Raw genomic sequence first — 57,671 nt, 5'->3', positions numbered from 1 at the left:
TGAACAATGTCTTTATTACTCTTGGAATGCTTTTTATGAGAGTGCAAATAAACATTGTTTTTAATAATTCTTGAACGGAGCAAAAGAGGGCGAGAGTGCTAAAATACTCAGAATCGCTTTCTTACCAGACAGAAGCCGAGAAAATTTTATAGGCGAAGTGGAATCTGTCGGTATCTATTTAAGCACGAAGGAAGTGTCTCAAATATAATCAGCTCCCGAAAGGTGAATCTGCTGGAGGAGATCACCTACAATAACCACATCTTAATCAACGTAAAAAAGCGCTTGATTCCGGTAATTATTCACAATATGTAGAAGCAGATGTTTCTTTTCATCTTGCAATTGCCCAATCAACCCATAATAAATTGCTTATAGATTTCTACCAAGATTTCTGCCCGATTCTTAAAGAATATCTGAGTAATTTAATTGTTCAAGATATTCGACATTATGATGATAGCACTGTTATACATGAGCAGTTACTTGAAGCGTTACGAGATAAAAATGTAGAAAAGGCCAAATTACTCACTCTTGAGAATTTGAAAGAGGAAAGATAATAATTTCATTTCATGTTGTTCCTAGTGATTTAAATGGTGCACCAACCTAAAAAGTGAAAAAAGTTATCTGTTCAGATAACTTAATAAAACCCAAAAAGCAGCTGATCAATGTGATCGGCTGCTTTTTATTCAACTAAAATCTCTTTGTGGAGTTATCACAAAGATCATTGTTTTTATATGTCCGAGTGATGTTAAGATAGATGAATTAATGCAGTTTACCGTTAGTTTACGTTTCCTTCCCGAACGGTTTACCATTTAACATTATAATGTACATACCTTTCGTGAGAGGAAGATGAATAAAACATGAGCGTAAAACGCCGACTCTACATTTCCAACTTCCTGATGTTGGTGATGCCGGTCTTGCTTTTGATCTTAACCAGTATTTGCCTAATGTTAATTTACACAGGTATTACGGGAATTCGCGAGAAACCTCCGTTGAACGTTGGAGAACTCTTTTCGAAACGTATGGAAAAGGTCGAAGAAATAGCCCTCAAACAAAAATCTGCCACCAGCGAGAAACGCATTCAGTCCGATATTGACGAATTCAATCGTCAGAACGAGGGAACGGGAATGAACTTAACCCTGTATCAAGGCCATCAGCAGGTTTATCCAGTGTCATTGTATGAAGGAATGATGCCTGATATGGAATTTTCCCAATCTAACGTGATTATCGTGACCGACGAGCTCGCTGTTTACCGGGCTGAAGCAGGGGAATACACACTTGTATTGAGCGATTCGAATTTTACGGTCAATAACCATGATACCTTTGATAAAAGGATCTACGCCGGCACCTTGATGTTAACAATCCTCATCATCGTAGCCATTGTGACGAACTGGGCACTGACCAAGTTTGTTTTCCGTAGCATCATGCATCCAATACAGATCATCGTGGAAGGCGTGCATCAGCTTCGAGACGGAAATTTAAAATATCGGATATTATATGATAAACAGGATGAGTTTGCTTCCGTGTGCACAGAATTTAATGAAATGGCAGAGCGGTTGTCCTATATGGTCGAAGAACGGACGGAAAACGAAATTAACCGCAGGGAGCTAATCGCGGGTATTTCGCATGACTTAAGGACACCTTTAACGTCTATCAAAGCTTACCTTGAAGGTTTGGAGAAAGGTGTAGCGACTACGCCACAGATGAAATTGAAATATTTTGATACGATAAAGGCCAAAACGGCAAGTCTTGAACACATCATTAACCAGCTTTTCTTATTCTCCAAACTGGATATCGGAGATTTTCCGCTGTACCTGGAGCTTGTGGACATTAGCGTGGAAATGAAAAGAACCATGACAGCTTTTGAAGCAGAATACAGACCCAAAGGGCTAAATTTATACTTTGGACAGCAGTTCCCGCATGCTGAGATACTGATCGATGTGGTGCAATTCCGCAATGTGATTCAAAATGTTCTGGAGAATAGCCTAAAGTATAAAGACAAAGAGCACGTCGACGTTACCGTCACTTGTATAGAGGATGAGCAATGGGTGGAGATCCGTTTGATGGACAATGGCCCTGGGGTATCTGCTTTAGAGTTGGACAAGTTATTTAACGTGTTCTACCGCAGCGATGCATCACGGAAAAGACCTGATTTGGGCAGCGGCTTGGGCTTGGCCATCTCTAGCAAAGTGATCGAACGGTTAAATGGGCGCATTCATGCGGAACTTGCGCCAACAGGCGGACTTTCGGTGATCATAACGATTCCCAAATATAAGAGCGCAAAAGGAGAGAACAATGAAAAAAATCTTGATCATTGAAGACGATATGGCCATTGCCGAAATTGAGCGGGACTTTTTGGAGATTGAAGGGTTTGAAACAAGCATTGCGACCGACGGGCGTGAGGGCCTGCTTCTGGCTTCTGGAGAGTATGACCTGATTCTTCTAGATCTCATGCTACCCGGCATGTCTGGATATGACTTGTGCAGAGCCATCCGCGAAAAGACTAATATTCCCATTATCATGGTTACGGCCAAAAATGAAGTATCGGACAAGGTGCGTGGGCTCGGTCTAGGCGCGGACGATTACATTGCCAAGCCGTTTTCGCCAACGGAATTGATTGCCCGCGTAAAGGCCAACTTGTCCCAATACGACCGCTTAACTGATGGAGGGACCAAGCATGCTCGCGAAGTCGAAGTGGGTCCCATTCGCATCAATAAGTTAACGCATCGGGTTTTTGTATATCAGCAGGAGGTCGAGTTCAAAAACAAAGAATTTGAGTTGTTATTGTTCCTGGTTTCGAATCCAGACATCGTGTTCAGTAAAGAACAGTTGTACGAACGAATATGGGGGATGGATGCGATTGGCGATCTCAAGACGGTTGCCGTACACATTAATCGGCTGCGCGAAAAGATTGAACAAGACCCTCAGAACCCTACTTACATTCAGACCATCTGGGGTGCAGGTTATCGATTCAGGTTATAGGAGTTTTGAACATTGGTTTACCTTTTATTAAACTCTTTCTCCCTGTCAGTTTAGATTCTGCTGTTATCATGGGTCTAGACATCAAATGAAGGGGGAAGTCCTATTGAGCAAGTTAAGGCTAACAGACATCAAGAAATCATACCACAGCGGTGAGACCGTACAGGCGTTAAAAGGGATATCCTTGGAATTTAGAGAAAGCGAATTTGTTTCGATTCTGGGGCCTTCAGGTTGCGGCAAAACAACGCTGCTTAACATCGTGGGCGGACTGGATCGTTACGATGAAGGGGATCTTTCGCTTGGCGGGCGATCGACCAAACATTTCAAAGATCGAGATTGGGATGCTTACCGCAACCATTCCATCGGGTTTGTGTTTCAAAATTATAATCTGATCGCTCACCAAACAATTCTGCAAAATGTGGAAATTGCCATGACCTTGTCGGGTGTATCTGTTTCGGAACGAAAACAAAAAGCCAAAGCAGCTTTGGAATCTGTTGGTCTTGGAAGCAAGTTGGACAAAAGACCGAATCAATTGTCAGGCGGACAGATGCAGAGGGTTGCCATTGCTAGGGCATTGGTCAACGATCCGGACATTATTTTGGCTGACGAACCAACCGGCGCACTCGATAGTCAAACCAGCGTTCAAGTCATGGAAATCCTCAAAGACATTTCCACAACAAAATTAGTTATCATGGTCACCCACAACGCAGACTTGGCTGAAGAATATAGCAGCAGAATCATTCATCTGCGTGACGGTGAAGTACAGTCGGACAGTAATCCGATGTTGAACGACAAAAAAGGACAACTGAGCCCGTCCGGAGGAGAAAAGCTTAGCTTGAGCCAAACCTCAATGTCGCTGATGACGGCGGCCTCGTTATCTTTTAAAAACTTGCTGACGAAAAAAGGACGGACACTCATCACTTCGTTTGCGGGTAGTATCGGAATTATCGGCGTTGCTCTTGTGTTAGCTCTATCTACGGGCTTATCCAATTACATATCTAAAATGCAATCCGAAACGCTGGCTGGATTCCCACTGACCATTTCCGAAAATGTACAACAAATTGAAGGCCCGCCGGATCAGGCAGGCAGTTTCCTCACAGGAGACAACGATGGGGAAGATGACGAGTTCCCAAGCGGCGATGTTCTTTATTCACACGACAGCGCTGCTAACACACAACAACATACCAACGTATTGACTACAGATTATTTCGAATATATCGCTAACATCGGACAAGCACTACCAGACGCTGTAAATGCGGTATCCTTTGGGCGTGACGTCAACATGAATGTATTAGCCAAAGGGGACAAGGATGTCGTGAAATTCGAGACAGCAGCGACTCCTTCGCCTGAAATGCCACCCGGATTCGGATCAGCGTCAACGTATTGGCAAGAGCTTCCGGAAAACGAAGAATTCATCACGTCTCTTTATGATTTGATTGGCGAGGATAGCCGTTACCCGACGGCGGCAAATGAAGTAGCCATCGTTGTAGATTCTTACAATCGATTGGATAGAGCATTTTTCGAGAAATTGGGTATCTTTTTAGATGCGGAAGAGTATAAACTTAGCGATTTTATCGGCAAGAAAATGTTGAAGGTCGTTCAGAACGACAGCTTTTATACCGAAAAAGAGAATGGCATTTTTGCTCCGGCAACGGCTGAAACGTATTCTTCATTGTACGAGGATGCTATCGGTATGGAATTGACAATCACTGGAATTCTGAGGCTGAAAGACGGGAATGCATCATCCAGCGGTTATTTGTCTGAAGGATTAGTGTACACACCGAAGCTGACAGACTACATTGTGAACGACTCTGCAGAATCGGCGATTTCCTTGGCTCAGCAGGCTTCTGATCGGGATGTCGTTTTGAATACACCTTTTGCCAATGAACAGGACAAGGATGCTCGCTTAAGAGCATTGGGTGCCGTCACGACACCGTCGAGTATTAGCATTTATCCAAAAGATTTTAGTAGCAAAGATGAAATTAAACAATACTTGGACGCGTATAATGATGGAAAATTGGAAAAGGATCAGATCGTATACACGGACATGTCCGAGATGATCGGATCGGCCATTCAGACGGTGCTGGATACAGTATCGTATGTATTGATTGGTTTTGCTGCAATTTCTCTCGTCGTCTCAACCATTATGATCGGAATTATTACCTATGTCTCTGTATTGGAGCGTACCAAGGAAATAGGGATATTGCGTAGCATCGGGGCACGAAAAAAAGACATTTCCCGTCTGTTTAACGCGGAGACGTTAATCGTTGGATTCGTGGCAGGAACGCTGGGTATCGTGATTTCTTATCTCCTTACCTTGGTTGTCAACAGCGTTATTGCCAATCTGCTCAACATTGAGGGCATTGCGCAACTAACAGTTATCCATTCAGCGGTTCTCATCATTGGAAGCATGCTTCTCACGTTAATTGCTGGAATGATTCCGGCTAGAGCAGCGACCAAAAAGGATCCTGTCATTGCTTTAAGATCAGAGTAAATCGGTAAAATCTTTGGGGGAAAATCTTAAATCCCGATCTAGATGACTCTAGGTCGGGATTTTTTAATGCAATTATCTTATTGAGCAATGTTCGTTTAACAATTAGATGTATATCTAAGAAGATTATATAAAAATCAGCTTCCATTTAGCTTTCATAAAGTCCACATAGATGCGAACTTCCCGAGTTATCTTTGTTTTCTAACAAATTGGCTGTGGGTGTATGAGGTACTAGATGCAATAGTAAACATCGGAACATCTTTCCAGGGACGAATGTCGCGGAACAAGAACATGGAAAGGAATAAGCAATAGAATATAAATAAAAACGGAGTAGCGATTGTTTCCGGGAATGAGGGAAGCAATCGCTATGTGTATTTGCGGATATTTTTATTTTTGTCCTCCACATGTGTACAAATAATGAAAAAGATGCTACATTGAAATCAGTATAACTCCTTTCATATCAAGGTTTTTTTATGGGGATAACATGTCTCCTGTACAAGGACATTCGTATATCGAGGAGGGAATAGAATGTCAAGTCAAGCGTTGGATCAATTTTTAGATTCGAACATCGAAGATCTTAAGACCAAAGGTCTATATAACGTCATCGATACGCTGCAGGGTGCAAATGGCCCTGTTATTCGGATCGACGGAAAGTCCCTGATCAACTTGTCTTCTAATAACTATTTGGGACTGGCAACAGATTACCGACTGATTGATGCTTCTGTTAAGGCAGCGCAGACATACGGGGCAGGCGCAGGGGCTGTGAGAACAATTAATGGTACGATGGATATTCATATTGAGCTTGAAGAAAAACTGGCTCGTTTTAAAAAAACGGAAGCCGTTATCGTGTATCAATCGGGATTTAACTGTAATATGGCTGCTATATCTGCGGTAATGGATCAGCATGATGCGATTTTATCAGATGAGCTGAACCACGCTTCAATTATTGATGGTTGCCGCCTGTCGAAAGCCAAGGTGATTCGCTTTAAGCATTCAGATATGAATGATTTAAGACAGCGGGCGAAAGAGGCCAAGGAATCCGGTCAATACACTAAAATTATGGTCATTACCGACGGGGTTTTCTCCATGGATGGTGATATCGCAAAGCTGCCTGAAATCGTGAAAATAGCAGAAGAATTCGATCTGATTACTTATGTGGATGATGCCCATGGTTCGGGCGTTCTCGGAGCAGGGGCAGGAACCGTGAAGCATTTTGGATTGTCCGACCGCATTGACTTTCAGATTGGTACTCTTTCCAAGGCAATCGGTGTTGTCGGCGGTTATGTGGCGGGAAAAAAACAACTGATCGATTGGTTGAAGCTGAGAAGCCGTCCTTTTTTGTTCTCAACATCGCTACCTCCGGGTGTAATCGCTTCTTGTAGTGCTTCTGTCAGCATTTTGATGAACGACAAAGAACTGATCGAGAAGCTGTGGGAGAACGGCAATTATTTGAAAAATGGCTTAAGCCGGCTTGGATATGATGTAGGCCAAAGCGAAACGCCGATCACGCCTTGTATCATTGGCGATGAAGTAACCACCCAACAGTTCAGCAAACGGCTTTATGAAGAAGGCGTTTATGCCAAGGCTATCCTTTTTCCCACGGTTCCGAAAGGAACCGGAAGAATACGCAACATGCCGACAGCTGTTCATTCTAAGGAGATGCTGGGTCAGGTGATCTCCGTTTACGAGAAAGTTGGCAAAGAAATGAAGCTGATTTAGTTGCACCTACGGAGTCTATTTCGGGAGGAATGTCTTATGAAAAAGATATTGGTGACCGGAGCACTGGGCCAAATCGGTTCTGAGTTAGTTATTAGATTACGAGAGATTTATGGTGCGGATCACGTGGTTGCTACGGATCTCAGATCATCAGCTCACGAAATTACCCGATCCGGGCCATTCGAGCTGCTGGATGTGACGAATGATAAGGCGATGTTTGAAATTGCGAAGCGGTACAAAGTGGATACTGTCATGCATTTGGCTGCACTACTGTCGGCTACCGCAGAGGAGAAACCGTTGCTTGCCTGGAATCTGAATATGGGCGGATTGATGAATGCACTTGAAATATCTAGAGCACTCGGTTGTCAATTTTTTACTCCAAGCTCGATTGGATCTTTTGGTTCTTCGACTCCCAAAGACAATACCCCGCAGGATACGATCCAAAGGCCTAATACGATGTACGGCGTGAGCAAGGTGTCCGGCGAACTGCTTTGCGATTATTATTTTCACAAATACGGCCTGGATACTAGGGGGTTGAGATTCCCGGGTTTGATATCTTATATAACGCCTCCTGGCGGGGGAACGACGGATTACGCAGTGGAAATTTACTACGCAGCCGTAACGGCTGGCCGGTATACGTCGTATATCGCCAAAGACTCAAACATGGACATGATGTATATGCCAGATGCCCTGAATTCTATCATCGATTTAATGGAAGCGGATTCATCCCGGTTGAAGCACAGAAACTCATTTAATGTCACCGCTATGAGTGTAGATCCGGAGGCGATCGCTGCAGCGATTCGGGAAGAGATCCCCGGCTTTATTCTCGATTATGATGTTGATCCGAAGAGACAGGCAATTGCGGATAGCTGGCCACATTCCATTGATGCAACGGCAGCGAAAACAGAATGGGGATTTCATGCCTGCTACGACTTAAAGGCCATGACGAAGGATATGATTTCACAGCTAAGCGAGAGACAAATGCTTCGCAAAGCTTAAGTTATTATGAATTCGCTCTGCACATCGAGTAGAAATACAAAAGAAGCTACATCAAGAGGCTTGGTATTACCCAAACCATTGGTTGCAGCTTCTTTTTTTATCCACCAACCCAGTCATTTTCGTGATCTGTAGTTTATCAGATAAAGAACATGGCGTAAGGCTTCGTCTGTCATCTGAGTTATCCGCGCAGTTAGGAAAGGAAGGCATCAGCATTCAATCAGAATCGCTAAATGACTAATCTCATCACCACCTTCTATCTATGATTTTTAAGTGAGAACATTTATTCAGTTGATTGAGGAATTGGTATATTGTAAATCTATGCATAGAAGATAGGGGGCTTGATCTGGTGCTAATCAGAGAAGCGAGTATGAAAGTCTATTCACATTGAAGACAAATTTATCTAGATTCCCGTCGTGGGAGTTTTCATTGGGTCAACACAGATGAAATGAAGCGAAGTGTTTCAAAAGCTTATAAAACTACCTGAGATCAGGCTGTGGGGCAGTCAAGGAACTGGACAAGGAACACGCAGAACGCAAATCGATGCGGACAGCCAAGATTATATTCCCATTGAAGTCTGCAAAATGATGAAAATACTTATCAAAAATATTGACAGAATTAAGATGTTTTTGTATAACTGAAATAGTTATAACCATAGTGGTTATAATCAAAAAAAGAATTGGAGGCTAACATGAAAATTTCAAATCATTTTATCCCCGTTTTCACCGAGCAACTTGAATCAACCGTCGCTTATTATGAATCTCTTGCTAACCGATCTATGGATCGGACGTGGGACATTCCTGAAGCTGGCTTATCTTTAGCCACAGTCTATCCTTACGTTATTGTATCTGGAAGTCCCGATGCCATGGAGCCTGCAAAATCACTCCGTGCCGTGGTGTATGTGGATTCCATGAATGAATTGAAGGAAGAATTAAAAAAACAAAACACCCTTATAATAAGGGATCAGTATGGTCCTATTGGTCCAAGCATTTTTGTGCAGCACCCCGACGGCAGTTTTATTGAATATGTAGAGCCCGTGCAAGCTACTGTTTGATTGATGAAAAATTAAAAAAATGTAAAATAAAGCTACTCCATACACCGTAGGAGTAGCTTTATTTTACATTTGCCTCTGTTCGGATTTGCTCCACAATTTGAGCTAGGGTAACAGAAGCCAGTTCATGCTCCATGACCTTCTGCGCATTAGAGAGTTTTGGTAATAGTATCGATTCAATGTTCATACCTACAGAGCAATTGGGGTCAGTATTCTTGTGAAAATTGAAAAGCTGATTTCCTTCCACAGATTCGACCGCTTGAAAGATATCTAGCAGGGTTAATCTTTCGGGAGATACCAGAAGAGAAGCTCCCGCAACTCCTGGTTTTGTTTCAATATACCCTGCTTTTTTGAGTTGTGCCATAATCCTTCTAATTACAACAGGGTTACTATTGATGCTACGTGCAATTCGATCACCCGTACTGTATATGGGATCCAACGTAATCATCGAGAGAATATGGACTGCCATCGAAAAGCGACTGCTTATTTGTTTCATCTATTCACCTTCTTTGCTACACAGTATAGTTCCATTTATAAAACAGGTCAATCGACAGTTTTTCAGCAGGAAAACAAGCGGAACGTTTCGGTCACTATACGCTAGCCTTGTCCCAGAAAAAAACTTTATAGAGGCGAGTGGGCTTTAACTTGGGTCAGTAGCGCTACAGGGAAATACTTAACCCATAGAAAGGGATGAAATAGTTGTTTACTCAGATACGTATTGTGTCTTATAATTTTCGCGAAGATACATATCGTATCTTAAGTTGTTTGTAAAGCGCAAGTAATGTAAGAGTGCTCGCATCTTGGTTCCAGTTCTTGTAGAAAGGAGGGGACGACCGATGGAAACGAAAAAAACGCCTTGGCAGGCACCGGAATTAGAGGTGCTGGATGTGCAGCAAACGATGGCTGGCTATGGATACAGGCAAATTGATTGGATCGAAGAACATGATGCAGACCTATATGATCCAACGTCCTGATGATCATCCTTCAAATTGAAAATCGTATTCTTGCTCAAAAGGTCGCCCGTGGGCGGCTTTTTCGATGTTCAGATGAGTGATAAGAACATGTTTGTCGAGGGACAAGAACATATTCCCATTGAAGTCGCTATTTTAGCGGCTTTTTTATTTTACGGTACAAGTTTTTGTCCTTGGCTTGGGACAAGAACTTGTACTGATTGCTGGAATGAACATAACATGGTTCCACTACTAATTAGAACCGAGCAAGAAATCGATTTCAATCTGAGGATTCAAGTGAGCTTCTTCTTAGAAGCTGAATTTTTAGCATGGATATTGCAGAAGGATACCGTTACTGCTCCAATTGTTGGGGCTACAAAGGAACATCATTTAACGGATGCCATTGAATCGTTGGACATCCATTTAAGTACAGAGGAGATTGAGAAACTGGAGGAGGCGTATGTCCCCCATCCAGACAATTTATCTTTTTATAAACAACAAGCTACGCTTCTAAAGAAAGTGTCTTCAGCTAATCAATAAGCAATATTGGTCCTGGGATCGTCTGTAATCGGACGATCCCTTTACGCTATCCAAATAAAAAAATTCAAATGAATAGCACTATCGGAACCGCTCGAAAACGCGGATTGATTGATTTTGCTTCGGTTAAACTATACGCGAAATAACAACAGTGAAAAAAATAAAACAAACATGATTGACAATTGATTCGGAGTCAAATATAATTGACTCAAGATCAAATAAACATTGTGGAGGTTATACAACATGAGTAAACAAGTTGCTTTAATTACAGGTGCATCGTCAGGAATCGGTAAAGAAGCTGCGCTTGAACTGAGAGACAAAGGTTTTACGGTATATGCTGCAGCTCGCCGGATTGACAAAATGAAGGATCTTGCGAACAAAGGCATTCGTCCTATTTCCATGGATGTAACGGATGAAGAGTCCATGATTGCGGCGGTCAATGAGATTTTAAGCAAAGAAGGACGAATTGATGTACTGGTAAACAATGCCGGATACGGGTCTTACGGTGCGCTTGAGGATGTTCCCATGGAAGAAGCGCGGCGGCAGATGGAAGTTAATGTGTTCGGACTTGCGAGACTGATTCAGCTGGTCGTACCAAGCATGCGAAAAAACAAGTTCGGTAAGATTGTGAATGTATCTTCAATGGGCGGGAAGATATGGACTAACTTCGGTGCCTGGTACCATGCGACCAAGTTTGCAGTGGAAGGTCTTTCGGATTGCCTGCGACTGGAGCTTGAACCCTTCGGCATTGACGTGATTGTGGTAGAACCGGGCGGTATCAAAACAGATTGGGGTATCATTGCTGCCGAGCATCTGAAAAAAGTATCAGCGAATGGCCCATATGCTGAAGCCGCAAACAAGTCAGCAGAGGGTATGATCAAAAACTATACAGGCAATCAGCTTTCAAAACCGGAACTTATCGCACGTACCATTGGTAAAGCCGTGACGGTAAGAAGACCGAAAACACGTTATCTGGTAGGATTTATGGCAAAACCGATGGTATTTATGAAAAATGTATTTGGAGATCGTGCTTACGACAGAATTATTAAAATGTTTGGATAACTAAAAATAGGGGAGTGTGTCTACATGTCTACATTTGATTCGAAATTACCAAAAACAACAACGTATTGGAAAGAAGACGGGATTTTCTTTATCAAACACACAAACTTCATGCTGAATATGGAAGAAATACATGCCATTGGAGAATTGTTAAAAGAAGCTCATCGAGATAAAAACACAACGGCAATCGTCATTAACAATCGTGAAGCAAAAGGAGCCTGGACTCAGGAAGCCAATCAGGTATGGATGGAAGTCACAGCGGAATTCGATTATATTATGCCCAAAAAAGTCGCAACATTAACCAATGATGCAATTGCTACGATGCAAATTAACCGGCTGACCAGAAGCCATGGAGCGGAGAAAATGTCACGAGCATTTTGTAATGATTATGATGAATCAGTAAAAGCATTTTTCAAAGAGTAAACGACAGACCATTCTGCTTGGATTGTAACTCCAGATCGATGAGCAATCTAAAAAGAATCGAATGGAGTGATTGGTATTATGGCTAAACGAGCAATGACACCAGAAGCCAAAGCATTAAAAGCTAAAGCTATTATGGATCAGGCTGCTGAACTTATTTTGACCTCCGAGTACGAAAAAATAAAAATGTCAGATATCGCTAAAAGAATGGGGATGTCCAACGGAATTTTATTTGTTTATTTCAAAACAAAGGAAGCGTTATTCTTCAGTCTGTTATGCAGAGAGTATGAAAAGCGACTTGCGTCATTAACTGATTTGGTGAAAGAAGTGTCCATTCACAGCTTCGCTGATTTTAAACACCTGTTGATGACTGAACTCAAAGAACTGATTGAGGATAATGCTCTGTACATCAAATTGGAATCGATGCGAACTGCTGTTTTTGAAAAAAATGTAGATGCTGAAACCATGCTGAATCATAAACTGAATCTGTACACGTTAATGTCCGAACTTGTGACTATAATTTGTGCAGAAAATGCAGTAACACCCGATGATGTCATGGAAATTCTTCAAGCTGAAGCATCCATCATCACAGGTTGCAAGCTATCAGCCACATTACCCGAAGAGGTCATGGAGATAATCAAGCAGAACGGTCTGGATGGACTTCAACGCAACTTCAACGAGGATGTTCTGAAAACGATGAGTTGTTATCTGGACGGATACCATATGAATTACATCTCTAAAATGAATAAAGACACACAATGAGCAAGCAGAGTATAAAAAAACTAAAATGGAGGCGTTATTATATGAAAACATGGTTTATTACAGGAACATCGAGTGGTTTTGGACGTAGTCTTACAGAGTTGTTGTTGGAACGTGGCGATCGGGTGGCAGCTACGGTTCGCAAAGAAAATGCGCTACATGACTTAAAAGATCGCTATGGAGATCAATTATGGGTGGCTACGTTGGATGTAACCGACACTCCGGCCATTAAAACCGTGGTTAATCAAGCTTTTGAGGAACTAGGACAAATTGATGTTGTGGTCAACAATGCAGGATATGGGCTGTTTGGAGCAGCCGAGGAAGTAAGTGATGAACAAATTATTCATCAGTTCAATACCAATGTTATCGGGTCTATCCAGGTGATTCGTGCAGCATTACCACACCTTCGTGCTCAAGGGGGAGGCCGAATCTTCCAACTTTCCAGTATGGGTGGTCAAGTTGCGTTCCCGGCTCTAAGTATCTATCATGCAACCAAGTGGGCTATGGAAGGATTTATCGAATCTCTCGTTCAGGAAGTAGCTTCGTTTAATATACAAGCAACGCTTGTTGAACCGGGCAGTGCACGAACTAACTTTGGTGGCAGCAGTATGATGGCAGGTCTGCCTATGAGTGAATATGAAAATACGCCTGTAGGCTATATTCGCCAAATGTCACAAGAGGCGGGCGATAACCAATTCCCTGGTGATCCGGTAAAAATGGCACATGCGATCATTAATGCAGCTGATTCCGAGGAAACTAGTCTTCGTTTAACACTGGGAAGTGATGCCTATGAATTAGTTTCCAAAAGTTTAGCTTCACGCTTGGCTGCGTTAGAGGAGCAGAAGGAGGTAGCTCTTTCAACAGATTTCGAAAATTGAATCGAAAATAGAGCGGCACTTGGTCGATCTGGTAAAAGTCGTGTAACTAATCGGTAGGTTAGCGTAGCATTCGTTGATTATCTTCATCGAGTTGTAGTAAACTCATTTAATGTAAAATAAAATATATGCGGGAGCTTGTGGGATCAGGCTGAGAGTACGACTAAACCGTCGTAGACCGAAAATACCTGTTGGGTAATGCCATCGTAGGGAAGCACATTTTGCGCTTATTTGTCATGTTAACGTGCGCTGTACTTGCTTCTGCAGGTACAGCGTTTTTATTTATTTGAAAGGAGATCGGTATTTTGAAAAGAATCGATGTAGCATATGCCTTAATCACTGATCAAACAAACACTAAAATCTTAATGGTTCAAAATAGAGATGGAGGCCGATGGACACTTCCTGGAGGAGCAGTGGAAAAAAATGAAACGTTTGAAGAAGCGGCCATTAGGGAGGCTAAAGAAGAGACTGGACTAGACATAAGATTAATAGGTGTAGTTGCATTAAATGAATATCAAGTTGAAAAGGAATCAGAGCACATTGTTTATGTTACGTTTAGATCCTCGATAATAGGCGGAAAGGAAAAAATTAATAGGCCAGATGAAATAATGAAAATATCGTGGATCGATGTTGAACAGGCCGATAGTTTGATGCCTTACTATCATCAGAATGGACTTAGCGAGATAGTAAGAAACAACGTTCACGTATCATACATTGATGAAGGGAAATTCTAACTAAACGAGTTAAGCTAACGGGAAACGATAGTTCAATACTACAAAGAAAGCAGCGGATCAACTCGATCTGCTGCTTTTGTTCAACTAACGGGCAGGAACGTAGCGCTAATTCAATAAATTAACAGGCAGGTTAGTTCAAAAAACATGAAAGTTGCAAAAATAACATGATCGGCTGTTGTGCAATAAGATGTCATCTCTCAGAGATAGTACTATGTACCTCAAGTAGGATGACTGGAGTCACTGCACTGACATATTGATAATTAATTCGGTGAACATAATCAGTGTTGTATTTGTTATCGGATTTAGATGTTAATTCAACTTATATTAAACAAATTAATTAATTAGGTTCTGAACCTTTTCATAATTTTTGATAAGTACAGTTAAACCTTCGTTTTGCTCCAGTTCACTAACGATTTCATCAACAAAAATTTGAATCGCCTCTTGAATATCCGGTTTCAAATATTGATTGATGAGGAGATAAATCATTCTCTGTGGCGGAGGGTTATCAAACAAAGAATACGTGATAGATGGATTTAATTTCATGAGTTTATTTGCGAGACTCATGGGAATAATGGACCAATTATTTACTTCGTCAAAATAACTTAACAGCATTGATGCAGTGCCTAAAATGATCTTTTTTCTTTTTGAGTATGGAAAATAACGGTTATGCCAAAGAGTGAATTTTTCTGACCAAGTTAAGTAAATTTCGTCTTCTGATTTCAGGTCTCTATTATCAAGGGTTTGAGCGTATAAAGAATATTGGTTATACACCAATACCATATCCTCTTGATACAAAGGGACAAATTTAACACTTGGATAATTATAGAGACCTGACACAATACCGATATCACAAATTTGTTTATCAACCATAGGGTGTATTTTGCTTGAATGATTAGTTTGTATGTTTAAAACAATATGGTCATGATTCTTCATCATCTTTTTATAAACTTCAACGAACATAAAGCTGTTGATCATATCTACTGCACTAACTCGTAATTCAGTATAGTTTTCAAAACTATTCAGATTTTGTGCTTCCTGCCAAAGAACAGACCATTGTTTTGCAATGGATAAGAAGTTTTGCCCTTGGGGAGTTAAAGTAAGTGACTTGATTCCTTTCTGTCGATAAAAAAGCTTTGCTCCTAATTTACCCTCCAACTGTTGAATTCTGTTTGTTGCAGTACTTTGACTGATATACAGGGACTGAGATCCTCTCAGAATGCTTCCATGTTCGACGACAGCTAGAAAAGTTTCAATTTCCTCATGATTCATAAATCAATTTCCCCTTTGAATTAAATATCCAATTAATCGATATTTTATATTACAAATATCGGTTTTACAATCTTCTATAGGACTTTTATAATGAAAGCGTAATCAGACAGGGCCTGATGATTATATTTAAATTTTATACCAATTGCTTTATTGGTTTTGCTTAATTAACATGCATTTTAAACATCATGGATTATACGAAAAGGGGAACCTTTATGGATTTCAAAAAAATCACAGATGAAATCGTTCAAAAAAGTGGTGGAGAAGAGAATATTGTTTCTTTATCACATTGTATGACCCGTCTACGTTTTATCGTGAAAGATGAGAAGAAACCTGATCTCGAAGGACTCAAATCGATTGACGGTGTGATTTCGGCAGTATTCGGTGCCGGGCAACTTCAAGTCATCATGGGTAAGAATTTGTTACCTGCTTATGACATGATCATGAAAAAATACCGCTTTTCTGGTGAGGAAGGCGGCTCTATGCCAGAAAAAGAGAAGAAGCCAAGAACGATTAAAAGCCTTCTTCTTGATCTGATAAATTTCATTGCAGGTTCCGTGAGCCCGATGATTACCGGGTTGATTGCAGGTGGAATGCTGAAGCTTATGCTTATGATCATCGTAATGATTTTACCTTCATTCGACAAAACTGAGTCCTATTCATTAATCAATTTTCTAGCTGATGTTCCGTTTTACTTTATGCCTATTTTTGTAGCATACGGGGCTTCAAGAAAACTTGGTTCAAATCCGATTTATGCCATTTTTGTTGCTTGTGTATTAGTATATCCCGGGTTTGTAGCATTGGTGGAAAATGGAGGAACAACTCATATCTTTGGTTTGCCTGTTTTACTGATCAAATATTCAAGCACTATGATTCCTGCGTTACTTTCTACTGTAGCTGTTTATTATCTTGAAAAATTTTTCAACAAGATTATTCCAGGTATTTTAAAATCGGTTTTGGTTGGTATGTTGACGGTTTTAACAGCGTCTATTTTAACTTTTGTTGTGTTTGGACCTTTCGGTAACTTGATTGGCAACATTGTTGTTGGTGGATTTTTATGGACACAAGGAACTATTGGTCCTGTTGTTGTTGGTTTGTTAGCGGCCCTCTTGCCGTTCTTGGTAATGACTGGTACACATACTGTAATTGCTCCTTTTATGGTACAGAGTTTCGCGAATCCAGGGTATGATCCGTATTTCAAACCGGCGTTGATTCTTCATGCAATGGCAGAAGGAGGGGCTGCTATCGGGGTAGGTCTCCGTGCTAAGAGCAAAACTCTGCGTTCAGAGGCTTTGGCAATTGGATTTGGATCTATTTTTGCAGGAATTACAGAACCAGCTATTTACGGTATTGCTTTGAAATACAAAAAACCGCTTATTGGAGTCATGGCTGGTGGGGCTGTGGGTGGTATTGTTGCAGGTTTATTTGGAGCACGAGCATACATCATGGGTAAAACAACCATTTTAGCAATGCCAATTTTCCAAGAAACGCTGATCACTATGCTTATAGCCTGTATCGTGGCAATCGTTGTTTCGGCTATTGTGGCATTCATCTTAGGTATCGATGAAGGTGAGCAGCTGAAACAGCAAAATAATGTTACGTCCACCCCACGGGTTAGCGAGTCTGAAACACAAATAGTCTCCATTGTCGATGGTGTTTCATTCCCGTTGTCGGAAGTGAAAGACGAAGTTTTCTCTACAAAAGCAATGGGAGAAGGAATTGCCTTTACTGCAAAAGATAACGTCGTCGTTTCACCTTGTAGTGGCGTATTGACAACAGTATTTAAAGGAGGTCATGCCTATGGAATAACAAGGGATGACGGAGTTGAAATCCTGATTCATATCGGAATCAATACCGTGTCTCTGAAGGGCAAGGGCTTTAACATAAAGGTCCAGCAGGGCCAACGTATACAAGCTGGAGAAGAACTTGTCACACTTGATTTGGACTATTTGAAAACAACCAACTTGGATTTGTCGGTATTACTCATTTTTACAGATCCGAAAGAGAAAGAAATTCAGTTGTTGGGATACGGAGAAGTGCTAAATGGGCAAAACCCAGTAGCCGAGATTAAATAATGGGGAGAGTGCACAACATGAACAACACGTATAAAGATCAATTTCCTGAGAACTTTTTGTGGGGGGGAGCGATTGCTGCCAATCAGGCAGAAGGTGGATGGGTAGATGGCAAGGGCTTGGACTTGGCCAGTTGCTTTTTGAAAGGATTATCTGACGTAGGATCTTTCAGTGTACCAAAACAAGGAGAATATCATCCGCTGGAAAAAGGAATTGATTTTTATCATCGATTCAAGGAAGATATTAAACTGTTTGCAGAAATGGGTTTTAAAATTTTCAGAACATCTATCAACTGGACCAGAATATTTCCTAATGGCGATGACGACCAGCCAAACGAAAAGGGATTGCAGTTTTACGATGAACTGTTCGATGAGCTGTTGAAATATGGAATTGAACCACTCGTTACCATTTCACACTATGAAACGCCATATAATCTCGTAGAGAAATATGACAGCTGGAGAAATCGAAAATTAATTGATTTTTACGAGCGGTACTGTGAGGTCATCTTTAATCGATATAAAAACAAAGTGAAATACTGGATGACATTCAATGAACTTAACAATATGAGAAGAAATCCATTTTATGTGGGTGGAATCATCTATAAAGAAAATGAGAATCGCATGCAAGCGATCTATCAAGCTAGTCATCATATGTTTGTGGCAAATGCAAAGGCGATTAAACTGTGTCGTGCAATCATCCCAAATGCACAAATTGGTTGTATGATGTCACTGAGTAATATCTATCCACATACGTGCGATCCGGTCGCTGTATTTGAAACGCAGGACATTCGAAGAAGAGCTTTGTTCTTTCCCGATGTCATGTTAAGAGGATATTATCCAACATATGTTTATCGTCTTTGGAAAGAGAATGATTGTCATATCGAAATGCACGATGAGGACCTAGAACTCATGAAATCCTACACGAACGATTTCTTGGCTTTCAGTTACTACAGAACGACCACACATGAGAAAGGACAACCTTATTTCGGCGATACTGGAGGAGATATTGGCACGCCGAACCCATATCTCGAAACAAGTGACTTCGGATGGCAAATAGATCCTCTTGGATTCCGGTTTACTTTGAATGAATTATGGGATCGCTATCAAGTGCCTTTGATTCCTGTTGAAAATGGCATGGGTGCCAAAGATGAAATAATTGATGGAAAGATCCATGATGAGTATCGCATCGATTATTTGAGGCAACACCTTATTGCGCTGAAGGAAGCGATCAAAGATGGTGTATCCATCATGGGGTACACTTACTGGGGGCCAATTGATATTATTTCTGCGGGCACTTTTGATATTGAAAAGCGTTACGGGTTCATTCATGTAGACCTAGACAGAGAAGGTAACGGAACCTTAAACCGAACCAAAAAGGATTCATTCTACTACTATCAAAATGTAATAAAAACAAATGGAGAAAGTCTTTAACATACTAATTCAAATGGAGCCGATCAATCTGATCGGCTTTATGTTTTATTGGAAATGAAAAGGGATGAAAAAGGGGGTTGATCTGTCGAGGGACAAGAACATAGTCCGAATTCCGATTAGATGTATATCTAAACATTGATCACAAAAACGGAGGAGCTTTAATAAAGAATTGTCCCACAGTTCAGTCAGGATTAATTTACATCTGTCAGATAACTAGGATCCATGCAACTGCCCTTTCTCCTTGCGCCGCCAATTTATGAATACCAATGACAATGCAATTAACGTGAGGATAATCCCAAGTACTCGAAATCCTTCGAAGCTGAAGTTATCTCCCATTACACTGCTAATCAGTATAGAAGAGAGAATGGTTCCCAGGTATCTGGAGGTATTAAATATTCCAGATGCTACACCTATAATTTCTTTTGGTGAACTTTTGAATAAGGCCGCTTGCATAGCGACACTGTTCAACCCATTGCTAATACCGAATGCAGCTAAAGCCAGACACACACTGATAACTGGTGAAGTTTGATCCAGTGTTACGATCCACACGGATCCAAATGTCATAAGCATTCCGGACATAAGCAATGCTGGCCTGGGACCTGATTTATCGATCCATCGTCCTGCCATTGGAGAAGTAACGAGCGAGCACAAGCCTAAGCTTAGCATGAGCATCCCTGTATGGAACTCGCTGATATGACGAACGATTTGCAAATAGGACGGAAGTCCAAAAAAGAGAGAGTAAAAAAGCAAGTTAAAGAGCAAGAATTCGACATTGACCCAAGTCATTGCAGGATATTTAACGAATGTGCGTATAGGAATAAAAGGTGCTTTCGCTTTTAACTCATGTCGCACGAAAGCTCCCAGTCCAACGAAGCCAATTAGCCCCACAATAACGTTGTTTAATGAAATTTGACCAGACGATTTTGTGGACAATAATCCAACGAGTAGAGCAACCAGACCCATGGTAAATAGGAGAACTCCTGGCGCATCAATCAAATCAGACCATTTGCGTAAGGACATGTTGTGAGCAACGGATGTCGTAGTCGGAATATCCTTAGGAATATGCCTCCAAGCTAATAAAAAGCTTGTCACTACGAACGGAATATTAACCAAAAAGATAGCAGGCCAGCCCCACCAGTGAATGATGACTCCACCAATAAAGGGGCCAATCGCTGCCGCTCCGGATAGGAATATGCTCAGAAATGACAGTGCAGTCGCTTGTTTCTCCGTAATATGTATTCGCACAATGGCCATTCCAACGGCAACCATCATGCTTGTTCCGATGGATTGTACAATGCGGAATACGATGAGCCACCCAAAGTTTGAAGATAGTGGAGCTAATAATGATGCAACGAAGGATACAACAAGTCCCGTAAGAAATATCCTCCTCCGTCCGAATAAATCGCTAGCTTTTCCCATGATAGGTTGAGCGATAGCGCTCGCAATGTAGAAAGAAAAAATAATCCATGATACCACGGTGAAATCGAGTTGGAACTCATTTTGCAGCCTTGGAATTGCAACTGAAATCATTGAAGAATTTAAGGGGTTCAATAGAATTCCTAGTCCAACGGAGATCATCAACCACCTATTGCGAATACTCATTTCAATCCCCCTGATCTGTATGTAGTGTCATCATCGTACTTGAAATCATTTATTTATTCCAATGCATTTTATGTTATGATTTCATTGACTCAAAGGAATGAGTGGAGGGTTGTAAAATAGAACTTCTTCAACTGAAATATTTTCTCGAAGTAGCTCGTGTGGAACATATGACAGAAGCAGCACGAAGTCTGCATGTCACTCAATCATCACTAAGCAAAACAATTGGGCGTTTAGAAGAAGATTTGGGAGTCCCGTTATTCGATCGAATAGGGAGGAAACTGCGATTGAATGAGTTTGGAAGCAGATTCTATCGCCGTGCAGAAAGAGCATTGTTTGAATTGGAGCAGGGGAAGCATGAGATTAGCGATTTGTCCAGTCCAGAACATGACACACTCGAATTGGCGGTGACCACCGCAAGCACATTGCCTCAGATCCTTCGAGAGTTTCGAAACAAGCGACCCGATATCCAATTTCATGTGCAAATGCTCACCACACAGGAAATGGTTACGCTTCTTCATAGAGGAGAGGTTGATTTTTGCTTGTCCTCACCTCCTATAAGGGGGGAAGACATTGAATGTCAAATCATGTTCATAGACCCCATTCTTGTAGCTGTTCCCAAAGGGCATTGGCTTGCTGACCGAAACAGCATATCTTTGACTGAGTTAAGAGATGAAAGTTTTGTTGGTGTAAAAAGAGGCTACGGTACTCGTGATCTGGTGGATTCTATATGCAAATCGGTTGGATTTATACCTACATATGTGTATGAAGGTGATGAACCTGCAAGGCTAAGTTCTCTAGTAGAAGCGGGAATTGGCATAGCCTTTATACCAAGTACGGCAAGACATTCTGGGGAACATATCAAATATCTCAAAGTAGAGAATCATGAGTTGGTGCGGGAGATCGCTTTGCTATGGCACAAGAGTCGGTACATTTCGCGGGCTGCTCTCGAATTCCGTGAGGTAGTTATAGAATATTTCGAAACGATATCCAAACAGACCATTTAATTATCCGATAGTTAAAGGGAAAAAAGGATGTAAATGCTTGTTTAAATATGTTTCGTGACGCAGCAGAAACAAGGGCGGAGTGCATTCGCCCTTGTTTCATTGCTGGATTATGGACATAGGTACATTTTGCACTCCGAAAATTCCCCGTAATGGTTAATCGGTATCAGGACAGAATGTTCATAGCAGTTTGAATGTTTTTCAGATCGAGCTGGATTTGCTCTGGAATATGATATGGATGGTACAAGCCATGCTGTACCATGTAATGTGATATCTTTTCATGAGAGTCTATAGCTTCATCGAGCTGTTTCATCAAAATTCGCTTGATTTCTGGAGTGGCACATTCGGTCACAGCCATGGCGTAATTTCTGACTCCGCTTTTGGCGTTTATCAACAAATCCATTGCAATCACGTCATCAGTAAGCGTATGAAGGCCTGACATATGTTCTAATATTGGGTTCATTATTTATCTCCTATACAGTCGCTTTAGACAGCACTTCACTGAGCTCCTGAAGCTGCTGTTGTGATAATGTCACATCTTGTTGCAAAATTTGCATGAGTTCCGGATCGGTTACCAGAGCTTGCATGGTCTGGGATTTAGTCAAGCAAACCGTTTTGAACGTAGCAATTTCATGCACCTCGAGCACCTCATGCAATGCGTATTTAGAATTCATTCGAATTGTCCTCCCATGTATCTACCCATATTTAAGGCTTTAAGATGACTTTGATACAATTGTCCGTTTTTGTATCGAACACTTCATAGCCCCGCTTGGCATCGCTGAGCGGAATGACGTGCGTAACAATGTCGCCAGGGTCCACCTTGCCAGACGTAACCAACTCGTACATATATGGCATGTAGTGAATGACCGGAGCTTGTCCGGAACGGATATTCACGTTTCGCTGCATGATGTCACCGAGTGGGAATCCGTTATAGCGCCCGCCATATACCCCAGTAACTTGAATGGTTCCGCCTTTGCGGACAGCCTGAGATGCAATGATAAAAGCGCTCATGGTGCCACCTTGCAGTTTCAAACCGCTGGCTAAATATTCAAGATCACTCATTTTGCCGTCCATTCCTACTGCATCAATCACAACATCGGCGCCGCCTTTGGTCATTTCCTTGAGAGTATTGCCAATGTTCTTATCTTGTTCGAAGTTTACGATTTCGACGTTGTTCGTTCGTTTCGCATGCTGCAAGCGGTAATCGACATAGTCAACGGCTATGACCCGCTTTGCTCCTTTCAGCCAGCAGAATTTCTGAGCCAGGAGTCCGACTGGGCCGCATCCGAGAACGATGACCGTATCTCCATTTTTTACGCCGGCATTATCTACGCTCCAGAAAGCCGTGGTCATGGCATCAGCGATCAAGCTTAGCTTTTCGTCCGGTTGTTCACAGTTTTCAGGAATTTTAAAGTGGGTGAAATTGGCAAACGGAACCCGTAAATACTCAGCTTGCCCGCCAGAATATCCGCCGGTCGTTCCCGAGTAGCCGAAATATGCGCCCATATCTCCGTTCTCGTTGGAATTGTCACATTGGCTTTCCAACTGATTTTTGCAAAAAAAGCATTCTCCACATGCGATGTTAAACGGGATGATTACACGGTCGCCTTTTTTTAGGTTTGTCACGCCAGGGCCTACTTCTTCTACGATCCCCATCGGCTCATGTCCGATGACATAATTCTCCTGAAGGTTAGGGATCATCCCGTGAATAAGATGAAGGTCAGAACCGCAAATGGCGGTACTGGTGATCTTTACGATCATATCGTCCGGTTTCTCAATTTTCGCATCCGGAACCTCTTTGACCACGACATTTTTAACCCCTTGATACGTTACCGCCTTCATGCTTTATGTCCTCCAATATGTTCATCTGGGGTCCGATCAAACATCCCTTTACGCGACGTATCTCCTGGGAACAGATTCATCTGCCCAATCATCACCGTATTATTCGCCGATAGCTGGTCAAGTTGGTACTGTTCATTCAGCTCGTAAGGATGGAACCACTTTTTGCGAATCATGAGCTCCGAGATTTCCTGGTGCATAGCAATCCCTTGTTTAAGCTGAGTGTGCAGCAGGGCTCTTACATCTGGTGAAGCCGTTTCCGTCAGGGCGATGGACAAATTACGCACACCTTCCTTGGCACGAATAAGGAAGTCCATAGCAAAAGTCATGTCTGCCATTTCCGGCATATTTAATGAGTTAATCGGGTCTAAATAATCGGTATTCATTTGAGCTCCCCTTAATGTGTTATAGGTGTCGGACTACTCGGAACAGGTGCTTGGAAAGGAGCTTTCGCGTAAATGGCTTGCAGTTCAGCGATCTGTTGTATGGACTGAATGACGTCTTTTTGCATTAAAGCTTTTAGTTCTTGATCAAAAACCAGGCCTTGCATCAGTTTTGACTTAGCGATGCATAGCGTTTTAAAGTTTAAAGCTTCATGCAGTTCCATCGACTCGTGCGGCGCTAGTGTTGGCTTGTTCATGGAGAAATGATCACCTCCTTTTTCATTAACGTTAGATTTTCCAACGAATTGGATCTTATACTAAAATGGATTGCGGAAGAGGAAGATCCGAATATTCCCATACCATTGCAGGAATATAAACAAAATCTTAATCCGATACTTATTTCTGTTTTAAATGATTTGAAATAGGGAGGAGGACTCACTGTGCCCAATAAAAACAAAATTGATCTAGACACCGAAAATGCAAGAAAGCCGGCAGAAGGTGCCCTTAACTCGAGTGGAAATGCACTGGAGCAGCATGCATTTAACGCCGTTTCTGAAGTGCAGACGGCTTTAAATCAAGCAATAAGCTCGTTAAATGAATCTAATGCAACAGATTCACAAGCGTTGGAGAAGGCACGGCAGCAGTTGACCCGAGCAGAGGGATTTTTAGATCAAGCGCAAACTTCAGCAAACGCATTACGTCTGCGGAACCAACAATAAAATGGTTGTGGTACTGATAAGCATGTCAGAGTTTTTCCTTCTTATCCGAATTTATGCCGATACTCTCTACATGGGGGAATTACCCTGCGTTGACGATCAGAGGAAGCATTTTTTAGAACACATATCGTTATCGTCAACATACTTCGGCGTAAGCCGAAGTTTTTGTATTTTTAGATGTATCGGACAATTTCAAAAATTCTGGCACGATTTCGATATTCACCTGGAGTCATATCATTAAGCTGTTTGAAGCGACAAATGAAGCTTGACACGCCGATACGAAGTTTAGCCGATTTACTGGAGGGGGGGTACATCGTTTTGTAAAAGTAAGAGTCTTAACCCGTTGTGCAGCTTTGCCATTCTAGGTTTAATGCTTATTATTAGGGGACTAGCGGATATAGAGTTCTTCTTCTTTGGGGACTCGGTGCAAAAAGAATATATCATTTTCGCTATCAACAGGTTGTTTTTAAGGTAATACATAGTCATTTTAAAGACAATACATGTTGAGCATGATCCATGGCCTCATTCTGCTGTAAACTATGCTTGAAGGCAGAAAAATCCCTTTACAAGATAGGGGTCGGAGCGTTAAAGTTAACCCAATTATGGACGGAAAGTAGATTTTAGATGAGCACCGAAGGAAGGGATGCCCATGATAAAAAAGTTGAGGTTTCAAAACAAATTGATGTTGAGTTATCTTCTAGCCTGTATCATTCCATTATTAATTGTAAGCGTATTCATATTTCATCAATCAGCCAACGGGCTGGAAGAATCCTCACAAGAATTTGCCTCCTTGTATACATCCCAGATCAAGTCCTCTTTGAATGAATTTATCAAGGAATATGACAAGATTACGAAGTCAGTATTAGTGGAAAACGAATTAATCTACAGACTTGGAGAAGGGTCAAGCATACCCATGAACGAGGAGGTTAACCAGCGGGTGGCCGTTCAGCAACTTCTTATGAGGGTGTCATTGCTCAAATCCGAAATCAGCACCGTAATGCTGATCAGCCGCGATAATAGCGTGTACCAATACACGACTACGACCAGTCGAGTCGATGAGAGCAGACTGTTATCCCAGAATTGGTATAAGCAGCTCCGCAATTCGGATCAGACCTTTTTTATTAGCGGTCTGCACGATCGTTCTTATTACGAGGATAAGGGTGCAGGCGCCGTTGTGACCGTGGGAAGAGTACTCTTTAATTCGAAAGGAGCATATGCCGGCATACTTCTAATCGATCTCGATCCCTTTACGCTGCTTCAGCTTGAGCATGAGTTTTTGCAGGCCCGTGATAAATATGGCATTAGCGTGATTATAAGCAATGATCGTAGAGAGATAGTTTATCATTCCGAAGCTGCCAGTGGCCGGATTACATGGGAGCAGGTGCTCCATTCCGAATTCGAGCCTTCGGGAGACAGCGGAAATGAAGATCGGATTATTTTATCGGAACACACGACCCAAGGGGAATTATTCATTAAAACCGAGATACCCCGCGCCAAATTGCTGCAAAAAATCAATCAGATAAAAGGTCTTACTATGATTGTGATCATGACAAGTTGCCTGATTATTTTCCTGATCTCGCTGTGGCTCAGTTATACAATTACAAGACCCATCAAGGCACTTCGAAGAAGCATGAAGCAGGCTGAGGTAGGCCAATATCTTCCCATAGAGAAAGAACAGACCAGTGATGAAATTGGAAGTCTGGTATACAGCTATAACAAAATGATTATTACGATCAGAACGTTAATAGAAGAGGTGTACCTGGCCGAAATCAAGCAGCGGCAAGCCAAGTTCCTCGCTCTTCAACATCAGATTAACCCCCATATGCTATACAATACCTTGGAATCCATTCGGATGAAGGCATTGGTAAAAGATGACGAGGATACGGCAGGGATGATTAAAATTCTGGCTCGAATGTTCCGGTTAACACTTGGAAAAGAAGGGAGACATCACTCGATTAAGCATGAACTGGAGTACACAGGGAACTATCTGCTGCTTCAAAACATCCGGTTCGATGATATGTTCACATTGTCTGTCAATATGCCGGATGAAATGCTGGATTGCAGCATCATTCCGTTGGTATTTCAGCCTATTGTTGAAAATAGCATTAATTATGGTTTTGCAGGATACAGTCTAGCCTTAATTATTAAGATTGAGGGGAGCTGGACGGAAAACGGTGAGATTCTGATCACAATTTCGGACAATGGAACTGGAATGTCGCCGGAGAAATGGACGGAACTGAATTCATTGCTGGAACAGGCGGGTTCAAACCGATACAGTCTGGAAAACCAAGATGACCATGGAGAGAACGGTCTAGGACTGATCAATATTGCAGAACGAATTAAGCTCCATTATGGAGATTCATATTATATTAAAGTGCTATCTGGCATCGAGAATGGCACGACCATTGAAATTCGGATTCCCGGCATAGTCAAGCTTGAGAATATAAGTTTCGATGCGAAAAAGGAAGGTGAGAGAAATGAAACTTATTTTGATAGATGACGAAAAAGGGATATTGGAAGGACTCAAAAAAATGATAGATCGCTATATTCCAGAATGTGAAGTGGTCGGAACAGCTTACAATGGACGAGAAGGCTTCGAGCTGATTCAAAAATGGCAGCCAGACATCGTTATTACTGATATTCGTATGCCACAGGCTGGAGGACTAGAAATGATCCAAATGCTTAAAGAGGTCGACATTCAGAGCAGATTCATTTTGTTAAGCGGATATGCGGACTTTGAATATGCCCGAAAAGGCATGCAACTTGGTGTGAATTTTTACATCAATAAGCCGGTTGAAGAACAGGAATTGCGTGATTGTGTTTGTCAGGTCATGGATACAATTCGCATAGAGCGAAACAAGGTCCAGGAAATGGATGCATTAAAACTGGCATCACATCAACGCATCCAGGAAGATGGCTTGCGAGATATTCTGGATATGGGTAATGATCATACTGAAATGACAGAGGAGCTACAAAGGATCGGATGCATGCCTAAGGAGAGTACGCAATTTACGTGTATCCTGATTGAAATCCGCAGTAAAGCAGACGTTCTAAAAGAGCTCGGGTTTGATCCTGTATTTAGACAGATTGATCTGGTCTTCAGACAGTACAGTAATGTGTATCGCTTTCGCTATTCAGGTGCACAAATTGCGGTGATTGTGATGCACGATGCAGCTTTGGAGAGCAGAGATATGGTTGACACGGTTCAGCGCCTTCATGATGTTCTGTTCAGACAATTGAACGTCTCCAGCGTGATTGGCATCGGCAGCGTTCAGAATCGGCCTGGTGGTATTAGCCAATCCTTTGAGGAGGCGCGAGGTGCCCTTAGCTATCAAGTCATCAAGGGTGCAGAGCCCGTCATTTCGTTTACCCAGATCACGAATCTGACAGGGAAAAGCGAGCTGGTTACAGAGGAGATGATCGAAGACCTGGAGGTTGCCATCGATAACATGAATGAAAAGGAAAGCGTGGATATGATCCACCGCATCTTTAGAAGAATAGAAACTGAAACAAGTTTTAGTCCTGCAGATCTCCAGCTGCAGTGCTTGAATATCCTTTTGCTGAGCATTCGGAAAGTATCTTTTCAGCAGCTTCAGCAGAACAGGTTATTAAGTCTTCAGCTGTTATCTTTGGAGGGTATTTCACGGTTTAAAACGCTAGCGTCTCTGGAACAATGGATGGTGGAAGTCATTGTTGGAATCATTGGATTTTTGCTGGAACAACGTACTCCCAAAAAAAAGGACATGATCTCAGAGATCAAGGAATATGTCACAGACCATTATGATGAACCTATCAGCCTAGCCGAATTAGCTGCTCGCTTTTATATGAACCCGTATTACCTAAGCCAATATTTCAAACAAAAAACAGGTGAAACATATTTGAATTTTCTGACCCACATACGGATCAGCAAAGCGAAGGAATTGCTTGAACAGACTGATTTGAAAGTGTATGAAATCTGCCATAAGGTAGGTTATTCGGATGCGCAGCATTTTGCACGCATGTTCGAAAAATGGACTGGATTCAAACCAAGGGAATATCGAAAAAGTCTTGCAAAACAATAAAAATCAAGGGAATGCCACTTCATAACGAAGTGGCATTCATTTTCTTAAAAAACACTTGTTTTAACTTAAAAATGCCTAATTGAGTGAGGATTATTCTGGCTGTATAGTTAAAATGTAAGCGGATTCATTAGAGGATACTGGGGGGGGGATAAGTTGAAGGTTTTTGCTCTTCATCGAATGAAAGTGTATTGGCCACTATACGTGATGGCTATTCCGGGTATCGTTTTTCTCGTAGTGTTTAAATTTGTCCCGCTGGGCGGTGCAATCATTGCGTTCAAGGATTACTCGGTATTTCAAGGGTTCGGTGACAGTCCGTGGGTAGGACTCAAACATTTTAAAACTTTAATCGAACATCCCGATTTTGCAAGGGTATTTGGAAACACGCTAATGCTCGGATTTTTGAAACTTGTGTTGGTTTTTCCGGTGCCTGTATTACTGGCTCTGATGATTAACGAGATTCGCAAATCAGCGTTAAAAAAAGGAATCCAAACGGCACTGTATATCCCTCATTTTTTATCCTGGGTTATCGTTGGCGGGATATTGTTCGATTTCTTTTCTTTAAGCGGATTGTTCAATATCGTTATCGGGTGGTTTGGGCTGGATCCTGTGCTGGCTATGCAGGAGAGTGACTATTTCAGACCCATCTATGCCATCTCGTCCATCTGGAGAGACGCCGGGTGGGGAACTGTGGTGTATATGGCAGCAATTAGCGCGATTGACCCGCAACTCTACGAATCAGCAATGATCGATGGGGCATCAAAACTAAGGCAGATTCGTCACATCACGTTCCCGCTGCTCTTACCAACCGTGCTTGTGCTTTTCCTGCTCGAAATTGGAAACTTCCTGGATCTCGGATTTGATCAGGTATTTAATATGCTCACCCCAATGACATACAGTGTGGGAGATATTTTGGATACGTACGTGTTCCGAACCGGTATTCAGCAAGGGCAGTATAGTTTTGCAACAGCGGTCGGGTTATTTCAGTCGGTCATTGGCTTTATCCTGGTATTTGTATTTAATAAACTGTCCAAAAAAGTGTCGGATGGGGGGCTTTGGTAAAAATGGTTGAAGCGAGAAGAGAGCGAGCATTTGTTACCGGAGTTACCATTTTTCTCATCCTGTTTTCCATTGCAGCCATCATTCCGCTACTTTCTGTAATTTCCACCTCATTTAGTTCCAAAAGCGTCGTGGACATGAACCTGGTGACACTATGGCCAAAGGAATTTACGCTAGATTCATGGAAATACATCATTGATCGTCCGGATCTGTGGAGATCCTTCTTTCTGACAGTAGGTACGACTGTGATTGGAACAGTACTAGCTCTACTGATGACAGCCTTGTTCGCGTATCCACTGTCGAAATCAGAGTTCCGATGGGGATCCGTGATTATGTTATGTGTTGTTATTGCAATGATCTTCAAAGCGCCGATTGTTCCGTATTTCCTGACGGTTCGCAGTATTGGACTTTATGATAATCCACTGGTCTTGATCTTGCCGCATATTCTGAATCCATTTAATTTGATCATCATGAGAACCTTCTTCAAACAATTTCCCAAAGAGCTGGAGGAAGCAGCCTTTCTTGAAGGCTGCGGCTATTTCCGCATGCTGTTCCATTTCGTTCTTCCCTTGTCCAAAGCTGTAATGGCAACCCTTGCCTTATTTTATGGTGTCGTGTTGTGGAATCAATTTCAGCATCCGTTATTTTTTCTACAGGATACCAACTGGTTTCCGCTGCAGATCAAGATCAGGCAGTTTATCACCGACGATAGCGTTATGATGGCAGGTGCTGCTTCAACAGTGGATCTGAATTATAATGAGCGGACGTTGAGAGCAGCAACCGTCATTTTTGCGATGATTCCGATCATCATTGTGTATCCCTTCCTGCAAAAGTATTTTGTCAAAGGAGCTATGCTTGGCTCTGTGAAGGGTTGATCTCGTTTTTCAATGATTAGAAGAATCTATAAGAATATCAAATGATTGAAAGGGGATTAGCTATGATTCTAAAAAAAATGGGTTTAATGATGGCTGCAGGTGTTCTTGCGATAAGCACGATTACCGGCTGTAATTCAAGCTCAACGGGCGATTCTTCCGCTGCTGGACAGACTTCGGCCAATGAGGATGGAACTGTCGATATCGAAGTATGGGGAACGAACATCGGTTATAAACCGATTACCAAGGGTAGCCAGTTGTATGAGTTTTATAAGGAGAAGCTTGGTGTGGGTGTAATTCATCCGTATGTGGAATGGAACGGAGGCACCAACTATCTGAACCAACTGAACCTGAAAATTGCCGCCAATGAAATGCCTGACTTGTTCATCCCTCAGCAGGGCATTGAAGACAGTTTGGCTAAAAATGGTGCCATTGCCGACCTGACCGACCTGCTGCCTAAATATGCGCCAAATGTATGGGAAGCCATCCCGCAGGAGATGTGGGATGTAGTCAAGGCAAATGATCCTACAGGACAGGGAAGAATCTACTATATTCCTGGGGTTGTGGAATACGGAAGATACGCGGGCATGATCCGGCAGGATTGGCTCGATCAACAGGGGCTGACGATGCCGAAGACGCAGGATGAATATGTTAAGGTACTTGAAGCGTTTCGGGATAAGGATCCTAACGGCAACGGCCAGAAGGATGAGCTTCCTACCGGGGGCAGGGAGCAGGCGCGGTGGATGGACCACTTGTTTGCTATGTACGGGGTAGCGATGTTCGAAGGCTATCCGGAGTGGGATATATACGACGGCGAGCTGACTTATTCTGCAGTGACTCCGAATATGAGGGCAGCTCTGGAATTCGCGGCCAAGCTGTATAAGGAAGGTCTAATCGACAAGGAGTCACTTCTGAACACGAAGGATAAGTGGGATGGCAAAATTCAATCTGACAAGGTAGGAAACTATTTTCACTGGGTCGAGCATGGCAATATGATTTTGGAGAATTTGGAGAAGAACACAGGCGTGAAGGCTAACTTTACCGTGCTCCCTGTACCGAAAGTTGAAGGATATGAAGGTTTCTACTCAATGAAGAGATTCGCACCTCCGCAGTGGGTCATCAAGAACAACAAGGATGAGAACAAGCTGATGGCTACCCTGAAGCTGCTGAACAATATGTATGATAAAAAGAACTGGAAGGATCTGTTCCTGGGCGTGGAAGGCATGCACTATGAAATGAAAGACGGCAAAGCCGTTAAACTTCCCGATGACAAGAGCAGTCAGGAAAATCAACTTTTGAATCCGTATTCGACTTTGGCGACGCTTGATTTTACGATAGACCTCTTTAATAGCACATCATCAGAAGACAGCCAATGGGCGATCGACCAGGTGACCCGTAATATGCAGGAAGCCCAGAAATACGCGAAAGTCATTGCCGGTGACGGTATGCCAGCCAGCGTGTATGACAGCTTCCCGGACATTAATAATCGAACGCTATACGTGGAATACGCCACGAAAATCATTCTGGGACAGTACCCAATCAGCAAGTTCGATGAGTTTGTAGATAAATGGAACAGATCAGGCGGGGAAGAAGTGACCAAACGCGCAAGAGATTGGTACGCCAAGGTCCAGAAATAATGAATTAACGAAGATATTCGCCCGCATTCTGTTGAAGGCGGGCGAATTTTAATATGATCTGACGTGCAGGTACAAATCTACGGTTTGAAATAGAAGCCAGACCAGGAGGGAATCATGACAAATCGGTTAATGGAAGTGCTCAAGGGTGAGGAACATAATTATATCCTCCCATTTCTATGGCAGCATGGGGAGGAGGAGCAGGTGATCCGGGAAGAGATGGCTCGTGTGGATGAGGCAGGCATCAGTGCTGTGTGTGTTGAAGCTCGGCCGCATCCTGATTTTCTGGGACCAAAATGGTGGACAGACATGGACATTATTATGGATGAAGCCCGTAAGCGCGGGATGAAGGTATGGCTGCTGGATGATGATCATTTTCCAACGGGGCATGCGGCAGGCAAAATACATGAAGCTCCGGAAGAGCTTCACCGCTTGTTTTTGGGTGAGCGTTATATTGATACTCTGGGTCCTGCAAAAGGTGCCTCTTTTTTGCTGGATACATTGCTGATGACTGGGCTTCGCCCTACAATATCGTATCCTCAACATGCAAAAGGGAAAAACCAACTGGTTTCCGCTGTTGCAGTCCGCCGGGATCCCTCCAATGGAACATTAATGAGCGACTGCGTCGACATCACTGAACATGTGCAGGACGGTATTCTGTATTGGGACATCCCCGAAGGATACTGGCGCGTATTTATAATTTCTGCCAATAAGGAGGGAGGCAGCAAGGCGCAGGAAGATTACCTGAACCCGCTGGATCGGGCTTCTGTACGGATTCTGATCAATACGGTTTATGAGGCGGTCTATGAACGTTATCAAGCGGATTTCGGAAAGACTTTTGCGGGCTTCTTTTCGGACGAACCTGGATTCTATAATGACCCGATCACCTTCGACTTCAATTCAAGACCCGGCAAACCAGGGGTGTCGCTTCCCTGGAGCCTTGAAATACCGGCTCTGCTGGAGCAGGCTCTCGGTGAGGACTATCGTAAGGATCTCTATCTTCTCTGGCAGAATGAGAAAGAGCGATCTCATACTATACGGTACACTTATATGAATATCGTTAGCAAGCTCTACGCAGACAACTTCTGCAATCAAATTGGGGATTGGTGCCGAGCTCGCGGAGTTGAATATATCGGACATGTTCTCGAAGACAACAATGTTCATGCTAGGCTTGGTCCCGGTGCAGGTCACTTCTTCCGCTCGCTTTGGGGACAGGACATGTCGGGTCTTGATGTAGTGTTATGGCAGATCGTACCCGGCTTTGACCAACTGAGTTTCCGAACGACGTCAGGAGAGACGGACAGTCTGTTCTTCCACTACGGCCTGGCGAAGCTGGCTGTATCGCTCGGGCACATTGATCCCAAAAAACAAGGTCGGACGATGTGCGAATTGTATGGAGCCTATGGCTGGACGGAAGGCTTGAAGCTGATGAAGTGGCTTACTGACCATATGCTGGTGCGCGGGGTTAACTACTTCGTCCCGCATGCCTTTACTCAGAAACCCTTTCTGGATCCGGATTGCCCACCGCATATGTATGCAGGCGGTAAAAATCCGCAGTATCGATACTACAAACATCTAAATCAATATATGAACCGAATTAGCCACCTGATTTCAGGTGGAAGGCACATGGCGACTGCAGGTGTTGTGTATCACGCTGAAGCTGAGTGGTCAGGGGAAGCTATGTATTTTCAGGAGCCCGTCAAGGAATTGATGCAACATCAGATTGACTGCGATATTCTTCCGATCGATGTTCTTCTGGACGGAGCGAGTGTGAGGGATGGCAGACTGCATGTGCATCTAGAAGATTATACATGCCTGATCCTGCCTAATGCGGATGCGCTTCCTGCGGCACTGCTGCAGCGTTTAGTTCGGTTTGCGGATCAGGGGCTGGCCATTTATTTTGTTGACGGAATGCCCAAGCGTTCCAGCGAAGGCATTGAAGTTGCTGGTGAGCTATTATGTCTTGCGAGTCATAGGAACGTTAAGAAGGTAGCGCTGAACAAATTGTCGCAGGATCTGGTTAGCAATGGATATTTCGATATTCAGGTGCGTTCGCATGAACCTTATCTGCGGCATTATCACTATGTTCATCCTGATTTGGATGTATTTATGTTTTTTAACGAGAGTCCGCATAACACGATTCGTACAGAGGTTGTTTTACCTGTTAAAGGTGCTATCTATGCGTATGATGCTTTTCTGAACCGTTTGAGATGTTTGAATCTTTTAGACACTGATTTGAATTCTGTGTCACTGACTCTATGTCCATATGAATCCATCGTTCTGCTTCATGGAAATAACTTCGATAGTTATGCGATAGATCCAGCGGATATGGAGTTCAACCAAATCAGTGATCTTCATGCCAAGTGGATGGTGTCAACGGCGGACGCCGAACACTACCCTCATTTTGTGGAGTGGGGCCAATTAAGTACGTTAACCAATATGAGCTCGCCCGATTATCTGCCGTATTTTTCCGGAACGTTTCGCTATGAAACCCAATTTGAATGGCAATACCTCGTAAATCATGCTCTTTTGGATTTGGGTAAGGTGTATGAAACCGCAGAAGTATGGTTGAACGGAGAACATGTAGGCGTGCGAATTTGTCCGCCTTATCACTTTGAATTAAATGAACTCTTGAAGAAGGGATTAAATATGCTCACCATCGAAGTAACGAATACGCTAGTAAAAGATAAGCAAGATTTTTTATCCTCTTTTGCTCAACAGGAGCCAAGCGGACTTATGGGTCCAATTTGGATAAGCAGTAATAAGTAAAGGAGTATTAAACTATTTTTAGAGAGGAGATTGCATACTTAATTAAGGATATTATTGAGAAAAATGAATAAGAAGCTGGAATTTATTGATTTTCATACATCTCAGGGGACTGATATGCAAGAACACCTGCAAGATGCACTGTTATTAAATGCGCGATCATGCCTACGACTCAATTCAGAATGATACACTTTGGCTTAAGAAGTTGCTTCATTATGTTCAGAGCAGAGTGTTAGAAAGCTAAATTGATATTAAGATGCTTTATAAGTTGAAAAAATAATTTTAAAACCGTTAACCCTATACAACATGGTTAACGGTTTTTTTGCGATATTTATAGCTGCTTTTTAGGTTTAAGATGTATTCTAAGCGGAATGGTTTCCATCCATCTCATTACTTCATGGTTCTGTTGAACTCAATTTTTCTATCATCTTTCCAATACATGGCATGAAAACATTTAAAATAGCCCCACTGAAAAAGACAGCAAGTGCAGTCCCTATACCTATGGGTCCATTAAAAATGAATGCCATGAACAGGAGTACAACGTTAATCAGAGTTCTCGCAAAAAATATATTCGTTCGAGTTATTTTTTTTAGTGAGAGTGTTAACCGATCGATCGGAATCGGTGCAAAATTGGTTTGCAGATATATGGCCGTTCCTATTCCTGCAACCACCAAACCGCAGCCAAAACACAGAAATTTGAAAAACAATAGATCAGGTGCCACCCAAGTCCGTAACAATAACAGCCAGAAATCAATACATATACCTGTTATAAGGGCAGTTACTAAGCCCAAATATTCGGGTTTCTGTTTTTGTAGTAACGAATTAAAAAATATCATAACTAGAGCACTGATAACCTCCCAGCTACCAACAGTTAAACCTACGTTTAGGGACAAACCTACCAGAAGAGCGTCGAATGGAGAGCTTCCAAGATCTGATTGAATGGTCAACGTAATGCCAAGAGTTAGAATTAAGATACCAATTGCGTAAATTAAATATTGATTTACACGTGATAACGGCATCATTTCAATAATAAGTCTTTTACCATTAGATAATGCGGAATTCCATCTTCTATAAATACTTCGGAGGTAGTTTGGTATCCTAGCTTGTGATAAAATCCCTCTGCATGTTTCTGTCCGTGTAATTTAACTTTGGATATTCCTTTTTTTTCTGCAATTTCTTCCAGTGATGTAACGATCAATTTACCGATACCATATTGGCGATAAGGTTTTAAGATACATATTCGATCTAATTTACCTACGCCATCTAGGATAATAATTCTGCCTGTTCCGGCGGGTTGTTCATTAAAATAGACCAGGATGTGGTCAGACTGTCCATCTAAATTATCTTAATCATCAAACTCATCTTCAAGTAGTACATTTTGTTCTTTCACAAACACTTCTTCTCTTATTTGAAAAGCGAAGTTGAGCTCCTCAAATGAGTCTATTTTTTTTGATTTCATTTCTTTTAATCCTTTCAGAAATTCATTTTGAAATTAAAAACAAATTAAACTTACTTTCAGAATGATTATAAATGAAATTTTTTTTGTTGTAAATACAACAAAAAAGAGCTGAAGAACTACGATTACGAAAGACGCTCCCGATTCATGTAACCGATAGATTGAGGCCGTTTTTACGTAGATGGCGGGGGACAAGAACTCTGTACGATTGCCGAAATGGATAGCCTAGGGGGGCTTACTCACAACTAAACTCCCAAAGTAAAGAGTGAGTAAACATTATCTGTCGTGGGACAAGAACATATTCCCATTGAAGTCGCTATTTTAGCGGCTTTTTTATTATGGCTTTAGCCAGTTGAAGAAAAAACCACCCGCTATGCGGGTGGAGAGCCTAGGGTTTGACCACGAAGACCATTCCGATAAATTTGAGCCTGAACATCTCAAATTTATCGGAATGGTCAAAGATGGCAAACAAGAGCTACAGTTTAGCTCACATAAAGTGGATGTGCAAATACCACAACGTATTCACCCCGAAGTGTGAGAAGAGATCTGATCGAAATTTTCAAACGCTTATGTAATTTACATATGTACAAAATACGAGTTTTGTGAAACAGTATTAAACAATGAAGCAGCAGCAGCAGCATTGTTTGTGTACGCTTGTGTGTGTTTGTTTCTCAATTTACGATCTGATTGATCGACTTCTGATAATTTCTTTCATTCGTTGTCATTTCATAAGTTCTTCTCAATTTATCCAAATCACTTAAACTTAACTTGCTATAGGTTTACTAATTAGTTTTTAGACCGGTTAATACTTTCATGCATTTTATTGTAATTCCTTGATATTATTACTTCTTCAATCCACAATCAGTTTTTTTACAATATCGATCGGCATCGGCATCCATTAAATCTGAAATTTCGGTCGTAATATATGGATAAATGTGTCTATCGGCATATATAACCCTCGTGATTCTTCTCATTTTGTATGGTTAAATATGCTAATGGTATTCCATACATATACTTTCTTATATTTCACCTTATGTTATACGTACTTATTCAACTTTCTTATATAGTAATTTGCAACCTCCCTTCTACGTAACTATCTTAACTTAAAGGATTTTTATGCCACTTATCATTGCCTGTTATTCTATCCACAATGTGATACGCTTCCCACACAGCAGCGATTTCTAAGCCTTTGCATTCCTGCTGACTCGAATGTCGCATTTCACCCTTATGGTACAACGAATATTCACCTGACAACTGGTCGATGACGCACATCGGAGGTGGCCAGGCTTCTTCTTCGTTTGCAAACGGACGGTGATCAACGACAGGCCATTGACCTGACTTTAACACATCATCATACACACCTATTACAAATTGATAATCCTCTTCCTGGGGTGTATCTTCATAGGAACTCCCAATGTAACTATAAATAGCTATACATGTATCCTTGAACCTTCTGCCAAAAGCAACTTTGCCGTTAGGCAAATCAATGGCATACACCTCTCCAAGTTTTATTCTCCTACGTTTTATACTTTTCATCATTCGATCCCCCTTTCTATAGCGTTAATAAGAAATGCCCACACGAGACTTGATATACGAATGATCCGTGATCTGCTTGTAAGCGAATTCTGCTGTATCCATAACAGATATTTCAACGCCGCCTTCAGGCAAAACATCCCGCTCAATCCGATACGTACCTATACGTTCTCCATCTGGTAAATATGTAGGACACACGATCGTCCAGTTCAGCGTAGATTGTTGAAGCAATGTATATACACGATGATGTTCCTCTGCTGCACGAGTTGATTTCCGTTTAGATTCACTAGATTGATATCGTAGAAGATCCGGAGAGATCCTACTTTGCAGAATACCAGCCGTTCCGATCGTTATGATACGTTGAATGCCTTCAATATACATAGCTTCAATGAGGAGCGGCATACTCTCAGACAGCGTGGTTGTTCCATCTGTGTTCAATGCACTAATCACGACGTCTGTCCCCTTGATGACATGTGCAAGATCCGCTTGATTCAATGCATTACCAGGAACCATAGTTAGATTACGATCTTCAAGCTTCAACTTATCTGGGCTCCGAACCAATGCAGTGACATGGTGTCCATCCATAAGCGCTAGATCAACGATATGCCTTCCTACTCGCCCAGTTGCTCCTAGAATTACAATGTGCATAAGAAAAACCTCCTGAATTCTGACTATCTGACTAGATGCTAATGCAAAATAACTAATATCGATTCTAGGGGGCAACTTATAAATAATCAACACTATAAAATAAAGCCGATTCCTGAACGGAATCGACCCTATACATCATCGAACATAGATATGCACTTGACGTTATTAAAGTGTAATGATAATTGGACCTTGTTTTGTAAGGATAATGGTATGCTCCATTTGAGCGACATGACTTTTCTCTGTTGCAAATGTCCAGCCATCTTGCTTTTGAAATACTTCTTCTTCCAAGGTAGAGACAAACGGTTCAAATGCGATAACCATACCTTCTTTTAACAACTCATCATCCGAAGTATCGTTATAGTTATAAATATGGTCGGGAGCTTCATGTATTGTACGTCCAATTCCGTGTCCTGTGAGGTTTTTGATAACCGTTAGGTCATTCTGCCTTGCCGTTTGGAATACAGCTTTACCGATCCCGCTTTTTTTGGAACCCGGTTTTGCTTTTTTCAGACCAGCTTCGAATGCCAGTTTAGCCACTTCACAGACCTTAGTACGTACATCATCCCCTTCACCTACGACAAAAGAAATCCCTGTATCTGCAAAATAACCATTTTTCGATCCAGATACATCAATGTTCACGAGATCTCCTTCTTGAATTACACGTTCTCCGGGAATACCATGAGCTACTTCTTCATTAACACTGATACACGTAAATCCAGGGAAATCATACTCACTTTTCGGAGCGGAGACTGCCCCTTCTTTTTCAAATAGCTCACCCGCAAGATCATCAAGCTCTTTTGTTGTAATGCCAGGGACGGTTTTTTGTACTAATTCATCACGAATCATCGCTACGATCTTACCAATTGCCTTCAATCCATTAAAATCTTCTTCTGTTTTTGCAATCATTATTCAGACCTCACTATCTTTTATCATCGATTCATCATTATATGTTATTGGTTTAACTCAGGTAATGTCACCCAAACACCGCATTACACCATCATATCTAAAGGGGCACTGCTTCGCAACTTTTTTATCAATGGTTATGTGTTATTTTTCGCTATTTTTTCTTTGATTTTTTAATTGTTCCATCGTCTTTGATGACATAAATAAAATTAGCGTCCTCCGCTCCCCCGATCTCGTCCGTCACGATGAACGTCGCTGCATCCGCTGCCCGCTGTACGCCACCAGTGATGAAGCAAAATACGTTGTGCTCGTCTTTCCCCCAATAACGATTGAACGCTTGGAAAGTCTGACCATCGATTCCTTTCACTGTACGCCGGCCATTAGCATTGTATAGCCCATGCTTGTCGTAAGCCCAGCTCTCTACCCCTTGATTAAACAAAAAAGTAAAGCTAGCACGGTCAAGCTTCTTAGCCAAGCTTCCCCACTGATATACGTGATCTTGATCGACTGCCCAGCTTCCATTGTCTGACAAGATCGTGAAGCTCTTCGCGTCAGCGCCAGGCATTGGTTCGAGAATATAATCCGGATGACCAAACGGTCTACTTGTTCGAACGAACTGTGCGTGGTACACATGATTTTTGTCTTTCGAAAGCCCTAATGACCCCGATGGTAACAAACATTGAAATGTGTCACGATCGGCTCCAACGACAGCATATCCATTATAGAAAATGTTCTGAGCATCTCTCCCAAACAAACCGCCTAGCGCCTCAAATGTTTGTGGGTCAGCATCGCTAACTTTTCTCCAAGTACAGTAGACCCCTGCCGCATCATGACCATACTGATCATCTAACACTTCGAACGATGCCGGATCTGCACCGCGTACCAGATTATATATTTGCCGAGTTTCATTCCGACTCCGACCAGAACCACCAATCTCCTCACAATAAAAGACTGCTTGATCTGTCCTGTACCAATTGCCTTGTATCTGTTCTGCTCCATGTTCTGATTCGTTATAGTCGGGTTGCCACCACCCATGTACATGCGGATAAGTTTCCTGTAGCCAAGCGAGCAATTCACCTTTACTGCCATTAGCGTAGGATAACGAATGATATAAATGCAGCACATGATCCTTATCGGAACAGTAATCCATGAGAGCCACGGCGGTATCGACATTAATATCATCCCACGTATGAAACCGATCTCCGCTCTTTACATACAGTCGATGCTTGTCCTTCGCAAAATAAGGCGAGCCTGGCAGTAATTCGAAGCTTGCCGCATCCGATTCGGGGATTAGCTTGTCCTCCAGATAAACATGCTTGGCGTCTAATCCGTAATCATCGCCCAGTACCTGGAATACTTCCACATCTCTAGTTACCAAAGTTGCTTTCGTCTTGCGGCCGTCAAACCACCACACACCCTGAACATCACGTAGATAGCCAAATGGGATCCATCCGCGATAGAAACTATGAATGATGGAGAAGCCTTCACTCGTGATCCCGCCCTTAATCGGTGTAGGCTCCCCCTCTTCTTGCTTCAACAAAACACGATTCGCTTCGATTACAAACAAGTTGCTCGTCATCTTCCACCTCCCATAGAAAAACTGGTTATTATTCTCATTTTATACCTGGTTGTAATTGTTCGGCAAACGGTATAGCTAGAGAAGAAAAAAAGTAAAACCATTTATCGTAAAATGAATGACTTGAATTTATTTTGGGCATCTTAACCCAATTAAACATGTTGTAAAGGGAGGTGAACCACATCAATACGATTAACGAATGGCTCAGACATGTTGCACATAATTACGTTTTAATCGTCGTTGCCGCAATACTCTTTTTTGTTGTCAAAGCAATCATTGGTTTTGTTACATACAAGCACTATGACAAAAAATTAAAACTCCTAACGGATAAGGTCGACCGCCTACTTCAAGAGAATAAGCGAAATTAAGTCATTAACATTTGCATTTGAGATGATCATTGAGATCATTGAAAATCGTCATTAATAAGGGGGGGGATTTGCATGCTAGTTAACATTATTGTGGGATTTGTTATCCCTGTTATTATAGGTGGGTGGATATTAAGGCGACAATTTAAAATAATCCTCGTTTATTATCCGCTCGGGATAGCCACTTCAGCATGCATTAACAGCGTAGGCTTTAATTTTTTCTGGAACATCCTTCCCAACACGAGGAACCAATCCTATGCAGCTCTTCCGATGGACTTAGGCATCTATCCGATGGCCGGTTGTCTAATGATGTACTGTATTCTTGTACATAAGAAAAAGCCTTGGCCGTCGATCCTTGTGGCAGCAGCTACCCTAACATTAATTGAATGGATCGCCAAGATCATGGGGCACGTTGTTTATTTTAATGGGTGGAATATCTTTTGGACGTTCTGCTCTTATTTTCTGCCGTTTGTACTCGCATATGCCTATAGCAAAGTGTTTGCACATCTCTTTTCGAAGTAAAGGTTACAGATAAAAACTCCTGTTCTGTACAGACTGGGACTTAACCAAACAAATAATCAATCCATTCATATTAACCCTCATAGGCATTCGTGCATATCGTAACCCATATTAAGTTTTTGGGGAGGTTTCTTATGTATACGGCATATCCGGTGCACTATTACTACAGGCAAGGCTTTACACCCATCTGGGCAACATCTGCGAATGAAGCTCTTGCATTAATGAAGATGGCAGTTCAAGGGGAAAAAAGTGATGAGTTATTTTATGACGCTCTCATCAAGCTTGCTCCCAATGCGAACCAGGCTATGATTATTACGAGCATTCGAAATGATGAACGTGCACATAATCAGATGTTTAGAGAAATGTATAAAGATTTAACGGGTCAGGACATTGGTCAGGAGAGTCAGGCCACGGCTGAACCGGTTGATTCTTATCTGAGTGGTCTGCAGACTGCTTTTCAAGGGGAATTAAGCGCTGTTGAGAGATATCGAAAAATATGGTTTGGTCTGCCTTATGGAATTTACAAGGATACAGTATGGGGAATTATACTCGATGAACAAAAACATGCCGATAAATACAACAATTTAATAACATACAACTTACCGAGATAAGGATTTCCAGCATGATGTAATCAAAGATATGAAAAAGAAGAGAAGCCCCTTAGGCTACGTTATTCCTTCCTCGGGGCTTGAATGTGATATTATTCCTCCTCCGCCTCAGCTTCGGATGGGTTAGACTGAGGAGCCATTAGACCCTGCACCGCACCCATAAATGGCTGGATGGATTTGATCATGCCGTAGCCCATTTTCACGACTGGCACGAAGCGTTGAATCATACCGAACAGACGCATACCTCCGCCTAGCATACTCCCAGCCGAAGTCGCTCCTCCTAACCCACCCATTAGTGAACCCATCATTGGCATGAAGGATGAGACCTGCGCGTTTGAAGTAGTGCGCGTATAGTTGGAAGCCTTGCCTGTGCTGTTTACCCGTTTACGGCGGTTGTTAGAACGAACACCCTTACCATTACTGCGATTAACTTTGCTACGCTTGGCGGAATGGGATTTCCCGTCGGTTGCCCCAGTGTGCGATATCTTGCCTCCCCCGGCAATCACCACGCCTCCATGTTTCACATCCCTAATGTAGCCAATATACGTTTCACCATTATGGAGAGTCACACATACAGGACGATCTTTATATCGCTCTGCCTTTACGCGTATTGTATTTGGTTTAGCCATGCATTTTCACCTCGCTCCACTGAACTTACTTCAGTTTACGCGTTGGGTGGACGACTTGCCTGTGCGAATGGGACGGATTTACATATGGAAAGCCTTCCAGAACTCGCCTTCGGTATTGATGATATCTTTGATCTGAATAAACGGAATGTTGAAGGTTGGGAATCCAGCGGCATAAGGTGCAATCTCATAAGGTGCAAAATACAGATGCAGTGCATCTGCTGTCACAAAGAACGGCTGATCTGGGCTAATGCCCTCATACGTATCAGGAAACACATACGAATATTGTGGATCATTCTTAATCTGATCAGCTACAATTCGACTTAGAACCTTGACATAGTCACTGTTTGGTTTAAATAAGTCTTTGAGCTCATACATACGTCCATTCGTTAAATTAATAATGGCGTATATCATCGTAGGCATGCCATGTGCCGCACCAAACGGATAGTTGTACCCTGTAAGCTGTAATTGAAGTAACTGCTGCTTATAGAAGGTAATGTCAAAGTCACCCGTATAGGAATAATCTAATTTCTGATCCGCAGGAATAGGCTTAACCTGTGATAAGGATTTTAGTTTGGCATTCACCCCAAGCTGTGCGGCTTGATCTGCCATCCCTTCAACTTGCGGATAATAAACTAAATAATCCGGGTTAGGCTTATACTTTTCCTCACGCACACGGTACGGTGGATGGAGCGGCACGATCGTATTTTGTTTCCATATCACCTGTCCGCTTCGATTCACATAGGATAAACGTTGGTCGACAAATGCTTTGATCAGATTCGGAGCTACAACCTCAAGCGTACCCGAGCCTTCCACCTGAGGATATCCTGGAGCGGGCTGACCACTGCGATCTAGCAAATAGGTGCGTTTGCCATCTGACGCGGAAAGTAATCCCTGTTTAAACTGTCCCACATCCCGATACGTGAATGACGAGAGTAACTTCCCAGATTCATCCGCAATTGCATAAAAGGAACCAATGTAAGGCTGTTCGGGATCAATCGCTTGACCAAGCGCAAACCGCTGCTCTCCCAGCTCTCGAATATCGTTATAGGTTGGCTGAATGACGAATTGCCCTTGCCGATTAATCACACCATAAGTTGATTTGTAGTCCGCTGAGGTGTTAACAATGGCAAGCCCGTTATGAAACGGAAGTGCTGTGCTAAACTGGGGCTGAATGATGATATTGCCACGTTCATCGATATATCCATATTTGCCTGCTGTCTCCTTCTGGAATGCAAGCATTCCGTCGCCTAGTGGGCCGACATACGGGTAAGGATACGTTGCGAGTCTGTTACCGTTGAGGTCAATTAACGCATACTCATTCTCCTTAATCTGCACGACGGCCTTCCCTTGCTGAAAATCATAGGCTGACTGGAACTGTGCCTTAATGGCCTCTTGACCTGATTGATCTAGATAACCATATTTGCTGGTTCCACCGCCTGTACTGCTGTCCGTATCGTAAAATAAAGCACGACCATCAGATAGATCCGCAATAAATGGATAGGCTCGTCGGGTCAAGACATGTCCTTGTTCATCAATCATTTTGAAACCTTGGGCATCGATAACGATCGCTCGACCTTCCACATACGAATTAATACTATCGTAAAGTGGCTGAACGACAAATTGTCCATTCAAATTAATGACGCCAGCTTTCCCATTTTGCACGACAACGGCAAGACCGTTCGGTTGAAAATCACGCGCATCGTCTAGTACAGGCTCCAATCGAATATGACCTTGTTCATCCATGTAGCCCCACCGAGTCCCATGTACGGTTCTAACGGAAACGGGATATAACCACGTGACCTCGCGCGCATGACTGCCACTTTCCATGGCTTGCTTAATGCTTTTCTCAAGAGCAAGTAATGCCTCTTTGGATGGATAGGGGTCAGTGAAGCTTAATGCTTTCTGGACAGAAGCCAGTGCAGCAGGGAACATGCCTGCCTTATATTGTGCGTCTGCGAGGTAACTCCAGTAGAAAATGTAGTCTGGATAATGCTGCGTCAGCTTCTCATAATATTGCACCACTTTGGGGAAATAGTAGGGATAGACGTCCGGTGCAGATACCCACTTGCCATTTTGCCAGCGAATGATATCTACCCGGTAAGCTTCGCCTGTATCATGAATCCATAGTGCAATTTCTACTTTGCCATCTCGTCCATGCTGTCCTGGCATATCAATAATCTCTGCATGGCTAAATACGACATCTTCTGGTGATAGATCCTTTAAGCCAGAATCCGTCCAATCATATACAGCCAGCTTCGACCAGATTGCACCTAGCTGCCACCCTACAATAAGATTATTTCTAGAGGTAGATGTAACTGGCGCAGCCGTGAGTAACGTAACCCGATATCCCAGTCCTTTGGTAAGCGACATCTTGATCCATTGACCGTTATAAAACTTCAGAACGAGTAGGTATAGTTCACCATTCAACTGATAGACTGTAGCAATTTCTGGGATACCATCTCCCGTCAGGTCAGCAGCATAAATGGCGGGATGTTTCACCGGTTTATCAATTGTGACGACTGTTGCACCAGCCGGGATATGTTGATGGACAATCTGAACAAGTAGCGGCTCGCTTATAGACATTTTGGTTCCTCCCTTATGACCGCATTCGCCTAATGGTATGCGTCATCTACAGGGATATGACATGAAATTCACTTCCATAACTTACTTCCACGTTTACATAGACGATGAGGAACAAGCTTGATCATCTTGTGATACGACTACACATTCTTCTCCGTTTAGTCTTCTTCATTCTGATTCTTCATTCATCATTCATCTTGCAGAGGTACCTTCTGTCCATTGATAAGCAGATGAGTCACATCATGCACCGGGATTGTTGATGGGGATATCCACTTGAGGAGATCCTGATCCAGACTAATAAAACCGGAGACGGCTGTAAGTCGCGAACCATCCTTTAGATAAATCTCCATGCGCAGATCATCTAGTGGAATCTTCTCTAGTTTCTCTCCTGTAAGAGTAATTCCGATGGTGGAGAGTTGAATAGAGATCGGAACTTGTGAACCGTCTGGATCAGAAAGCTGGATAGCTCCCACTTTGCGTACAGCATCCTTTTTGAGGTCAAACGTGGTTGTCCAGTTTCCCTTCAAGACTTCTGTGATGTTGGTGAAGCTCCCCTTAAGCTTTAACTGATGCAATTGACCAGCTTTGGACAGAGCAGATAGATCATACACGTACTCAATATAGTCTCCTCCATATCCCACGCCATCCTTCATATAATGCCCGTAGCTAATGGAGTATTCGGGTATATCAAGCTTTTTTCCTTGCTCATTCGTAAAGTAGAAGTGACCATGATTGTATTCCCCGATCTCCTTGTCTGGATTAGTCTGAATGTGTAACTGATCATCAATAAAGCCAATATTCGAAATATGCATCCAATCCATTCCCTCTACATGGATCTGGGTTACATCTTGATGGAGTACAGGAATCTTGCCGATCTCCCACAAGTCATTACCGGCTTCACCGCCGAATCCGCTGATAGAATCAGTTTCTCTATCCAGAATATCGTAGCTTGTGGTGTTCTTTTCTTGCAGTAATTTGTCCCAGTCGACAGGCACACGATAATCGTCATTACGAGCTGCGCCTGACATCATCGTATTAATGCGAACCGTAATTCGTTGTGCGCTGACTTTTCCTTGAATGAGAAAGCGAACAATGGCTGTTTGCTTCGATTCATCGTATTGTACGACCTGTGCGTTATTTGCCCTTCCTCCAGATACTCTGAAATCATAAATATCCAATGTATCGTCAATGCGATGCCCTGTCAGGTCAGTGAGCGCAACATAGATTTCCGTTGTGTTTCCGTCCCTAGCTGCACCAATAACTTCCATCCGAATCCCTTGATCCTCACTGACCTGATGCACAGGCTTCAGAATACTTAAACGATCTTCGCCCAAAAAATGTAGAACTGAAGATAAATCTATGATTCCCACAGAAGCAGCAGCCCCCGTCATCAGGCATAAGGAAAACGCAGCAGCAACAGGGATGGAAATCGCTTTACGAACCCTTTTTCTCCGAGGTCTGGTCTGTGTTAGAGGTATGGGGGAATCATGAGATACAGCGGATGGTTTATCCGTTCCGGATTCATTCATCGCTACTTTTTTATAGAACAATCGCTTAATGTTAGCAAGATTTTGTTCCGTGAACGGTTGGTTGGATGCTTTCATCGTGTCGCCTCCCTTACTTCCTATTAATCCACCATGTTTTCAAGCGCTGTCTGGAGCGATACAGCTTATTGTGAACTTGCCTGACGTGCAGAGACAATGCCTCCGATATTTCATGGGGGCGTTGCCCATCGTAAAATCGACGCTTCATGATCTCACGTTCTAGCTCTGGAAAAGACTCTATCATTTGTTTAAGTTCCACATCGTTCTCCTTACTAATCACCTGGACGAGCAAGTCTTCCGAATGCTGCGCATGAATCTCTTCTTCATATGTAAGCTCTGATCTGCGACTTAGCTTTCGATAGCGGTCAATCGCTTTATGTTTGGCGATCGTTGCCAGATAATTCTTGAGACTACTTCGGCCGGATTGAAATGCATCTGGATTTCGCCAAAATGTAAAAAATGTATCAGCTACGCATTCTTCAATATCTTCAGTCGATGCCTGATAGAGGATAGAATGTACGATTTTCCATAACAAACCAGCATAATGGTTCATCACCCATTCCATCGCTTCAGCATCACCGCTTGCTATGGCATGTCTAATCTGTTCTTCGTTCACGACGACAGACTCCCTCCCTTCCCGTCCTGTTGAGATGGCATATATCCATATGTACTGACCTTACTATATTCGATTGGAAAATGTCTTTTACTTACACAGTTGATAAAAAAAGATTTGCAGTGGTAAGAGCCAACTGCAAATCTTCTAATATGTTTCTATAACGTATGAAATTCATTGATAGATTATAGCTACATGCTCTGATGCATCATACTCTATATCCGCTCAGGTAAGCTCCACTATTATTCTATACGCTGTCTTGCTTAATACTAAGCTGTACATATTGGGTCAGACGGCAAAACTGATAAAACAATACATCTTCATCGCCTTCTCCGAGAGCCACCCGGCGCCCTTCCTGAATTACATGTTCAATCAGCTCGTGTAAAAACGTCATCTGCAACTGCAATGATTCCTCCGCCAGCGGTTGCAGCACATCTAGATCTCGGGTACTAAATTGGGATAAACCTCGCAATAACAACTCTTCCGACCAGCTCTCGAATCTCTGCATGAGGTAATTATAGTCTTCCAAGTCTCTTCATCCTTCCATAACCCAGATCCAGCTTAAGACTGAATACGGTGTTTCCTTTCAGAAAACTGATGGGGACGATCTGCTGTTGCTCTACTCGAACAAAGGCATAGAAATACTCCAGAGCTACCGCGCCATAGCCTGATTCCAGCCGTTTAATCGTCGTTTCCCAATCCGAGGCATAAGGTAATGTCAGAACGAGTTCTTCACTTGCTTCTGTCAACATCGTAAGCATAAGATCCTGTGTACTCGGCTCAAAGTGATGTTCCAAAATGCGCGAGACCTTAACCATAGCAAGTTGCTCTTTAGGAGCAGAGAACAAGCTAACTTCCTGTGAATCATAACCTAGAATTGACGAAGCTTCCTGAACCAGCCACTCTATATTCACATTCTCTACTTCTGACCGAGGGAGAATCGTAAGCTTAGCTCCCTCTCCAGAAGATAGCCTGCGTTCTTCATTTACTTTGACAGCGCTGAATTGCACTTCTTCGCCCGCAAACTGACGAAATGTCACTTGAGGCAGCCACGGAATGTAAGATCCATAATGTTCTGTATAAGAGAACTCTTGATCTTCATAATAAGTGGCTCTGACATCGCTATACGTATAGATCTGCTGGTCGTCTAGCCCACAGAAGTAATATGTGATGCCTCGGTAGCCTGAACTTGTCTCCCATGCATCTGCTCCGATTCCATACAAATGCAGCTCCGGCACTGTATAATATTTACTGCGGAATCGACCAATAAGCTGGCTTTGTTGAATGGCTGACGCCTTTTCCTGTTCAAGGACGTGAAGTGCAAGGTACAGCTTACTTACTCGGTTCAGCAATGTGGGCATAGAGAAGCGCACATGTCGGTTAAAAAACAACTGTAGCTCTCCCTGAATGCCGCGTAAGCTACGCTCAATATCAGGCAAATTACCGCTATGGGCTGTGATCGCTAGCGTCTCTAACTCTGCTATATAGGACTCAGGAAGCCGTGCGAGTCCTGTTTTGAGCATATCAGCCAGGATAATACGGCATTCTTTAACTGTCTGTAGGGAGAACTTTAGGTCAAATGCTTTGGTATTTAGAGATTCAGTATCATCTATCCCTTGTTGCATCCTGTATCGAAGCAATGCTTCGAGCTTGGCAATATTTCCAGCCGTTTGCTTCACTTTGCACAGAGCTTTGGCGAGACTGGGCTCCTCCGTAAATGACACTTCAATGTTCTGTCTCACAAGGTATACCGTAAGAAGTGAATCTTCCAACACTTTAATGGCTTCAGGATACCTTAAACGGAACAGCACTTCTTCAATGACTGAAGAACTTAGCGATTTAATCAGTTTCGTAAGATCAGCTTCAAGCATCCAGCTGAAGCGGGACACTGTTCCTGTGGACGATGAAGCTTGATCTACACTATCTACACTAATTTCAACAAGTTCACTTTCCTGAGTTACGCCGGTTACGCCTTCTGTTTCACTTTGTACACTCGAATTCTCTATGTCTGTTGTCACATGCTCCCGCTGATAATAGAGAATTGAAATTAACACATGCTTGCAGATTTGTTCGGATGGACATGAACATTGCCAATGATCAAGCGTATTTTCCAGCGTACACGTTGACCCTTCACTTAGCTCACAACTGACGGATGTTTCGTTCCATGTATAGTCTACCGTTACACCGTTATCCAACTCTTTTAAAGATCGCTTATACAACCCTTTATTCGCATATCGAATCAAATAATCTTCGGTACATCGATTGGAGAATATCCGAAACTTTTGTTCAAATGAATTCACCTGATCAACGCCCCGTTGCTCTCAAAATATCATAGATGGTCTCACTAAATATGCGTCCAGATATCTGTCCGAGCGGAATGGCTTTGTTATTGCCATAATAATACGATCTGTTATTCTCCGGCTTGAAGAAGTGTAGCCCTTCAAGTGTAATCTCTTCTAATCCATCATAATACGTGATGCTAGTGCCACTGAACTGCAGTTCTGCAACGAGGTCTCCATATTCCTTGTAAAATTCATGATACCAGCCACCGTCCTGTGCTGGACCTTTGATCCATCCGTACTTCTCCAATGCTTTTGGAAGAGCAGTTGGCGAGAATTCTGCTTCTGGCAAGTGCTCATATTCAACTTTATTTTTGTCATCATCCTCAACGACATGAACTTCACGTTCCAGTTGCTCAAACGGTTGTTTGATCTCATAATCCTCTAGTTGTGTCTTCCATGCTTCTAACGTAGTTGTCTCAAGTTCAAGTGGGTGCACGAGTCCAACACGTGCAGTCGAAGCAAGCTCGTATTCGTCCTCGTCCACCGTATTAAATGTGCCGTCTTCCATATAACGGAAGGTGTCTACCAGCTCCCCATCTTCATACGTTCCCCAGATCAGACCAACAGCGAATTTACGCATGATGACATTGCGAACGAATAAGTCTTTCCAGTCCGCTGCAGACCATAGACGTTGCTTGGACAATGACTCTTCAAGTCGTTGTGCCTGAATATTAACCATGGATTTAAGTTCCTTCTTCAACTGTGTGAAACGTGCCTTGGATTTAGCGGCGAGCTCAGCATCATCTTTTTGCGCAGGAGTAGGCAGACTCTTCACGGATTTGCCTGTTTCTTCATTCAGCACGACGACCTGCAGATCACTGCTCACCTTGATGAGGAATGACCGCTCCCCATAACTGAGCTGTAACGTACCATTCTCATCGAATCCGAGAGTTGTAACCAATCGATCTTCCAGTTGCTCCGAAGTGAGTCCGAGGTTGTCGGCTGCAAGCTGTAACGCTTCCTCTGTGGCACCTTTAACCTGACGATTCTTCACACTACGTTTAATTTTGTCAATTGCCATCAGAGCAGAAGGCTCTTTCAGGTAAGCAAGTACTTTTACAGCATCTGCCGCAATTGCACCCCGACTATTTTCAGTCCAATCCTTGATCTGGGAAGCCAATATATTCACAATCTGAATATCGCCAAAGAGTGCTGCAAGGTACATCACCCATTTCTCCTTCGCAGGAGCGCTATCTTGAATCCACACATGAAGTAACTCATTCACAAAACGTGCCAACGATTCCTCGCTAATATATTCGCGAAGTTCATTAAGTCGTTCATTCGGAGCAGATGTATGTTCAACCGATTGTATCAAGGCATACTGTTTGATGCGGTCATCTAGCGGCTGATTGTCCTCTAAACGGATTAGTGCAGGTAAATCTTTCAGAGATAACCATCCGAGTCTGGACAGCTTTTTGGTATCTGCTTGTTCAGCAAGCGCAGCGTGTGCAAACTCTGGACTCTGATCTGCAGTTTCTTTCAGGATTTGAATAAGGTTTTTCCAGTCCGCCGATTTCTCGCTCTTGTACAGTTCCTCGTACACTGCCTTGCTGTTTTTCAGTGATCGGATTGCAGATAGAGCCATCTCTTTGATTGCTGCTTTTTTCTCTGAGCGATATATCAACGTATATAATTCCTGATCCGGTATACGGTTGAATTCAGCTAACGCAGTACTCGTTGCTTTTTTGGAAGAATCCTGTAGTCCGGCACGAATCGCCTCAGCCAGCTGTTCCTTCGAAAGCTCGTCACGTTGTTCAAAAGCAATTTCAAGTATCAAAATGCGCGTATCTGTAGGTAACTTCTTATATTGTGAGAGTGCATAATCCAAATTCTGCTGAATGATACGGCGATATTCATCGTGTGGCATCGATTTGTAACTATAATCCGTCATCCCATTAAGCGAGAAAAGGCTAGTAAGCAATTGCTCACGCTTCACCTGAGGGTCTTGTCCATAACGTTGCAGCAGCTTCTCACCACTGAAAGCATAAGAGCTATACATATCCGAGATAATATCCAGCGTCCAATCCGGATGGGTTGTCAGAATGGCAAACCGCCGCATCGCTTCCGAATCAAGTGGCAAAAAGCTAATGCTGATCAGATTGTTAATTCGTTTTCGATCCCGATTCAGATGATTAAACAGCCCACGACTGTTTGGATCTTCCCAATATTCTTCTAATGACGTTTCACCATTTAAATACCGGGCAATCGCAAGTCCCTGTCTTCCTCCATCCAAAGGCTGACGAAGAGCGTTAAACACAGCCTCCTCCATCGTCGCTTCAGGATTAGCTAATGCCAATCCGTTATCTTCCATTATTTTTTGAATGACCGCTTTGAGGAAAGGAGTCTTGATGATCTCATACGCTCGTGCCGCTTGCTCAGGCTGACTCACAATAGCCGCATGAAGCGTGTTCCAAGATATCATGTATGCATTGAGTTCATCACGTAACAATTCAATCAACTGGTAAGGCTCCTCTAAGGAGACCAGTCCTTCAAGCAGCGCATTTGCATTCTTCGGTCTGGAGTCCAAGCCGAGCAAAAACTGACGAATTTCGAGAGGATATATTTCATGTAACCGTTGGATGGTGTCTAGCAGAACAGCTCCCGTCTCTGTCTCAGCCTCAAGGAATCGCTGTTTGCCTCCATGTATGTTAATCAGATACAGCACAGCGCTGCTGAGCAGTATCATCATTTGATGAAACTCACTATGTGAGCCTTGTTCTTTGGAAGAGAGTTCAGTATTCGGATAATACTTAGCTATAAGCTGACTGCGCTTTTGCTGTATAGGCTCATCCTTCAGTATTTTGGCAGAGCTGTGATGCTTTCCTTGCATATGACGCACGATTGCAGGCTCAATTAATGTATGTAGTTCATCCCGCAGCTTCTTCGAATCATCTTCCATCACATATTGCAATAGTGGTGGCAGAGATTGCTTATATTGTTGCACCTGGGCAGCATGAGATGCAGTGTCACTTAGCTTGGAGTACAGTTGTAATAACATGAGTGCTTGCAGGATATCCTGATAGTTACCCTGATTCTCTTTGTTATTTAAGAGCCACTGTGCACGCTTCAATCTGCCATTCAATTCTTCAAGGATTTCCTCTTCACCAGCGAATTGCTTGATTTTGTTCAATCGTTGCACTAACTGATCCATACGATCAGGAGTCTGACTTCTTCCAGCTAATCCATACGGTGAGAATGCCGCACTAATACAAATTTCAAACGCACTCGTTCGCCACGAATTACGTTTAGCATAGCTCGATTCCAAATGCATCACTATAGCTCCTGCACGGAAAAACACATCTCCGTCATCCTTTTTACCAAGCTTGGTTAACATATCAATCGTATAATAAACATAATGGCTTGATTTCCCCATCATCTCAGGAAACTTGTCTGTACGACCCATAACATATTCAATAATTTCATCACTACGGTCTGTTTTGAGTGAATAGTCTTGAGAGCACATCACTGCAAACTTTTCGACTAAACCTTCAATTCCGCGATCAACTGTAATCATATTTTATTCCTCCTTAAGGTTGAGTTTACCAACAACAAACGTGATGTGGTTCTATGTTATCCTGCAAGCATTTTTACGTGATAATCTCGCCAATCCAATCGGCTAGTTCATTCGGGGTAATGGCTGCAACATGCGCACCCATATTCGTGAGTGTCTGGGCGGCGTGTTTGTTGTAGACCGAATCTCCATTGAAATCAAGTGCTGTGAGCACGAGCAATTTGCAGCCCGCATCAATAATATCTTTACACGCTTGGTACATGTGGTTGATGTGGAATCCTTCTTCCAGGTCACTGACGAGAATATAGATCGTTTTGCCAGGGTTATCAATTAACGTCTCACCGTATCTTAATGCTTTGGCGATATGCGTTCCCCCACCAAGCTGTACATTCATGAGAACATCCACGGGATCTTCCAATCGGTTACTTAGATCAACGACCTGGGTATCAAATATAAATAATTTCGTACGAAGTGCATTCAAGCGATAGAAAATACTTGCCATAACCGAGCTATAGATGACGGAGTCCATCATACTTCCACTCTCATCGACAGCAATGATAATGTCCCACTTGTTATGGTTCTGTGTCGAACCGTCAAAGTACAGACGATCTATTACGAATCTTCGTTTATTTTTATCGTAATTTTTCAAATTCCGGGTGATCGTTCGTTTGAAATTCAGATTACGCAAAGATCGTACCGAGCTAGATGTGTAACGACTGCGTTTCCCTAGGATGCTAGCCCGGGTCTGAGATTCTAGCTTACTGCGAAGCTCCTCAACCACGGTGCGCACAATTTCTTTGGCACTACGAAGTACATCGCCCTTCATACGACCTTTGAACTGCATAATGTTCTTGAGCAGATTCATATTTGGTTCAAGGGATTCTAACAGCTTCTTGTCGGTTAGTAACTCCGTTAAGCCGTAACGGTCAAGCGCCTGCTTTTCGAGAATTTCGACCGTCGTTTTAGGAAAGAGCTCTCGAACTTTATGAAGCCATTTGGGCACCGTCAGATCAGAAGCACCTTGTCCACCTGTTTTGCGGTACCCCTGTTCCTCACCATACTCACGGTTATACAAATAACCTAGAATCTCATCAACTTCGTGATAATGAAAATTCTCGGAATCAAACGCTTCGTTGTTAGACAAACCTTCCTCTGCTGAATCACCAAGAATGAGTCGCCAGCGGTTAATGGTCTCGGTTGTATTGCGTACCTCCTTAGATCCGTCAACGCCATGCAGCTCATCGTTTGTCGATACCTCTTTATTCAGGTCAGCTTCCATGCGCCAAACTCCTTTCGCATTGCTTCATCCCATGATCTAGCCGCTTGTAGTAGTTGTTCATCTATTGGGGCTCGCCCTAATTCCTCGGATTGAACGTGGTGCAGACTTGCGACTCTATCAGCGATGAGACCCGTTTCCATCGGTGTGAAATAGGTGAACGCGAGCCGCAGCTCAGGTACCATACTCATAAATTCATCCAGTGGGAGCTGCTCAATTAGAAGATTTAGTTCATGTAATAGTTCATCTTCATATAAGAAGGCATCACGAGCTACGGCAAATACACCTTGCAAATAAAGAGCGGTCTGGCGCATCTGTTCCGGAGCCCCATGGATATAACCACGTGCTCGTTCTACAATTTCATGCCTTGGTCGATCACCTAGTCCTGAAGAAATGGCAATACATACGCCTTCCAATTGAGCAGGAAACTGATGATCCGTTAATAGTTCATTCAGATGTATTCTGAATGTGTCATCTAGATAACGTTCCTCCGAGGATTCTGCCAGCATAGCAAGCAGCTTCAACCCTTGAATGATTGCTTCATGCTCGTCGGGGTTCGTTCTAGAGAGATGTAACAGCTTGTCCACAGCGTTGTTATATGCTTCGAGCACCATAGCAGGCAACTGCTGATCCTCGAATAGACCAAGGAGTCTGCGATGCTGATGAATACGGTGCAGAATTCGAAGACTGGCACACAAGGATAGGAAGTTACCATCCGTTCTGAGCGCACTTCGCACCTTCTCAACCAATTGTTTTGAGGTACTTTGTAATCCCATCAGCATGGCTTGCAGCATCGCTCTCGCAAGCTCCCCGCTATGATGGTCTGGAATGTCACTCATCGCTTCTTCCATCTTCCGTGTTGCCGCTTCCTGAATCGTCCCTCCATATAGCGAATTTTCGATCAAACGTGCTTCGACTCTGGAGGAATATGCATACACCCACGTCTCTCGAACCAAATTCATATCACGCTGTGCAACCCAATCCGGGCCTGCCTGACGTCTGGCAAAGTCCGGGACTAGATACGTCGTACATTCAAATAATTGACTGAGCTTGCGATGTTCAGGCTTCGCGTACAGATCTAACACTTTCTTGTGTTGGCCCGTCGTTCGAAGCTGGAGCTTAGCCTCATTGCAGCGCTCTTTGAAGTCTTCAACAATCGGAATACTATATTGGTTCGGTGCAACCGCGCCGATGACATCCCCGGTTAGCACATGTTGAAGCTCTTGTAGCGGTTTATCTGTAGCTAACGTAAGTTCACCTTTTACAAAAGCAGATAATGCACCATCCATCAACTCGTAAACTCCGCCTTCTCTCTTGCCACGCAGTGACGCGAGTCCCTGAATCATGCTATAAGCTTCAATTGCATCGCTTGTAGATACATACTCATGATTTTCACGAAGCTTGCGTGTAAGTTTAGATAAAACCTCCACAGCCGTTGCATGATAGGGTGACTGGTTATGACGAAGGATGTGATTCCAGATCTGTTCGTAATAATTGACATAAGGCATCCCGCTTGCATATCCATTTAATCGATCCGCTTCAGCGAATGTATAAACCATCGGATACATTTGCTTCCGCAAGGGTTCCGTCTCGGGCTTGAGAGAAGATCGGGATATATTAGCGTTATCGGAGCTGGTTGAATTCGTGTCTGGCATAACAAGCCCATAGGTATGGAACCCTCCCGTAATCACCAGCACACGGTCAAATACCAGCTTAGCCTCTTGTATACGTTGTTTCATATGAGCTTCTCTTGCGAGATCCCCTGTACGTTGCAGTTGCTCATCTGAATAACACATACGAGATAGTGTGCAATAGGTAAATACATCCTGCACAAATGCTTGCGTTGTTTTCTCAAGCCCTGCAATCTCAAATACTTTCTCCCACAATTCATCGAAGCTACGACAATTCGTTTTGTGGCACAACCGAAGAATAAAGTCAGATCCTGCAAGCAATGTTTCATCCTGAACGGATACGTGCTGTTGCTCTTGTTCTCTCGGTTTCGAGAAATGATGATAATCCAAGTCAATGAAATGAGCTGGGATGCCAAGCCGTGAAGCCTCTTTCAGAGCTACATACTCCGGTGAATATCGCAGCATGGGATAATAGCAGGCTTCTCTCGTTTGATCCGTCTCATAGGTGTAATACAAGCTAATCGGTGGAATGGTAGCTTCATCACTTAATACTTCAAGATAAGGATTACCGCTCTCCGGTCCTTCAATGAGGATGGCATCCGGCTTATACTCTTTTATTAATCGTAGCAAATGATAAGAACACGCTGGACTATGATGACGTATAGGAAAATAGATCGT

47 protein-coding genes and 4 pseudogenes (2 of these 51 cut by a window edge) are annotated in these 57,671 nt (G+C 42.8%); 28 read left to right on the top strand and 23 right to left on the bottom strand.

Annotated elements, in window-relative coordinates:
* From M3636_RS08590 to M3636_RS08560, 8 genes and pseudogenes are all read left to right on the top strand, one after another.
* Positions 1-64 carry the 3' end of a hypothetical protein gene (locus tag M3636_RS08590; RefSeq protein WP_251382116.1) on the top strand. 1,364 nt of this gene lie to the left of the window's left edge, so 64 of the gene's 1,428 nt are visible here — the last part of the coding sequence; its start codon lies off the left edge, out of view; it ends in the stop codon at positions 62-64.
* A 208-nt stretch (positions 65-272) separates the two neighbouring features.
* Positions 273-551, top strand: a pseudogene (locus tag M3636_RS29735) (FadR/GntR family transcriptional regulator); the annotation flags it as partial.
* Between the two features lie 303 nt (positions 552-854).
* Entirely contained in the window at positions 855-2,312 is a 1,458-nt protein-coding gene (locus M3636_RS08585; protein ID WP_251382113.1) for a sensor histidine kinase, read from the top strand.
* Complete coding sequence (locus M3636_RS08580; protein WP_128102253.1) at positions 2,290-2,976, top strand: response regulator transcription factor; 687 nt, start codon at positions 2,290-2,292, stop codon at positions 2,974-2,976. Before M3636_RS08585 ends, M3636_RS08580 begins: the two co-directional genes overlap by 23 nt.
* A gap of 103 nt (positions 2,977-3,079) precedes the next feature.
* Positions 3,080-5,467: an ABC transporter ATP-binding protein/permease gene (locus M3636_RS08575; protein WP_251382111.1), complete on the top strand. Its 2,388-nt coding sequence runs from the start codon at positions 3,080-3,082 to the stop codon at positions 5,465-5,467.
* A 525-nt stretch (positions 5,468-5,992) separates the two neighbouring features.
* The gene (locus tag M3636_RS08570) at positions 5,993-7,183 is read left to right on the top strand and encodes a glycine C-acetyltransferase (protein ID WP_128102251.1); all 1,191 of its coding nucleotides are present in this window, start codon (positions 5,993-5,995) and stop codon (positions 7,181-7,183) included.
* Between the two features lie 36 nt (positions 7,184-7,219).
* The gene (locus M3636_RS08565) at positions 7,220-8,179 is read left to right on the top strand and encodes an NAD-dependent epimerase/dehydratase family protein (protein WP_251382109.1); all 960 of its coding nucleotides are present in this window, start codon (positions 7,220-7,222) and stop codon (positions 8,177-8,179) included.
* A gap of 688 nt (positions 8,180-8,867) precedes the next feature.
* Positions 8,868-9,230 carry a VOC family protein gene (locus M3636_RS08560; RefSeq protein ID WP_251382107.1) on the top strand — a complete coding sequence of 121 codons (363 nt, stop codon included), beginning with the start codon at positions 8,868-8,870 and terminating at the stop codon, positions 9,228-9,230.
* Between the two features lie 58 nt (positions 9,231-9,288).
* Here M3636_RS08560 and M3636_RS08555 read toward each other — a convergent pair whose 3' ends face one another.
* On the bottom strand, positions 9,289-9,723 hold the full coding sequence (locus M3636_RS08555; RefSeq protein ID WP_128102248.1) for an Rrf2 family transcriptional regulator: 435 nt from the start codon (positions 9,721-9,723) through the stop codon (positions 9,289-9,291).
* Between the two features lie 340 nt (positions 9,724-10,063).
* On the opposite strand from M3636_RS08555, the gene M3636_RS08550 reads away from it, so the two are divergent.
* The 7 genes and pseudogenes from M3636_RS08550 (at position 10,064) to M3636_RS08520 (ending at position 14,561) form a co-directional block, all read left to right on the top strand.
* On the top strand, positions 10,064-10,201 hold the full coding sequence (locus M3636_RS08550; protein WP_145408605.1) for a paeninodin family lasso peptide: 138 nt from the start codon (positions 10,064-10,066) through the stop codon (positions 10,199-10,201).
* A 300-nt stretch (positions 10,202-10,501) separates the two neighbouring features.
* A pseudogene (locus M3636_RS08545) lies at positions 10,502-10,717 on the top strand (aldo/keto reductase); the annotation flags it as partial.
* 240 nt (positions 10,718-10,957) lie between these two features.
* Complete coding sequence (locus M3636_RS08540; RefSeq protein ID WP_251382105.1) at positions 10,958-11,776, top strand: oxidoreductase; 819 nt, start codon at positions 10,958-10,960, stop codon at positions 11,774-11,776.
* Between the two features lie 24 nt (positions 11,777-11,800).
* Entirely contained in the window at positions 11,801-12,196 is a 396-nt protein-coding gene (locus tag M3636_RS08535) for a hypothetical protein (protein ID WP_251382104.1), read from the top strand.
* 78 nt (positions 12,197-12,274) lie between these two features.
* Positions 12,275-12,955 (top strand): TetR/AcrR family transcriptional regulator, encoded by a 681-nt coding sequence (locus M3636_RS08530; protein WP_251382103.1) that lies wholly within the window; start codon positions 12,275-12,277, stop codon positions 12,953-12,955.
* Positions 12,956-12,996: 41 nt separating this feature from the next.
* On the top strand, positions 12,997-13,830 hold the full coding sequence (locus M3636_RS08525) for an SDR family oxidoreductase (RefSeq protein ID WP_251382101.1): 834 nt from the start codon (positions 12,997-12,999) through the stop codon (positions 13,828-13,830).
* A 302-nt stretch (positions 13,831-14,132) separates the two neighbouring features.
* Complete coding sequence (locus tag M3636_RS08520; protein ID WP_128102241.1) at positions 14,133-14,561, top strand: NUDIX hydrolase; 429 nt, start codon at positions 14,133-14,135, stop codon at positions 14,559-14,561.
* Positions 14,562-14,894: 333 nt separating this feature from the next.
* Here the strand turns inward: M3636_RS08520 and M3636_RS08515 are convergent, their stop codons facing one another.
* Positions 14,895-15,830 (bottom strand): LysR family transcriptional regulator, encoded by a 936-nt coding sequence (locus M3636_RS08515; protein ID WP_251382099.1) that lies wholly within the window; start codon positions 15,828-15,830, stop codon positions 14,895-14,897.
* A gap of 212 nt (positions 15,831-16,042) precedes the next feature.
* On the opposite strand from M3636_RS08515, the gene M3636_RS08510 reads away from it, so the two are divergent.
* Both M3636_RS08510 and M3636_RS08505 read left to right on the top strand, forming a co-directional pair.
* Positions 16,043-17,902: a glucose PTS transporter subunit IIA gene (locus M3636_RS08510; RefSeq protein ID WP_128102239.1), complete on the top strand. Its 1,860-nt coding sequence runs from the start codon at positions 16,043-16,045 to the stop codon at positions 17,900-17,902.
* 17 nt (positions 17,903-17,919) lie between these two features.
* Positions 17,920-19,329 (top strand): glycoside hydrolase family 1 protein, encoded by a 1,410-nt coding sequence (locus M3636_RS08505; protein ID WP_128102238.1) that lies wholly within the window; start codon positions 17,920-17,922, stop codon positions 19,327-19,329.
* A gap of 213 nt (positions 19,330-19,542) precedes the next feature.
* Here the strand turns inward: M3636_RS08505 and M3636_RS08500 are convergent, their stop codons facing one another.
* Positions 19,543-20,931 carry an MFS transporter gene (locus M3636_RS08500; RefSeq protein WP_128102237.1) on the bottom strand — a complete coding sequence of 463 codons (1,389 nt, stop codon included), beginning with the start codon at positions 20,929-20,931 and terminating at the stop codon, positions 19,543-19,545.
* A 116-nt stretch (positions 20,932-21,047) separates the two neighbouring features.
* Between M3636_RS08500 and M3636_RS08495 the strand changes: the two genes are divergently transcribed.
* The gene (locus tag M3636_RS08495; protein WP_251382507.1) at positions 21,048-21,935 is read left to right on the top strand and encodes a LysR family transcriptional regulator; all 888 of its coding nucleotides are present in this window, start codon (positions 21,048-21,050) and stop codon (positions 21,933-21,935) included.
* A 163-nt stretch (positions 21,936-22,098) separates the two neighbouring features.
* Here the strand turns inward: M3636_RS08495 and M3636_RS08490 are convergent, their stop codons facing one another.
* The 5 genes from M3636_RS08490 to M3636_RS08470 are packed head-to-tail and all read right to left on the bottom strand — an operon-like array spanning position 22,099 to position 24,411.
* On the bottom strand, positions 22,099-22,395 hold the full coding sequence (locus M3636_RS08490; RefSeq protein ID WP_128102236.1) for a spore coat protein: 297 nt from the start codon (positions 22,393-22,395) through the stop codon (positions 22,099-22,101).
* A 10-nt stretch (positions 22,396-22,405) separates the two neighbouring features.
* Positions 22,406-22,606 (bottom strand): hypothetical protein, encoded by a 201-nt coding sequence (locus M3636_RS08485; protein ID WP_128102235.1) that lies wholly within the window; start codon positions 22,604-22,606, stop codon positions 22,406-22,408.
* 31 nt (positions 22,607-22,637) lie between these two features.
* Entirely contained in the window at positions 22,638-23,774 is a 1,137-nt protein-coding gene (locus tag M3636_RS08480) for a zinc-dependent alcohol dehydrogenase (RefSeq protein WP_251382097.1), read from the bottom strand.
* A complete protein-coding gene (locus tag M3636_RS08475; RefSeq protein ID WP_095357838.1) occupies positions 23,771-24,157 on the bottom strand; it encodes a spore coat protein in 387 nt (128 codons plus the stop codon). Before M3636_RS08475 ends, M3636_RS08480 begins: the two co-directional genes overlap by 4 nt.
* A gap of 11 nt (positions 24,158-24,168) precedes the next feature.
* Positions 24,169-24,411: a spore gernimation protein GerQ gene (locus M3636_RS08470; RefSeq protein WP_128102234.1), complete on the bottom strand. Its 243-nt coding sequence runs from the start codon at positions 24,409-24,411 to the stop codon at positions 24,169-24,171.
* Positions 24,412-24,594: 183 nt separating this feature from the next.
* On the opposite strand from M3636_RS08470, the gene M3636_RS08465 reads away from it, so the two are divergent.
* From M3636_RS08465 to M3636_RS08435, 7 genes are all read left to right on the top strand, one after another.
* Positions 24,595-24,873: a hypothetical protein gene (locus M3636_RS08465; RefSeq protein WP_251382095.1), complete on the top strand. Its 279-nt coding sequence runs from the start codon at positions 24,595-24,597 to the stop codon at positions 24,871-24,873.
* 646 nt (positions 24,874-25,519) lie between these two features.
* A complete protein-coding gene (locus tag M3636_RS08460) occupies positions 25,520-27,370 on the top strand; it encodes a cache domain-containing sensor histidine kinase (protein WP_251382093.1) in 1,851 nt (616 codons plus the stop codon).
* Positions 27,348-28,931 carry a response regulator gene (locus M3636_RS08455; protein WP_251382091.1) on the top strand — a complete coding sequence of 528 codons (1,584 nt, stop codon included), beginning with the start codon at positions 27,348-27,350 and terminating at the stop codon, positions 28,929-28,931. Before M3636_RS08460 ends, M3636_RS08455 begins: the two co-directional genes overlap by 23 nt.
* Positions 28,932-29,084: 153 nt before the next feature.
* Entirely contained in the window at positions 29,085-29,990 is a 906-nt protein-coding gene (locus M3636_RS08450) for an ABC transporter permease (protein ID WP_128102231.1), read from the top strand.
* Between the two features lie 2 nt (positions 29,991-29,992).
* A complete protein-coding gene (locus M3636_RS08445; RefSeq protein WP_128102230.1) occupies positions 29,993-30,862 on the top strand; it encodes a carbohydrate ABC transporter permease in 870 nt (289 codons plus the stop codon).
* Positions 30,863-30,924: 62 nt separating this feature from the next.
* On the top strand, positions 30,925-32,496 hold the full coding sequence (locus M3636_RS08440; protein WP_128102229.1) for a type 2 periplasmic-binding domain-containing protein: 1,572 nt from the start codon (positions 30,925-30,927) through the stop codon (positions 32,494-32,496).
* 114 nt (positions 32,497-32,610) lie between these two features.
* The gene (locus M3636_RS08435; RefSeq protein ID WP_251382089.1) at positions 32,611-35,262 is read left to right on the top strand and encodes a glycosylhydrolase-like jelly roll fold domain-containing protein; all 2,652 of its coding nucleotides are present in this window, start codon (positions 32,611-32,613) and stop codon (positions 35,260-35,262) included.
* A gap of 392 nt (positions 35,263-35,654) precedes the next feature.
* Here M3636_RS08435 and M3636_RS08430 read toward each other — a convergent pair whose 3' ends face one another.
* Together M3636_RS08430 and M3636_RS08425 are read right to left on the bottom strand one after the other, a co-directional pair.
* Complete coding sequence (locus M3636_RS08430) at positions 35,655-36,281, bottom strand: YczE/YyaS/YitT family protein (protein ID WP_251382087.1); 627 nt, start codon at positions 36,279-36,281, stop codon at positions 35,655-35,657.
* A pseudogene (locus tag M3636_RS08425) lies at positions 36,278-36,718 on the bottom strand (GNAT family N-acetyltransferase). Before M3636_RS08425 ends, M3636_RS08430 begins: the two are co-directional and overlap by 4 nt.
* A gap of 458 nt (positions 36,719-37,176) precedes the next feature.
* Here M3636_RS08425 and M3636_RS08420 point away from each other — a divergent pair.
* Positions 37,177-37,288, top strand: a pseudogene (locus tag M3636_RS08420) (IS200/IS605 family transposase); the annotation flags it as partial.
* 525 nt (positions 37,289-37,813) lie between these two features.
* Here M3636_RS08420 and M3636_RS08415 read toward each other — a convergent pair.
* The 4 genes from M3636_RS08415 to M3636_RS08400 all read right to left on the bottom strand — a co-directional run bounded on the left by M3636_RS08415 (position 37,814) and on the right by M3636_RS08400 (position 41,378).
* Positions 37,814-38,254 carry an Imm26 family immunity protein gene (locus M3636_RS08415; protein ID WP_251382085.1) on the bottom strand — a complete coding sequence of 147 codons (441 nt, stop codon included), beginning with the start codon at positions 38,252-38,254 and terminating at the stop codon, positions 37,814-37,816.
* Between the two features lie 21 nt (positions 38,255-38,275).
* Positions 38,276-38,896, bottom strand: coding sequence for an NAD(P)-dependent oxidoreductase (locus tag M3636_RS08410; RefSeq protein WP_251382083.1), 621 nt, complete (start codon positions 38,894-38,896; stop codon positions 38,276-38,278).
* Between the two features lie 165 nt (positions 38,897-39,061).
* On the bottom strand, positions 39,062-39,802 hold the full coding sequence (gene map, locus M3636_RS08405; protein ID WP_145408590.1) for a type I methionyl aminopeptidase: 741 nt from the start codon (positions 39,800-39,802) through the stop codon (positions 39,062-39,064).
* Positions 39,803-39,953: 151 nt separating this feature from the next.
* Positions 39,954-41,378, bottom strand: a complete 1,425-nt coding sequence (locus M3636_RS08400; protein WP_251382081.1) for a DKNYY domain-containing protein — start codon at positions 41,376-41,378, stop codon at positions 39,954-39,956.
* Positions 41,379-41,815: 437 nt separating this feature from the next.
* On the opposite strand from M3636_RS08400, the gene M3636_RS08395 reads away from it, so the two are divergent.
* A complete protein-coding gene (locus tag M3636_RS08395) occupies positions 41,816-42,262 on the top strand; it encodes a CBO0543 family protein (protein WP_251382079.1) in 447 nt (148 codons plus the stop codon).
* A gap of 131 nt (positions 42,263-42,393) precedes the next feature.
* Positions 42,394-42,870, top strand: coding sequence for a ferritin family protein (locus M3636_RS08390; protein WP_251382077.1), 477 nt, complete (start codon positions 42,394-42,396; stop codon positions 42,868-42,870).
* 89 nt (positions 42,871-42,959) lie between these two features.
* Here M3636_RS08390 and M3636_RS08385 read toward each other — a convergent pair whose 3' ends face one another.
* The 9 genes from M3636_RS08385 to M3636_RS08345 form a co-directional block, all read right to left on the bottom strand.
* Positions 42,960-43,496: a hypothetical protein gene (locus tag M3636_RS08385; RefSeq protein ID WP_128102196.1), complete on the bottom strand. Its 537-nt coding sequence runs from the start codon at positions 43,494-43,496 to the stop codon at positions 42,960-42,962.
* Between the two features lie 78 nt (positions 43,497-43,574).
* Entirely contained in the window at positions 43,575-46,079 is a 2,505-nt protein-coding gene (locus M3636_RS08380; RefSeq protein ID WP_251382075.1) for a WG repeat-containing protein, read from the bottom strand.
* A 185-nt stretch (positions 46,080-46,264) separates the two neighbouring features.
* A complete protein-coding gene (locus M3636_RS08375; protein WP_251382073.1) occupies positions 46,265-47,680 on the bottom strand; it encodes a DUF4179 domain-containing protein in 1,416 nt (471 codons plus the stop codon).
* Between the two features lie 13 nt (positions 47,681-47,693).
* Positions 47,694-48,236, bottom strand: coding sequence for a sigma-70 family RNA polymerase sigma factor (locus M3636_RS08370; protein WP_251382071.1), 543 nt, complete (start codon positions 48,234-48,236; stop codon positions 47,694-47,696).
* A gap of 244 nt (positions 48,237-48,480) precedes the next feature.
* Positions 48,481-48,762, bottom strand: coding sequence for a hypothetical protein (locus M3636_RS08365; RefSeq protein ID WP_251382069.1), 282 nt, complete (start codon positions 48,760-48,762; stop codon positions 48,481-48,483).
* Entirely contained in the window at positions 48,749-50,533 is a 1,785-nt protein-coding gene (locus tag M3636_RS08360) for a hypothetical protein (RefSeq protein ID WP_251382067.1), read from the bottom strand. Before M3636_RS08360 ends, M3636_RS08365 begins: the two co-directional genes overlap by 14 nt.
* A 4-nt stretch (positions 50,534-50,537) precedes the next feature.
* Entirely contained in the window at positions 50,538-54,089 is a 3,552-nt protein-coding gene (locus M3636_RS08355; RefSeq protein ID WP_251382066.1) for a DUF4132 domain-containing protein, read from the bottom strand.
* A gap of 73 nt (positions 54,090-54,162) precedes the next feature.
* On the bottom strand, positions 54,163-55,365 hold the full coding sequence (locus M3636_RS08350; RefSeq protein WP_251382064.1) for a VWA domain-containing protein: 1,203 nt from the start codon (positions 55,363-55,365) through the stop codon (positions 54,163-54,165).
* Positions 55,350-57,671, bottom strand: partial view of a DUF5682 family protein gene (locus M3636_RS08345; protein WP_251382062.1) — the 3' portion only. The gene runs 87 nt beyond the window's last position; only the last 2,322 of its 2,409 coding nucleotides appear in the window; the start codon falls outside the window, past its right edge — the gene reads right to left on this strand; the stop codon is at positions 55,350-55,352. Before M3636_RS08345 ends, M3636_RS08350 begins: the two co-directional genes overlap by 16 nt.

This window comes from Paenibacillus sp. MER 99-2 (genome assembly GCF_023714095.1).
Taxonomy (GTDB): Bacteria; Bacillota; Bacilli; order Paenibacillales; family Paenibacillaceae; genus Paenibacillus.
Note: the sequence above shows the minus strand (reverse complement) of the source record. Positions and strands in the feature narration are given on the sequence as shown.

What these genes read in the sequence shown, in the direction of transcription:
- M3636_RS08585 (WP_251382113.1), top strand. Translation starts at nt 855, where the DNA reads ATGAGCGTAAAACGCCGACTCTACATTTCCAACTTCCTGATGTTGGTG.
- M3636_RS08580 (WP_128102253.1), top strand. Translation starts at nt 2,290, where the DNA reads ATGAAAAAAATCTTGATCATTGAAGACGATATGGCCATTGCCGAAATT.
- M3636_RS08570 (WP_128102251.1), top strand. Translation starts at nt 5,993, where the DNA reads ATGTCAAGTCAAGCGTTGGATCAATTTTTAGATTCGAACATCGAAGAT.
- M3636_RS08565 (WP_251382109.1), top strand. Translation starts at nt 7,220, where the DNA reads ATGAAAAAGATATTGGTGACCGGAGCACTGGGCCAAATCGGTTCTGAG.
- M3636_RS08560 (WP_251382107.1), top strand. Translation starts at nt 8,868, where the DNA reads ATGAAAATTTCAAATCATTTTATCCCCGTTTTCACCGAGCAACTTGAA.
- M3636_RS08555 (WP_128102248.1), bottom strand. Translation starts at nt 9,723, where the DNA reads ATGAAACAAATAAGCAGTCGCTTTTCGATGGCAGTCCATATTCTCTCG.
- M3636_RS08550 (WP_145408605.1), top strand. Translation starts at nt 10,064, where the DNA reads ATGGAAACGAAAAAAACGCCTTGGCAGGCACCGGAATTAGAGGTGCTG.
- M3636_RS08540 (WP_251382105.1), top strand. Translation starts at nt 10,958, where the DNA reads ATGAGTAAACAAGTTGCTTTAATTACAGGTGCATCGTCAGGAATCGGT.
- M3636_RS08535 (WP_251382104.1), top strand. Translation starts at nt 11,801, where the DNA reads ATGTCTACATTTGATTCGAAATTACCAAAAACAACAACGTATTGGAAA.
- M3636_RS08530 (WP_251382103.1), top strand. Translation starts at nt 12,275, where the DNA reads ATGGCTAAACGAGCAATGACACCAGAAGCCAAAGCATTAAAAGCTAAA.
- M3636_RS08525 (WP_251382101.1), top strand. Translation starts at nt 12,997, where the DNA reads ATGAAAACATGGTTTATTACAGGAACATCGAGTGGTTTTGGACGTAGT.
- M3636_RS08515 (WP_251382099.1), bottom strand. Translation starts at nt 15,830, where the DNA reads ATGAATCATGAGGAAATTGAAACTTTTCTAGCTGTCGTCGAACATGGA.
- M3636_RS08510 (WP_128102239.1), top strand. Translation starts at nt 16,043, where the DNA reads ATGGATTTCAAAAAAATCACAGATGAAATCGTTCAAAAAAGTGGTGGA.
- M3636_RS08505 (WP_128102238.1), top strand. Translation starts at nt 17,920, where the DNA reads ATGAACAACACGTATAAAGATCAATTTCCTGAGAACTTTTTGTGGGGG.
- M3636_RS08500 (WP_128102237.1), bottom strand. Translation starts at nt 20,931, where the DNA reads ATGAGTATTCGCAATAGGTGGTTGATGATCTCCGTTGGACTAGGAATT.
- M3636_RS08490 (WP_128102236.1), bottom strand. Translation starts at nt 22,395, where the DNA reads ATGAACCCAATATTAGAACATATGTCAGGCCTTCATACGCTTACTGAT.
- M3636_RS08485 (WP_128102235.1), bottom strand. Translation starts at nt 22,606, where the DNA reads ATGAATTCTAAATACGCATTGCATGAGGTGCTCGAGGTGCATGAAATT.
- M3636_RS08480 (WP_251382097.1), bottom strand. Translation starts at nt 23,774, where the DNA reads ATGAAGGCGGTAACGTATCAAGGGGTTAAAAATGTCGTGGTCAAAGAG.
- M3636_RS08475 (WP_095357838.1), bottom strand. Translation starts at nt 24,157, where the DNA reads ATGAATACCGATTATTTAGACCCGATTAACTCATTAAATATGCCGGAA.
- M3636_RS08470 (WP_128102234.1), bottom strand. Translation starts at nt 24,411, where the DNA reads ATGAACAAGCCAACACTAGCGCCGCACGAGTCGATGGAACTGCATGAA.
- M3636_RS08460 (WP_251382093.1), top strand. Translation starts at nt 25,520, where the DNA reads ATGATAAAAAAGTTGAGGTTTCAAAACAAATTGATGTTGAGTTATCTT.
- M3636_RS08455 (WP_251382091.1), top strand. Translation starts at nt 27,348, where the DNA reads ATGAAACTTATTTTGATAGATGACGAAAAAGGGATATTGGAAGGACTC.
- M3636_RS08445 (WP_128102230.1), top strand. Translation starts at nt 29,993, where the DNA reads ATGGTTGAAGCGAGAAGAGAGCGAGCATTTGTTACCGGAGTTACCATT.
- M3636_RS08440 (WP_128102229.1), top strand. Translation starts at nt 30,925, where the DNA reads ATGATTCTAAAAAAAATGGGTTTAATGATGGCTGCAGGTGTTCTTGCG.
- M3636_RS08435 (WP_251382089.1), top strand. Translation starts at nt 32,611, where the DNA reads ATGACAAATCGGTTAATGGAAGTGCTCAAGGGTGAGGAACATAATTAT.
- M3636_RS08430 (WP_251382087.1), bottom strand. Translation starts at nt 36,281, where the DNA reads ATGATGCCGTTATCACGTGTAAATCAATATTTAATTTACGCAATTGGT.
- M3636_RS08415 (WP_251382085.1), bottom strand. Translation starts at nt 38,254, where the DNA reads ATGATGAAAAGTATAAAACGTAGGAGAATAAAACTTGGAGAGGTGTAT.
- M3636_RS08410 (WP_251382083.1), bottom strand. Translation starts at nt 38,896, where the DNA reads ATGCACATTGTAATTCTAGGAGCAACTGGGCGAGTAGGAAGGCATATC.
- map (WP_145408590.1), bottom strand. Translation starts at nt 39,802, where the DNA reads ATGATTGCAAAAACAGAAGAAGATTTTAATGGATTGAAGGCAATTGGT.
- M3636_RS08400 (WP_251382081.1), bottom strand. Translation starts at nt 41,378, where the DNA reads ATGACGAGCAACTTGTTTGTAATCGAAGCGAATCGTGTTTTGTTGAAG.
- M3636_RS08395 (WP_251382079.1), top strand. Translation starts at nt 41,816, where the DNA reads ATGCTAGTTAACATTATTGTGGGATTTGTTATCCCTGTTATTATAGGT.
- M3636_RS08390 (WP_251382077.1), top strand. Translation starts at nt 42,394, where the DNA reads ATGTATACGGCATATCCGGTGCACTATTACTACAGGCAAGGCTTTACA.
- M3636_RS08385 (WP_128102196.1), bottom strand. Translation starts at nt 43,496, where the DNA reads ATGGCTAAACCAAATACAATACGCGTAAAGGCAGAGCGATATAAAGAT.
- M3636_RS08380 (WP_251382075.1), bottom strand. Translation starts at nt 46,079, where the DNA reads ATGTCTATAAGCGAGCCGCTACTTGTTCAGATTGTCCATCAACATATC.
- M3636_RS08375 (WP_251382073.1), bottom strand. Translation starts at nt 47,680, where the DNA reads ATGAAAGCATCCAACCAACCGTTCACGGAACAAAATCTTGCTAACATT.
- M3636_RS08355 (WP_251382066.1), bottom strand. Translation starts at nt 54,089, where the DNA reads ATGATTACAGTTGATCGCGGAATTGAAGGTTTAGTCGAAAAGTTTGCA.
- M3636_RS08350 (WP_251382064.1), bottom strand. Translation starts at nt 55,365, where the DNA reads ATGGAAGCTGACCTGAATAAAGAGGTATCGACAAACGATGAGCTGCAT.